Origin of the sequence: uncultured Mediterranea sp., from assembly GCF_902493215.1 — a bacterium.
Taxonomy (GTDB): domain Bacteria; phylum Bacteroidota; class Bacteroidia; order Bacteroidales; family Bacteroidaceae; genus Bacteroides.
Genome location: NZ_CABUOL010000005.1, coordinates 57,672 through 115,342 on the forward strand (window position 1 = coordinate 57,672; position 57,671 = coordinate 115,342).

General features: G+C 52.2%; 41 protein-coding genes and 1 tRNA gene (2 of these 42 cut by a window edge). 14 read left to right on the top strand and 28 right to left on the bottom strand.

Annotation, left to right across the window (positions count from 1 at the left end):
- The 5 genes from RDO88_RS04555 to RDO88_RS04575 all read right to left on the bottom strand — a co-directional run.
- Positions 1–321, bottom strand: the 5' portion of a protein-coding gene (locus tag RDO88_RS04555; protein WP_307758252.1) for a DUF4296 domain-containing protein. It extends 711 nt beyond the left edge of the window; 321 of the gene's 1,032 nt are visible here — the first part of the coding sequence; it begins with the start codon at positions 319–321; the stop codon falls past the left edge of the window.
- Entirely contained in the window at positions 318–995 is a 678-nt protein-coding gene (locus RDO88_RS04560; RefSeq protein WP_307758253.1) for a lipoprotein signal peptidase, read from the bottom strand. The genes RDO88_RS04555 and RDO88_RS04560 overlap by 4 nt, the downstream gene beginning before the upstream one ends.
- Before the next feature lie 103 nt (positions 996–1,098).
- Entirely contained in the window at positions 1,099–1,479 is a 381-nt protein-coding gene (locus RDO88_RS04565; RefSeq protein ID WP_307758254.1) for a TraR/DksA C4-type zinc finger protein, read from the bottom strand.
- Between the two features lie 54 nt (positions 1,480–1,533).
- A complete protein-coding gene (ileS, locus tag RDO88_RS04570) occupies positions 1,534–5,022 on the bottom strand; it encodes an isoleucine--tRNA ligase (RefSeq protein WP_307758255.1) in 3,489 nt (1,162 codons plus the stop codon).
- Between the two features lie 689 nt (positions 5,023–5,711).
- Complete coding sequence (locus tag RDO88_RS04575) at positions 5,712–6,278, bottom strand: flavodoxin (RefSeq protein WP_307758256.1); 567 nt, start codon at positions 6,276–6,278, stop codon at positions 5,712–5,714.
- 217 nt (positions 6,279–6,495) lie between these two features.
- Between RDO88_RS04575 and RDO88_RS04580 the strand changes: the two genes are divergently transcribed.
- The gene (locus tag RDO88_RS04580) at positions 6,496–6,963 is read left to right on the top strand and encodes a deaminase (RefSeq protein WP_307758257.1); all 468 of its coding nucleotides are present in this window, start codon (positions 6,496–6,498) and stop codon (positions 6,961–6,963) included.
- A gap of 112 nt (positions 6,964–7,075) precedes the next feature.
- Here RDO88_RS04580 and RDO88_RS04585 read toward each other — a convergent pair whose 3' ends face one another.
- The 5 genes from RDO88_RS04585 to RDO88_RS04605 all read right to left on the bottom strand — a co-directional run bounded on the left by RDO88_RS04585 (position 7,076) and on the right by RDO88_RS04605 (position 13,407).
- Entirely contained in the window at positions 7,076–8,212 is a 1,137-nt protein-coding gene (locus RDO88_RS04585) for a 6-bladed beta-propeller (protein WP_307758258.1), read from the bottom strand.
- A 26-nt stretch (positions 8,213–8,238) separates the two neighbouring features.
- Positions 8,239–9,366: a 6-bladed beta-propeller gene (locus RDO88_RS04590; protein WP_307758259.1), complete on the bottom strand. Its 1,128-nt coding sequence runs from the start codon at positions 9,364–9,366 to the stop codon at positions 8,239–8,241.
- Between the two features lie 68 nt (positions 9,367–9,434).
- Positions 9,435–10,589 (bottom strand): DUF4221 family protein, encoded by a 1,155-nt coding sequence (locus RDO88_RS04595; protein ID WP_307758260.1) that lies wholly within the window; start codon positions 10,587–10,589, stop codon positions 9,435–9,437.
- A 199-nt stretch (positions 10,590–10,788) separates the two neighbouring features.
- Complete coding sequence (locus tag RDO88_RS04600; protein WP_307758261.1) at positions 10,789–12,351, bottom strand: GNAT family N-acetyltransferase; 1,563 nt, start codon at positions 12,349–12,351, stop codon at positions 10,789–10,791.
- Positions 12,352–12,381: 30 nt separating this feature from the next.
- Positions 12,382–13,407 carry an aminotransferase class I/II-fold pyridoxal phosphate-dependent enzyme gene (locus RDO88_RS04605; protein ID WP_307758262.1) on the bottom strand — a complete coding sequence of 342 codons (1,026 nt, stop codon included), beginning with the start codon at positions 13,405–13,407 and terminating at the stop codon, positions 12,382–12,384.
- A 413-nt stretch (positions 13,408–13,820) separates the two neighbouring features.
- On the opposite strand from RDO88_RS04605, the gene RDO88_RS04610 reads away from it, so the two are divergent.
- Positions 13,821–15,338, top strand: a complete 1,518-nt coding sequence (locus tag RDO88_RS04610) for a sulfatase-like hydrolase/transferase (RefSeq protein ID WP_307758263.1) — start codon at positions 13,821–13,823, stop codon at positions 15,336–15,338.
- 57 nt (positions 15,339–15,395) lie between these two features.
- On the top strand, positions 15,396–16,238 hold the full coding sequence (locus RDO88_RS04615; RefSeq protein WP_307758264.1) for a family 16 glycosylhydrolase: 843 nt from the start codon (positions 15,396–15,398) through the stop codon (positions 16,236–16,238).
- Between the two features lie 71 nt (positions 16,239–16,309).
- Here RDO88_RS04615 and RDO88_RS04620 read toward each other — a convergent pair whose 3' ends face one another.
- The 7 genes from RDO88_RS04620 to RDO88_RS04650 all read right to left on the bottom strand — a co-directional run bounded on the left by RDO88_RS04620 (position 16,310) and on the right by RDO88_RS04650 (position 26,597).
- Positions 16,310–18,478: a glycoside hydrolase family 3 C-terminal domain-containing protein gene (locus RDO88_RS04620; RefSeq protein WP_307758265.1), complete on the bottom strand. Its 2,169-nt coding sequence runs from the start codon at positions 18,476–18,478 to the stop codon at positions 16,310–16,312.
- 71 nt (positions 18,479–18,549) lie between these two features.
- Entirely contained in the window at positions 18,550–20,910 is a 2,361-nt protein-coding gene (locus RDO88_RS04625; RefSeq protein WP_307758266.1) for a glycoside hydrolase family 3 N-terminal domain-containing protein, read from the bottom strand.
- Between the two features lie 42 nt (positions 20,911–20,952).
- Entirely contained in the window at positions 20,953–22,431 is a 1,479-nt protein-coding gene (gene xylE, locus RDO88_RS04630) for a D-xylose transporter XylE (RefSeq protein ID WP_307758267.1), read from the bottom strand.
- Between the two features lie 124 nt (positions 22,432–22,555).
- Positions 22,556–23,872, bottom strand: coding sequence for a xylose isomerase (xylA, locus tag RDO88_RS04635; protein WP_307758268.1), 1,317 nt, complete (start codon positions 23,870–23,872; stop codon positions 22,556–22,558).
- 62 nt (positions 23,873–23,934) lie between these two features.
- A complete protein-coding gene (locus tag RDO88_RS04640; protein ID WP_307758269.1) occupies positions 23,935–25,419 on the bottom strand; it encodes an FGGY family carbohydrate kinase in 1,485 nt (494 codons plus the stop codon).
- Between the two features lie 60 nt (positions 25,420–25,479).
- Complete coding sequence (locus tag RDO88_RS04645; protein ID WP_307758270.1) at positions 25,480–25,836, bottom strand: four helix bundle protein; 357 nt, start codon at positions 25,834–25,836, stop codon at positions 25,480–25,482.
- A 41-nt stretch (positions 25,837–25,877) separates the two neighbouring features.
- On the bottom strand, positions 25,878–26,597 hold the full coding sequence (locus RDO88_RS04650; RefSeq protein ID WP_374043899.1) for an NUDIX domain-containing protein: 720 nt from the start codon (positions 26,595–26,597) through the stop codon (positions 25,878–25,880).
- 419 nt (positions 26,598–27,016) lie between these two features.
- Here RDO88_RS04650 and fabD point away from each other — a divergent pair, with 419 nt between their 5' ends.
- From fabD to RDO88_RS04670, 4 genes are all read left to right on the top strand, one after another.
- The gene (gene fabD, locus RDO88_RS04655; RefSeq protein ID WP_307758271.1) at positions 27,017–27,904 is read left to right on the top strand and encodes an ACP S-malonyltransferase; all 888 of its coding nucleotides are present in this window, start codon (positions 27,017–27,019) and stop codon (positions 27,902–27,904) included.
- 80 nt (positions 27,905–27,984) lie between these two features.
- A complete protein-coding gene (locus tag RDO88_RS04660; protein ID WP_307758272.1) occupies positions 27,985–29,136 on the top strand; it encodes a beta-propeller fold lactonase family protein in 1,152 nt (383 codons plus the stop codon).
- 393 nt (positions 29,137–29,529) lie between these two features.
- On the top strand, positions 29,530–30,648 hold the full coding sequence (locus tag RDO88_RS04665) for a DUF362 domain-containing protein (RefSeq protein ID WP_307758273.1): 1,119 nt from the start codon (positions 29,530–29,532) through the stop codon (positions 30,646–30,648).
- A gap of 29 nt (positions 30,649–30,677) precedes the next feature.
- The gene (locus RDO88_RS04670) at positions 30,678–31,190 is read left to right on the top strand and encodes an ECF transporter S component (RefSeq protein WP_307758274.1); all 513 of its coding nucleotides are present in this window, start codon (positions 30,678–30,680) and stop codon (positions 31,188–31,190) included.
- An 83-nt stretch (positions 31,191–31,273) separates the two neighbouring features.
- Here RDO88_RS04670 and RDO88_RS04675 read toward each other — a convergent pair whose 3' ends face one another.
- Genes RDO88_RS04675 through RDO88_RS04690 form a run of 4 tightly spaced genes read right to left on the bottom strand, consistent with a single transcriptional unit; the run spans position 31,274 to position 38,676 of the window.
- Positions 31,274–33,094, bottom strand: a complete 1,821-nt coding sequence (locus tag RDO88_RS04675) for an LPP20 family lipoprotein (RefSeq protein ID WP_307758275.1) — start codon at positions 33,092–33,094, stop codon at positions 31,274–31,276.
- Between the two features lie 12 nt (positions 33,095–33,106).
- The gene (locus RDO88_RS04680) at positions 33,107–34,102 is read right to left on the bottom strand and encodes a hypothetical protein (protein WP_307758276.1); all 996 of its coding nucleotides are present in this window, start codon (positions 34,100–34,102) and stop codon (positions 33,107–33,109) included.
- A gap of 20 nt (positions 34,103–34,122) precedes the next feature.
- On the bottom strand, positions 34,123–35,508 hold the full coding sequence (locus RDO88_RS04685) for a PEGA domain-containing protein (RefSeq protein ID WP_307758277.1): 1,386 nt from the start codon (positions 35,506–35,508) through the stop codon (positions 34,123–34,125).
- An 18-nt stretch (positions 35,509–35,526) separates the two neighbouring features.
- A complete protein-coding gene (locus RDO88_RS04690; RefSeq protein ID WP_307758278.1) occupies positions 35,527–38,676 on the bottom strand; it encodes a fibronectin type III domain-containing protein in 3,150 nt (1,049 codons plus the stop codon).
- Between the two features lie 459 nt (positions 38,677–39,135).
- Between RDO88_RS04690 and RDO88_RS04695 the strand changes: the two genes are divergently transcribed.
- The 6 genes from RDO88_RS04695 (at position 39,136) to RDO88_RS04720 (ending at position 46,961) form a co-directional block, all read left to right on the top strand.
- A complete protein-coding gene (locus RDO88_RS04695; protein WP_307758279.1) occupies positions 39,136–39,945 on the top strand; it encodes a metallophosphoesterase in 810 nt (269 codons plus the stop codon).
- Positions 39,920–40,648: a hypothetical protein gene (locus tag RDO88_RS04700; protein ID WP_307758280.1), complete on the top strand. Its 729-nt coding sequence runs from the start codon at positions 39,920–39,922 to the stop codon at positions 40,646–40,648. The genes RDO88_RS04695 and RDO88_RS04700 overlap by 26 nt, the downstream gene beginning before the upstream one ends.
- A 256-nt stretch (positions 40,649–40,904) precedes the next feature.
- Positions 40,905–42,242 (top strand): sigma 54-interacting transcriptional regulator, encoded by a 1,338-nt coding sequence (locus tag RDO88_RS04705; RefSeq protein ID WP_307758281.1) that lies wholly within the window; start codon positions 40,905–40,907, stop codon positions 42,240–42,242.
- Positions 42,243–42,259: 17 nt separating this feature from the next.
- A complete protein-coding gene (locus RDO88_RS04710; protein WP_307758282.1) occupies positions 42,260–43,645 on the top strand; it encodes an ATP-binding protein in 1,386 nt (461 codons plus the stop codon).
- Positions 43,646–43,700: 55 nt separating this feature from the next.
- Positions 43,701–45,191 (top strand): potassium/proton antiporter, encoded by a 1,491-nt coding sequence (locus RDO88_RS04715; protein ID WP_307758347.1) that lies wholly within the window; start codon positions 43,701–43,703, stop codon positions 45,189–45,191.
- A 102-nt stretch (positions 45,192–45,293) separates the two neighbouring features.
- A complete protein-coding gene (locus tag RDO88_RS04720; RefSeq protein ID WP_307758283.1) occupies positions 45,294–46,961 on the top strand; it encodes an AMP-binding protein in 1,668 nt (555 codons plus the stop codon).
- A gap of 197 nt (positions 46,962–47,158) precedes the next feature.
- Here RDO88_RS04720 and RDO88_RS04725 read toward each other — a convergent pair.
- The 4 genes from RDO88_RS04725 to RDO88_RS04740 all read right to left on the bottom strand — a co-directional run bounded on the left by RDO88_RS04725 (position 47,159) and on the right by RDO88_RS04740 (position 53,263).
- Positions 47,159–47,232 (bottom strand) — tRNA-Arg (locus tag RDO88_RS04725).
- 81 nt (positions 47,233–47,313) lie between these two features.
- A complete protein-coding gene (locus RDO88_RS04730; RefSeq protein ID WP_307758284.1) occupies positions 47,314–48,120 on the bottom strand; it encodes an AbgT family transporter in 807 nt (268 codons plus the stop codon).
- On the bottom strand, positions 48,110–48,844 hold the full coding sequence (locus RDO88_RS04735; RefSeq protein WP_307758285.1) for a DUF5932 domain-containing protein: 735 nt from the start codon (positions 48,842–48,844) through the stop codon (positions 48,110–48,112). Before RDO88_RS04735 ends, RDO88_RS04730 begins: the two co-directional genes overlap by 11 nt.
- Positions 48,845–48,862: 18 nt before the next feature.
- Complete coding sequence (locus tag RDO88_RS04740; RefSeq protein WP_307758286.1) at positions 48,863–53,263, bottom strand: DUF5113 domain-containing protein; 4,401 nt, start codon at positions 53,261–53,263, stop codon at positions 48,863–48,865.
- Positions 53,264–53,491: 228 nt separating this feature from the next.
- On the opposite strand from RDO88_RS04740, the gene RDO88_RS04745 reads away from it, so the two are divergent.
- Complete coding sequence (locus RDO88_RS04745; protein ID WP_072545127.1) at positions 53,492–54,430, top strand: ribose-phosphate pyrophosphokinase; 939 nt, start codon at positions 53,492–53,494, stop codon at positions 54,428–54,430.
- 91 nt (positions 54,431–54,521) lie between these two features.
- Here RDO88_RS04745 and RDO88_RS04750 read toward each other — a convergent pair whose 3' ends face one another.
- The 3 genes from RDO88_RS04750 to kdsB all read right to left on the bottom strand — a co-directional run.
- Positions 54,522–55,661: a phosphatidylinositol-4-phosphate 5-kinase gene (locus RDO88_RS04750; RefSeq protein WP_374043900.1), complete on the bottom strand. Its 1,140-nt coding sequence runs from the start codon at positions 55,659–55,661 to the stop codon at positions 54,522–54,524.
- Between the two features lie 114 nt (positions 55,662–55,775).
- Entirely contained in the window at positions 55,776–57,065 is a 1,290-nt protein-coding gene (locus tag RDO88_RS04755; RefSeq protein WP_307758288.1) for an insulinase family protein, read from the bottom strand.
- On the bottom strand, positions 57,062–57,671 hold the 3' portion of the coding sequence (kdsB, locus tag RDO88_RS04760) for a 3-deoxy-manno-octulosonate cytidylyltransferase (RefSeq protein WP_205096261.1). 149 nt of this gene lie beyond the right edge of the window; the window shows 610 of its 759 coding nt (coding positions 150–759); the start codon falls outside the window, past its right edge — the gene reads right to left on this strand; it ends in the stop codon at positions 57,062–57,064. Before kdsB ends, RDO88_RS04755 begins: the two co-directional genes overlap by 4 nt.

The window sequence follows — 57,671 nt, forward strand, 5'->3', positions numbered from 1 at the left end:
GCCCTTCAGACGTGCGTTGACATTCTCATAAATCTTGGAAAGGACTTCGGGATTGCGCGAGAACCACACCATCGACGAATCGAACTGCGCTTTCGTTATGCCATTTTTCCGGAAAGCAGCCTCCACATAAAGCACCCGCTTGTAGTTTTTACCATAAGGCACTTCCTCGCCCATCGCTTTGGCAATGTGATAGTCGTAAAGTACATTTTCCATCTGCCCGTCGGATAACACCGTATCAGGCCTTTCCACCTGACAGGCTGCCATTGACAGCAACAGGAACATTGCTGTACTACTCCGCTGAAGTCGTTTCCTGAGTTTCATTGCTGTTGTTGAATTACTGTATGATAGGCTTCATTCAGATACTTGCTGTAGAAGAGCAGCAAAGCTATGATGCCGCAACTGATGGAAGCATCGGCAAAATTGAAAATCGGACTGAAGAAAATAAAATGTTCACCACCCACAAAAGGCATCCACTCCGGCCAGTTGGTTTCAATGATAGGGAAATAGAACATGTCTACTACCTTACCATAGAACAAGGGGGCGTATCCGCCTCCTTCCGGCAGGAATGTAGCCAGCTGATAGGTAGTACTTTCATTGAACAACACACCGTAGAACACGCTGTCGATGATATTGCCCAAAGCACCGGTCAGTACCAGAGAGATACAGACAATAAAGCCGGTCTTCATCTTGTGCTGCACAAACTTGTAGAGGAACCATCCAATGACAGCCACTGCAACAAGACGAAAAGACGTCAAAAACAGTTTGCCGACAATCTCCATACCGAACGCCATGCCGTTGTTCTCTGTAAAGAAGATGTAAAACCACGTGGGAGGCTCGGCCTGAATACCCAGCTTGTCGTACAGCCAACCGATGGCATTGATGCTTTCGTGCCAGTACATGCCGGTCTTTACGGCCACTTTTATCAGCTGGTCCACAATCAAGACCGAGAATATCACCAACAGGGCTATACGGCCCTTTGTCCAAAAGTTCTTCATTCCGTCTGTTCTAAAAAAGCACAAGCTACAGGAGAAGGCATGTCAAGGAAAACAAACCTTTCATTGACATGCCCCCAGCCCTATAGCCTGTCAGGATTTCAAATCATTTCTTGCCGCTGTTCTTGGCTTCAATGCTCAGCGTGGCATGAGGCACAGCACGCAAACGTTCCTTCGGAATCAGTTTGCCTGTTTCGCGGCAAATGCCGTACGTCTTGTTCTCAATGCGCACCAAGGCAGCCTGAAGTCCCTGAATGAACTTCAGCTGGCGCTGGGCCAGGCGGGTCGTCTCTTCCTTGGACAAGGTATTGGCACCTTCTTCCAATACTTTATATGTAGGAGACGTATCATCCGTATCATTGCCGTCAGCACCGGTCAGGCTGGCCTTCAGCAAATCGTAGTCGCGCTGCGCCAACTCAAGCTTTTCCAATATAATGGCGCGAAACTCTTCCAACTCAGCATCTGAGTACCTTGTTTTTTCTGACATAATTGTAAATGTGTTTAGTTTGTTTCGGTATTAAATTATCTTTTCCATTCACTCTCAGTTCTTTTCAACCTTCACGAAGAGCGAGAAGTCGTCGAAGTTCAGCTCGGTGCCGTCCTGCACTTCATCGGCCAACGTGAGCGAGGTTGCCAGAACCTGGTTGCAAATATAGTCTTTATATTCGTTTACCGCATCATCTGTCTGCGTATTTTTAGACAATGTAATATTTATTTTGTCGGTAATCTCGAAACCACTGGACTTGCGGATGTTCTGGATGCGGTTCACCAGCTCGCGGGCCACACCTTCGCGACGCAGTTCCTCGGTAACGGTAACTTCCAGTGCCACAGTCAGTCGGCCTTCGTTGGCCACCAACCAGCCGGGGATGTCTTCGCTGAAGATTTCCACGTCGGCAGCCTCGACTACGGCTTCCGCACCGTCCAGATTGAAGGTGTAGCAGCCGTTCTTTTCCAGCTCGGCGATGGCTTCCTGTGACATTTCTGCTACAGCGGCAGCCACGGCCTTCATCTGCTTGCCGAACTTCGGACCCAACTTCTTGAAGTCGCACTTCACTTTCTTCACCAGTACGCCGGCGGCTCCGTCGACAAACTTGATTTCCTTCACGTTCACCTCGTTCATGATGAGCGTCTTCACGGCTTCGATGTGGGCACGCTGTTCTTCGTCCACCACAGGAATCATGATGCACTGAAGCGGCTGGCGTACCTTGATGTTCACCTTGCGGCGCAGAGCCAGTACCATGGACGTGATGTCCTGAGCCACCTGCATGCGGGCTTCGAGTTCGGTATTGACCAATGTCTCGTCGCAGACGGGGAACTGGGCGAGGTGGACGGAAACCACCTGGTCGCGGCCGGTCACGGCAATCAGGTCGCTATAGAGCATGTCGGCATAGAACGGCGCGATGGGTGCCATCAGCTTGGCCACCGTCTCGAGGCAGGTATAGAGGGTCTGATAAGCCGAAAGCTTGTCCTCGGTCATGCCGCCACCCCAAAAGCGCTTGCGGTTGAGACGCACATACCAGTTGGACAGGTTGTCGTTGACGAAGTCGGATATCAGACGGCCGGCCTTGGTGGGCTCATAGTCGTTGTAGCAGGCATCCACGTTCTTCACCAGCGTATTGAGCAGAGACAGAATCCAGCGGTCTATCTCGGGACGCTTCTCCATGGGCACATCGGCTTCCTTGTACTCGAAGCCGTCGACGTTGGCATAGAGGGCGAAGAAGGAATACGTATTATATAAGGTACCGAAGAACTTGCGGCGCACTTCCTCCACACCTTCGACGTCGAACTTCAGGTTGTCCCACGGCGAAGAGTTGGTAATCATGTACCAGCGCAAGGGGTCGGAACCGTATTTCTCGATGGTCGAGAAGGGATCGACGGCATTGCCCAGTCGCTTGGACATCTTGTTGCCGTTCTTGTCGAGCACCAGACCGTTGGAGATGACAGCCTTGTAGGAAACGCTGTCGAACACCATCGTGGCGATGGCATGGAGCGTGAAGAACCAGCCGCGCGTCTGGTCAACGCCTTCGGCGATGAAGTCGGCGGGATATACCTGATGGCTGTCCAGCAGCTCCTTGTTCTCGAACGGATAGTGTATCTGCGCATAAGGCATGGAGCCGGAGTCGAACCATACGTCGATCAGGTCGGTCTCGCGCTTCATGGGCTTGCCGTCCTTCGAAACGAGGATGATGTCGTCCACGTAGGGGCGGTGCAGGTCTATCTTGTCATAGTTCTCCTTCGTATATTCACCCGGCACGAAGCCTTTTTCCTTATAGGGGTTGCCCGTCATGAGGCCGGCGGCCACAGACTTCTCTATTTCGTTGTAGAGTTCTTCTACGGATTCAATGCACTTCTCTTCCGTGCCGTCCTCGGTGCGCCAGATGGGCAGCGGCGTACCCCAGTAGCGCGAACGGCTCAGGTTCCAGTCGTTCAGGTTCTCGAGCCACTTGCCGAAGCGTCCCGTACCCGTTGACTCGGGCTTCCAGTTGATGGTCTTGTTCAGCTCCATCATGCGCTCCTTGCAGGCGGTACTGCGGATGAACCAGCTGTCCAGCGGATAGTAGAGCACCGGCTTGTCCGTGCGCCAGCAGTGCGGATAGTTGTGCACATGCTTCTCTATCTTGAAGGCCTGGTTGGCTGCTTTCATCATCATGCAGATGTAGAAGTCGAGCGACTCGGCTGCCTGGGCGGCCTTCTCGTCGTACTTGCCGTCGACGGTGAACTGCGGGTCGTAGGCATTCTTCACCCAACGGCCCTGATATTCCTTGTAGGCCTCGGTATCGACGCACTGGGCCACGAACTTCTCGTCCAGCTCGTCCAGCAGGTAGAACTTACCCGTGAGGTCCACCATGGGGCGGGTTTCGCCACGCTTGTTGATCATGAACAGCGAAGGGATGCCGGCCGCACGTGCCACGTTGGCGTCGTCGGCACCGAAAGTCGGGGCGATGTGTACGATACCCGTACCGTCCTCGGTCGTCACATAGTCGCCGGGGATGACGCGGAACGCCTTGGCCGATGCTTCCTGCCAGTTGCCTTCGTTGTCCAGCTCGGTGGGCTTCACCCAGGGGATGAGCTGTTCGTACTCCATGCCCACGAGGTCCGTACCCTTGTACTCGCCTACCACCTTGAAGGGAATCAGTTTGTCGCCGGGCTTATAATCCTCTAATGCAACGTCTTCGGCCTTTTTGTTGAAGTGCGTATAGAGCAAAGCCTTGGCCAGTACGACGGTCATCTTCTCGCCCGTATAGCCGTTGTAGGTCTGCACGGCCACGTAGTCAATCTTCGGGCCGACGCAGAGGGCCGTGTTGCTGGGCAAGGTCCAGGGCGTGGTGGTCCAGGCGATGAAGTAAGGCGTACCCCATGCTGCCATTTCGGGCTTCGGGTTCTTCATCTTGAACTGGCCTACCACCGTCAGGTCCTTCACGTCGCGGTAGCAGCCGGGCTGGTTCAGCTCGTGCGAGCTCAGTCCCGTACCTGCGGCGGGCGAATAGGGCTGGATGGTATAGCCTTTATAGAGCAGGCCCTTCTTGTAGAGCTGCTTCAGCAGCCACCAGAGGGTATCGATGTAGCGGTTATCGTAAGTGATGTAAGGGTCTTTCATATCCACCCAGTAGCCCATCTTGTGCGTCAGGTCCTCCCACTCCTTCGTGAACTTCATCACGTCCTTGCGGCAGGCGGCGTTGTAGTCGGCCACGGAGATGGTCTTGCCGATGTCTTCCTTCGTGATGCCCAGCGCCTTCTCCACGCCCAGTTCCACGGGGAGTCCGTGCGTATCCCATCCGGCCTTGCGCTTCACCTGGAAGCCCTTCATCGTCTTGTAGCGGCAGAAGATGTCCTTGATGGTACGAGCCATGACGTGGTGAATACCCGGCATACCGTTGGCCGAGGGAGGTCCTTCGAAGAATACGAAGGAAGGACATCCTTCACGTTCTGTCATACTCTTGGCGAAAACCTGGTTTTCGTCCCATTTCTTCAACACTTCCTTGTTGATTTCCGATAGATTAAACTTTGAATGTTCGGCAAATTTACCCATGGTTTTATTTTTGTTTTTACTTTGAACGTTGTTTGTCGGAAGCCTCCGGCCACGCCCGCTTCGGACGCTTGGGGCCCTGCCTCCTGTTTTAAGGCTGCAAAATTATAAAAAAAGTGGAGAAAAGCGTTGTTTTAGAGAAGAAAAACATTTCCCGCCCCGCGACCGCTCTGTCCCGACGGCCTGCGACACCCTCCGAACTCCGACCGACGGAAGCCTTGACATTTTGACACTTTGTCGGACAAACGGCCTGAGAATCGCCTGTTTCGGCCCGAAGGAGAGGCCGCTCCCAACGGACGAAGCGCGAAGGTGCTTATCCGTTCTCGCACAGCAAGTTATCGAAATCCTTACATTTCAACCAGCTGAAAAAAGCCCCGAACGGGCGGCCGCAAAGCCTCATCGAGGACAAAACAATGCTTTCGCCAGAGGAAAACAATGCTTTTCGGAGGAAAAAACATCCTTTTTTCTCTTCCATTTCATACAATCTTCCGCTACGGAAGCTGCAACCTGACGACCGAAAACATACAATGTCCGCGCAAAACGTCTACTTCCTGCCCCGAAAAACACGGTTTCCACCCCTCTTTTTCCGCTATTTCCGCCCGAACGAAAAAAGGAGGAGTAAGCGCAAAGGCGCTTTTCCCCTCCACTTGTCAAGCACAAAGCCCGTTTTCCCGACAGGACGTCTGCGAGCATCAAAGCCCCAACTGCTCCGTCCAGCGTCGCACATCGGCCTCTCCTGCCCGATTGAGCAGGCGGCCGTCCTCCCACTTCAGGTCGGGATATTGCTTCCTCAGGGCCTTCACGCTCTGCGCAATGCTGCTTCCGCCCGACGTGGCAAAGGGAATCAGCCTCTTTCCTTTCAAGCCGTGGCTCTCGATAAAGGTGTTGATGATGCGCGGAGCCGCATCCCACCAGATGGGATAACCGATGAACACGACGTCGTATCCGCCCATGCCCTCCTTCTTCCCCTTCAGGGCGGGGCGCGCCTTCGGGTCATTCATCTCGACCGAACTCCTCGACTGCTTGTCGTGCCAGTCGAGGTCGGCACCCGTATAAGCCTCTTGGGGAACGATGGCAAAGAGCTCGCCACCCGTCACCCGCGCCAGCGTCTGAGCCGCACGGGCAGTAGTTCCGGTTGCCGAAAAATAGGCAACCAACACGTTGGAAGATTCTTTCATTGTCCGATTGTTTTTGCTTTGGGCACAGGCCGCAAGGCTCATGCCGCAGAGCAGGGTTAATGCAAATAACAGTTGTTTCATATCACTTCGTTTTTTTCGTTTACAGATACACGACAAAAGTAGTGCTTTCCGCCCACAACGCCATGACCCGTTTTACAGAGAAACCGACCCCAATTACAGCTTCCTGCGCATCGGCCTAGCGCACTTTCCTGCCCGCAACATTTGGAAGTCACGATAATAAAGCCTATCTTTACCCAAGAAAAAGACATACATTAACCCGAATAACAAAAACCTACTGATGAAAAAAGAAGACTTCATGCGGAAAGCCATCGAGCTTTCCATCGAAAATGTGAAGAACGGCGGAGGTCCGTTCGGAGCCGTCATCGTGAAAGACGGCGAGATAGTAGCCACGGGCGTGAACCGTGTGACGGCCAACCACGACCCTACGGCCCATGCCGAAGTGAGCGCCATCCGCGCTGCCTGCCAGAAGCTGGACACGTTCGACCTCAGCGGATGCGAAATCTATACCTCATGCGAGCCCTGCCCTATGTGTTTGGGAGCCATCTACTGGGCCCATCTGGACAAAATCTATTACGGCAACAACAAGGCCGACGCCGCCCGCATCGGCTTCGACGACTCGTTCATCTACGACGAACTGGCCCTGAAGCGCGAAGACCGCAACAAGGCCATGGAAGAACTCCTGCCCGACGAAGCCATCGCCGCCTTCCAGGCATGGGAAAACAAGGCCGACAAGGTGGAATATTGAAGTATCCGTCCTTCCTTCGGACAGAAAAAATTCGGACTTACCCGAGGTGCCTGAATGCACCTTCCAGGTAAGTCCGTTTATTTTATTGTCCGATGGCCCGAACGGCCACAACTTATTTTTTGAAGCGACAACGGATGAGACAAGGATTGTCTTCCTCCGTACGCAACGACAATTCGGCAAATTCCTGTTCCGACAAGTAGGGACGGAGAAGTTCAAACTCCGTAAAATTGACCAACGAAAGGAAATATCCGTCCGTAAACGACAACGGACGCAGGCGCAAGCCACCTTCCATCGTCTCAAAGACAAACGCGTGACCGTCGTTCTTCCGATAAAAGACATGGATGGAACGGTCAGCCGTACCCAGTCCCTTCTGTAGGTTTACATAATAATACGTAGAGTTCTCCCGATGAAACTTCATACAGAAGGGCAATATACCCTCCGACAAATCTTCAATCAAAAGCCGGTTCCGTTGGCTCTCATTCTCGATAGAGCGATACTTCTGCAACATCTGTTCACTGATACCGTCCTTACCGAAGTCCCACGAATAGGCCGGTTCCATATTCTCCCGTCCCAGTCCATAAACCACATTCTGGTAGCCCGAAGCAAAATACACCTTACCGGCGTATTCATAGAACGGCTGCATGCAGCCCATATCCAGTATGCGGTCGTTCCTCCAGAAACCACGAACCACATTCAAGGAGTCCTTCCCTACGACAGACAATCCGTCTTCATCCTCCCTCACACACGACCAAAGCACCAGATTCTCCGCATCCAGAGAAGAGACCGCATAATAATTGGGCTTGGCCGGCAGCTCGTCCTGTCTGACAAAACTTCCATCCAAACCATATCTTCCCATCCATCCAAAAGGGCTCAGCAGACAAATGTTCCGTCTGTCTTTGTCGATCATGAAATCACAAATCAACTGATACTCCCCCGGTCCGTTGCCCTTACGACTTATTTGCCGTACAAAACGGCCTTCTTCATCAAATTCGTACAACGCCGGACGCTGGCTATCGAACACATACAAACGGTTTTCAAAAGCCACGACTTTGTCCACACCCATCAGCAGACAGCTGTCCGTAGTTTCCAAAGGTACCAGCTCCATCTCAGAGAACAACTCACCAAAAGGAATTTCCGATGGAGTCAAATCTACTGACAAGGCCGTATCCTCTACATTACCTGCTTTCTTACCAGTGCATTGCACGAAGGACAGGATACACAAAACACTCCATAATACTACATTCTTCATATCCATAAAACTTTTATGAAAGTCCTTCATTTGAAATAGCATTTCACCAGGAACGGATTATCTTCTTCCGTGCGGTTCTCCAACTTGGTAAACTCTCCTTTATCCAACACATTCCCATAAGCCTCTATATCTTCATACGATGCCAATGACAATAGAAAATCGTTACAAAAATACATCGGTTGGAGCGTAACTCCCTCTGTCGTTTTATGGAAAAAGAAACTTTTGTCATCCGATTTCCGATAGAATATATTATAACGCCCTTGCTGCGGAGAGAACCCGAATACTAATTGAGTATAATAATATTTTTCATTCTGTCTATTTTCCCGAATACAATAAGGTATGGTCGATTCCTGTAGCTTTTTCATCAGTTCATCCCTTTCCTGCCTGTCTCCTTTTTCCTTCAATGAAAAACCAAAATCTTCTATCGAATAATTGTCATTACCGAAATCCCATTGATAAGCCACCTGCATACTGTCCAATCCCAGCCGATAAACCTCTCGCTGGAAAGGACGGAAGAAATACAACTCTTTGCCATACGAATGAAATGCACGCGGATAGAAAGACATCATATTGGGGTTGCCATGCCAATACTCCCGGACACATTTCAACGAATCCTTGGAAATAAGACTGATGCCGCGCTCTTCATTGTCCAACGGGAGCGTCCATGTCACATAATAATCCCCATAATCCATTACAGCCTGATAGTTCGATTTCTCCGGAAGGGGCAAACGCTCAAGGAAACGTCCTTCGGAATCGTAAACGAACATTTCCCAAAACGGCGACAACAGGCAGATATTACCGTTCCGCGAATCGTGAGCGACATCGTACACTTCCCGATATTCTCCCAAACCTTGTCCCCGCCTACCGATCTGCCTGATAAACCGACCGTTCTCGTCGAAAAGGAATAAGGCATAGCGCTTGTGGTCGAACACCTCATAGCGTCCGTTCCGACACAACACCTTATCGGGAAAAACCAACAAACTGGAGTCATTGGTTTCTAAAGGAATCACTTCCAGACGACTGAACAGATCTTTCATCGAAACATCCTGCTCGTTCAGCGATACTTTCAATACAGGATAGCCGAGTTCTCCTTGTTTATCCGAACACGAACCAAGGAGCAACAAACATAGGCAAACACTGATTACGTTCTTCATACGATAAATAATTTATAATCAAAGTATATATAAACAACTGGTAAACAAAAAAAACGCATGTACAAATATCATTCTATACAATCAATCACCAGCTCCTCAGTCTCCTCTCCACCAGACAAGGGATGATCAACATAGAACAGGAGGGCATCGGAAACCGGACACCAGCCCGTAAAGATATTGTACCGATGGGCCGGCAATTCTTCCTCGTCCAATACTGAAAAGTCATGGTCGAACAAGGTAAGAAAGAAACGTTTTTCCAACAACTGATCCATCAGCTTCTTTGAAGCATCGTACATCTGGCCGGCCGTGTGTAGGCGTACATAACGGCCTGATGCGGGAAGATACATCAATTCATAGAAATGCGGATTTTCCACGCGATGGCGTTCCCACTGGGTATAATCGGTACGCGAACGACAAGGCTCGGCCTTATTGGCCGTATATCGGCTGGGAGCTTCGAAAACGTCCGTCTGCCCGCTCCGACGGTCGATAACATAGATATGCGACTCCACGGGATAGTTGCACACAATCTTCTCTGCCGTAAACGTCAGATTAGGACGGCTCATGTCGGCATAGTCGCCTTCGGCCACATGGGGAACATCCACCGAGGCAGGCAACGGCATATCGGTTGCCCGACCGGTATCCAGAAAATACTCACGGACTTTGAATACGATCGAAGGCCCCGAAGCATCGCGAATGCCGAACAGAAGCGAACGACGATGCGCATCGTAGTATAACGGAGTGGTAGAAATGGCATAGTTCCGCTCAATCATCACCGCCTGCCCCGAAGACAAACCGGCCGCAAGCGGGACGCTTCGCAATACTAGTCCTTTTCCGTCAAGCAACAGAGCCTTCTGAGCCGCATCGTACACCCAAATGGAATCGGGCGAACAGACATACAGGCCGGAGATGGGACGAACCACCGCTGAAGCACCTTCCACAGCCAGGGGAATCTGCATACTGCCGAGGGAGTGAAGGTCGAAGCGGTCCAGTGCATGTTCCTTATAATTGTAGGCATACAGCCATTCCGACGTATCCTTCCTGCAAGTGCACGACAGGTAATAGGACTTCAGATTGAGAACATCGGAAGAAGGAATCTGCAGGGTTTTCGTCGTCAAGCCGATATGATCATCATCAGCAGCAGCTTTCCGGCTTCCCGAACTGCAAGAGGAAAACGCCAGACAAAGAGCCGGTACAGATATAAGAAATAGACGATTCAGTTTCATGGTACAAATCATAATCAATACTAAAAAGGAAGATGCTAAAAAGATAGCACCTTACTATTTATTCGGAGTTCAAAGGTAAACAAAAGAATTAATTTATACAAGAAGTACACAAAAAAGGCTGTATCAAAACAAAACCGCCCGTCTTAATCTGCGGTAAGTCCTGATACAGCCTTTATCTGTTTTGTCAAAGATGACAAGTTTATTCGCTCGCCTTCTGCGACTCTGCACTACGGTTCTTCATCTTCACTTCGTAAAGGTCGCTGCGGCGGTCCTTCAGGTTACGCACGCTGCCGTAGGTGTGCAGTTCGTTCAGCAGGTCGAGGTCGACGTCGGAGACAAGAATCATCTCCGTATTGGGCGTAGCCTCGGCGCGCTTGCCGTCCGTGGGGAAGGTGAAGTCGCAAGGCGTGAAGACACCCGACTGGGCATACTGGATGTCCATGTTGTGTACACGCGGCAGGTTGCCGACACTACCTGCGATGACCACGAAGCATTCGTTCTCGATGGCACGGGCGTGGGCACAGACCTTGACGCGGCTGTAAGCGTTCTGCGTATCGGTCATGAAGGGGACGAACAGAATCTGCATGCCCTGGTCGGCCATGATGCGCGACAGCTCAGGGAACTCCACGTCGTAGCAGATCAGGACGCCTATCTTGGCACAATCCGTCTCAAACGTCTTCAGCGCCTTGCCTCCGCTCAGACCCCAGCTCTTGATTTCGTCGGGCGTGACGTGTATCTTCTCGTACATCTCGTACGTACCGTCGCGGCGGCAGAGGAAGCCCACGTTGTACAGGCGGCCGTCTTCCTTGATGAGCGGCATGCTGCCCGTGATGATGTTGATGTTGTAGCTGATGGCCAGCTTGATGAAGCGCTCGCGTATCTCGTCAGTATAGGCAGCCAGGCCACGGATAGCTTCGGACTCGCCCTCGTTGTTGAAGCGGGCCATGAGCGGTGCGTTGAAGTATTCGGGGAAGAGGACGAAGTCGCTCTTGTAGTCGGACACGGCATCGACGAAGAACTCCACTTGCTCGAAGAGGTCGTCCAACGACGTGTAGTTACGCATCTGCCATTGCACGAGGCCCACGCGGACGGTGGTCTTCGGGCTGATGTATTCCTGCGTGGGCGGCTGGTAGTAGATGTTGTCCCACTGGAGCAGACAGGCATAGTGCTTGGACTCTTCGTCGTTGGGCAGGTAGTTGCGCATCACCTTGCGAACGTGGAAGTCATTGGAGAGCTGGAAGGTGAGCACGGGGTCATAAATTTCCTTCTGGCGCACCTTGTCGATGTATTCCTTGGGGCGCATCTGGTCGGCATACTTGTGGTAGTTGGGGATGCGGCCGCCGAACATGATAGCCTTCAGGTTGAGCTCCTCGCACAGCTCCTTGCGGTATTCGTACATGCGTCGGGCCAAACGAAGACCGCGGTATTGCGGATGGATGAAGACCTCGATGCCGTAGAGGATGTTACCCTTGGGGTTGTGGGTGTTGAAGGTTTCCTTACCCGTCACCTGGGCATAGGTGTGGTCGTTCTTCACGTCGTCGTAGTTGACAATGATGGATAGGGCGCAACCCACAATCTTCTCGTCGACCACTGTCACGATCTGTCCCTCGGGGAAGATGCGTATCAGTTTCTCTATCTGTTTGTGTGTCCAGAAGACGTCGCTTCCGTCCGTGTAGACACGGGTGAACGACTGGGCCAGCTGGTCGTAGTCTTCAATCTGCAGATTACGTATCTGCACTTTGTTGATTTTGATGGAATCCATTGTGTATCGTTCGTTTTAAATCTGTTTTCTTTAAAGCAAGGCAATCAGCTTGTCCACGTCTTCCTCGCGCGTGGCCCAGCTGGTGACGAAGCGCACCACCGTCTCCGTTTCGCCGCGGGGCCCCCACAGCTCGAAGGTGGCTTCACGCTTCAGGCGGTCGATGGTCTCGTTGGGCAGGCAGACGAACTGCTGGTTGGTGGGCGAATCGAGGTGGAGCTTGTAGCCCTTCTCCACGAAGGCTTGCTTCAGCTTCAGGGCCAAGCGGACGGCATGGGCGCCGATGCACTGGTAGAGGCCGTCGGTAAAGAGCGTGCCAAACTGGATGCCCAGCAGACGCCCCTTGGCCAACAACGCGCCGTGCTGCTTGACGAGGGAGAAGAAATGGGGCAACCGCTCAGGACGGGCAGCCACCACCGCCTCGCCAAAGAGGGCGCCGACCTTCGTGCCGCCGATGTAGAAGACATCGCACAGGCGGGCAATATCTTTCAGCGTGACGTCCGTTCCCTCGGCCGCCAGTCCGTAACCCAGGCGGGCGCCGTCCATATATAAAGGTATGTTCGCCTCGCGGCACACGCGACTCAGGTCTTCCAGCTCGTGGAGGGTATAGAGCGTGCCCAGTTCCGTGGGGTGCGAGATGTAGAGCATGCCCGGCGCCACCATGTGTTCGTAGGTCTCGTCGCGGTAGAAGTTGCGGATGTAGGCCTCCACGTCGGCGGCCTTCACCTTGCCGTCGTATTGGGGCAGCGTCAGCACCTTGTGACCCGTGGCCTCGATGGCGCCCGCTTCGTGCACATTGATGTGGGCCGACTCAGCACCCAGCACGCCTTCGTGGCGGGCCAGCAGGGCATCGATGACGGTAGCATTGGTCTGCGTGCCGCCCACCAGGAACTGAACAGCTGCCTGCGGCTGGCCGCAAGCCTCGCGTATCAGGTCCTTGGCGCGGGCCGTATAGTCGTCGCAACCATATCCGGGCGTCTGCTCCAAATTGGTTTCCAGCAGGCGGCGCATCACTTCGGGATGCGCGCCTTCCATATAGTCGGTATCAAAATGTATCATGGTTCGGATGTTTTTAGTAAATCGGGGGCAAAGTTACGGTTTATTTCAGCTCGCGGTTCAGTGGCGGGCATCTTTTTATAGAGAGGCACTCAGCCCTTTTTATAGTGGAACAATAGGATACTGATTATCAGCAACAAACGAGTTTATTTTAATTTATCAGCAATAAACTGTCAGTTTATCCGTATTAAACTGGTAGTTTAAAGCGATTAAACTGATAGTTTAAACGGAGTAAACTGGCAGTTTAAAGCTTTTAAACGGATGGTACAAAAACGGTGAACGGATGAAATACCCATCGATTTCTGTCCTGCTTCCGCTTTCTTTTGGAAATAATTCGGTATCTTTGTCGGCAAGGAGAAGGAACTGTGCAAGCATTTCCCCCACCGTTTCAACTCATTGCATAAACAAACATTATCATGAAAAAGCATCTTTTTGCCTCACTGGCTGCCCTCTCGGCCGCCGCTACGCTGGCTGCCCAAGAGCGCCCCAACATCGTAGTCTTCCTCGTAGACGATATGGGACTGATGGATACTTCCGTCCCCTTCATCACCGACCGCAACGGAGAACCCCAACGCCAGCCACTGAACGACTGGTACCGCACGCCCAACATGGAACGGCTGGCCGCGCAGGGTATCTGCTTCTCTACCTTCTACGCCCAAAGCGTCAGCTCGCCCTCGCGCACGTCCATCATGACAGGACAGAACGCGGCACGCCACCGCACCACCAACTGGATAAACGCCGAAAGCAACAACCGCGACCAGTTCGGCCCCTATGAATGGAACTGGCAGGGGCTGAAGGCCGATGCACAAATCTATCCCGCCGTACTGAAAGCAGCCGGATACAAGACCATCCACGTGGGCAAGGCGCACTTCGGATGCAAGGACAGCGAAGGCGAAGACCCTACCCGACTGGGCTTTGACGTCAACATCGCCGGCTCGTCCATCGGCCATCCGGGCAGCTACCACGGCGAGAACGGATACGGATGGATCAAAGGGCAACGCGCACGGGCCGTACCTGACCTGAAGCAATATCACGGCACGTCCACCTTCCTGTCCGACGCGCTGACACTGGAAGCCGAAAAGGAGATAGACAAAGCCATCGCCGAGGGCAAACCTTTCTACCTGAACATGGCCCATTATGCCGTACACGCCCCCTTCGAGACAGACGAACGCTTCATCGGCCACTATCAGAACAGCGACAAGCCCCAGCAGGCAAAGGCTTTCGCCACGTTGATAGAGGGCATGGACAAATCGCTGGGCGACCTGCTGGACAAGCTGAACGAAGCCGGTGTGGCCGAGAATACACTGGTTATCTTCCTGGGCGACAACGGTGGTGACGCCCCGCTGGGAGGAGCAGCCGACTATGGCTCGTCGGCACCGCTCAAGGGAAAGAAAGGTTCGGAATACGAAGGCGGTGTACGGGTGCCCTTCATCGCCGCCTGGGCCAAGCCCGACGCTTCCAACAAGTTCCAGAAGGCTTATCCCATCGCCCAAGGCTGCATGCAGACCCAGATGGGTACGGTGATGGATCTTTATCCCACCATTCTGTCCGTGGCCGGCGTCAAGGCTCCGAAGGGACACGTACTGGACGGCTCCGACCTGAAGAAACTGCTGGCCGGCAAGGCCGACAAGAAGCATCGCGACGACTTCCTGATGCACTTCCCCCACCAGCACCGCGGCAGCTACTTCACCACCTACCGCAAAGGCGACTGGAAGCTGATCTACTACTACAACCCCGAAACCGACGGCAAGCCCACCTGCAAGCTGTTCAACCTGGCCGATGACCCGTTCGAGAAGAACGACCTGGCACAGACGGAACAGAAGAAAGTGCGTGAACTCTGCCGGCTGATGATCGAAAGGCTGGAACAGGAAAAGGCACTCTACCCCATCGACAAGCAGAATAAGACACTCTATCCCGTGGTGCCGGAGGTGTAACGCCTGTACGATTACTTGAAACAATGACAAGTCCAACCCAACAACGACAATATAGATATGAAATTATATGCAAGTTTAGCGCTGCTTCTCCTGGCCTCTTCCTGCGTCAACCATGAACCGGTAGAGAAATATCCGGCTCCGGTCGGTGTATCCGATGCAGACGGATGGGTATATAATACGGAGATCAGTGACGAATTCGACGGTGAAACGCTTGATACCGTCAAATGGTTTGACCACAACCCGACGTGGCAGGGAAGGCAACCGTCTTTATTCAGAAAAGAGAATGTGAGATTGGAGAACGGAGAACTGATTCTTACAGGCAGACGTGAGGATGTGGCAGGTGCCCCCGAGGGATACCACACATTTACCTCTGCCGCCGTTCAAAGCAGAAAAAAGGTGCTATACGGCTTCTTTGAGATAAAATGCAAGGCGATGAACTCAGCTTTGTCCAGTGCCTTTTGGCTCTATGTGCAAGACTCCATCAAGCAGGAAGAGATAGACATCTTTGAGATATGTGGAAGAAACGATTTTAATCCGTCTTATGCCAAAACGTATTTTGCCACTTCACATTACATCATAAAGACACACAACCTGCAAATAAGCGATCACGTAGAACACATAGGCGAACAGCCTTGGGCAGAACGTTATTTCGTTGCCGGATTGAAATGGACACGCGACGAATTGGTATGGTATGTGGACGGCAAAGAAATCCGCAGAAGAAAAAACGATTTCTGGCATTCGCCTGAAACCATCAATTTCGACAGCGAGGCTTTCCCCTCCTGGTGGGGATTGCCATCGGACAGCGACAATGGCGGAGAGTTTAAAATCGAATACTTCAGATATTGGAGTAAACCAACCACCGGCGACGAAGCCACCATTTTTGTGAACGACATGAAATAATACAAGATTGCCCGCCATTGACAGAATTGGCATCAATGGCGGGCAATTTGTATCCGATTGTCCTACGCAACTCAGAACTCGTACATCAGTGTCTGCAAGGCTCGGTCGTCCGAACTTCCTCCGTAGAGCAACTTGTAACTGCCCTTCAGGGGACGGACGGTATTGCTTTCCTTGTCCCACCAGTTGAAGGTTTCCTCCGTCAGAGGCAGGCTGACCGTACAGGTAGTTCCGGCAGGAATGTGCACACGCTTGAAGGCACGTAACGTCTTACGCGGCCCGTCGGCATCGTCAGGACGATTCAGATAAAGCTGAACCACTTCATCGCCGTCCATACTTCCTGTATTGGTAACGGGTACCAGCAGACAGCCATCCTTCACCTCGGCCTTGCCGTATGCAAAGGTCGTATAGCTCAATCCATAGCCGAAGGGGAAGAGCGGAGTCCCTTCGAAGTAACGGTACGTGCGTCCCTTCATGCTATAATCCTGGAAGTCGGGCAGCTGACCCACATTCTTGTAGAAGGTGACGGGCAGGCGTCCGGCCGGATTGTAGTCGCCATAGAGCACATCGGCCACAGCTGTACCACCTGCCTCGCCGGGATACCATGCCTGCAGGATGGCATCGCACGTCTGTGTTTCTGGTTCCAACCCTACTGCGCTACCCGAATAGTTGACGAAGACCACTTTCTTTCCGGCAGCCTTCAACGCCTTGAGTAACTGACGCTGGATAGCAGGCAGCTCGATGTCTGCACGGTCGCCACCCTTGAAGCCTTTCACATCTACTCTCATTTCCTCACCTTCCAGCAACGGAGAGATGCCTCCGGCAAAAATCACAACTTCAGCACTACCCACTTGCTTCAACAGGGTTGCCGCATCCAAAGGCTTCGTCTGTGCCACCTCTTCCTTCTTATGCTTCGGCACAAAACCTTCCGCATAAAGAGCACCGGGCACATAAATCAGCTGTTCTTTGGGCAGACGCTTCTGCAAAGCTTCGAACAAAGTAACGGTGTGACTGGGGAAGCCGTTGTAGTTGCCCCACTGCATTACCGAGTCATTGGCATTGGGACCGACAAGGGCAACGGTCATATCGGCCTTCAACGGCAACAGATTGTTCTTGTTCTGAAGCAGGGTCATACTCTCACGGGCCATGCGTAGAGCCAGTGCCTGGTGTGCATGACAGTTGACAACCGAGTCGGGGATGGCATCCCAAGGCGTCGTCTCATCCATCTCACCCAACTCGAAGCGCGCTTTCAGCAAACGGGCTACTGAACGATCCAAATCAGCCTCCTTAATCTTGCCCTGACGAACGGCATCGGGCAGCGACTTATAGACACTGCCACACTCCAAGTCCGTTCCCGTCAAGACAGCAGCCGAAGAAGCATCAGCCTCATCCTGATGGGTTTCATGATGACCCTTGGCATAGAAGTCATTGATGGCACCGCAATCGCTCACCACAATTCCCTCGTATCCCCATTCATCACGCAGAATCTGCATCAGCAGACGGTCGCTGTTACAGCAAGGCGAACCTTCGAACCGGTTGTAGGCACACATCACTTCCTTTACACCAGCCTTCTGCACCAGATCCTTGAAGGCAGGCAGATAGGTTTCCCACAGGTCGCGCGGGTCAATGTTCTCGGCGTTGAAACTATGACGGTTCCACTCAGGACCGGAGTGGACGGCATAATGCTTGGCACAGGCATGCGCCTTGTCGTACTTACTGTCTTCGGGACCTTGCAGGCCTCTGACGACAGCCATACCCAACTGGCCCGTAAGGTATGGGTCTTCACCATAAGTCTCCTGCCCGCGTCCCCAGCGCGGATCGCGGAAGATGTTGATATTGGGTGTCCAAAAGGTCAGCCCTTCATAACGTTTATAACTGCTGTCTCTGCGGGCAATGTGGTTCTTGGCACGTGCTTCATCGCTCACAGCGGTAAATACCACGTGGAGCAACGAGTCGTTGAAGGCGGCCCCCATACCGATAGCCTGCGGAAAAACGGTAGCCCGACCGTTGCGGGCCACACCATGCAGGGCTTCGTTCCACCATTCATAAGGCTTGATACCCAAACGCGGCACAGCGGATGAATTGTTCTGCATCAACGATGCTTTCTCTTCCAAGGTAAGACGTTGCACCAGGTCTGCCGCCCGTTCTTCGGGCGACAGGGAAGCATCCTGATAAGGAAGCTTTTGTTGGCAAGCCGACAGCAGGGCGGCGGCCAGCAGGACAGGAATAAAATTCTTCTTCATAAGCGTTTCTGTTTGTTCATTTATTGATTATACTCAGTTATATTCATGCAATTTGCGGTTTTCCACATTTACTAATATGAGAAAGTACCTTTCAGACGAATATCTTCAACCGAAGCTCCAATGTAAACCTCAAACTCGCCCGGCTCCAATACAAATTCCATATCCCGGTTCCAAAGTTTCAGGTCGTCTGCCGTGAGTGTAAAAGAGACCTCCTCTTCCTCTCCCGGTTTCAGGAAAATCTTATGGAAAGCTTTCAAGGCTTTTACAGGCGTAGTGACACTGCTTACTTTATCTCGGATATACAGCTGGACAACCTCGGCACCCTCGCGCGAGCCGGTATTCTTTACCCGGCAACGTACCGACACTTCCCCCTCGGGCAACTGATTGTCAATAGACAAGTTGCTATACCCGAAGGTTGTGTAGCTCAATCCATATCCCAGGCAGAACAAAGGGTCCGGCGAGGAAAAGACGTAGTCACGTCCAGGCTTTTCAGGCGTGCCACGCTGTCTGTAGTAACCTTTCCCCGACGGTTTATGATTGGCGTACATCGAAATATGCCCCGTTGTAGGCGGAAAGGTTACAGACAAACGCCCTGACGGATTGACGTCTCCAAACAGAATCCTGCTGATGGCATCGCCTCCTTTCTCACCCGGATACCAGGCTTCCAGAACCGCATCCACCTTTTTCACTTCTTCGGGTATGGTATATGGACGTCCGTTCAACATGACCAGAATCAGTTTTTTCGCCTGTTTGGCTACCACATCCAGCAATTCGGCCTGCACGCCGGGAAAATTCAGTTCATTTCTGTCGTATCCTTCCCCACACGTATTCGTCTCCCGTGAATTTGCGTCTCCCCAGCCGATGCCCGAATAAATGACACTGGTACCTCCCAGTACCAAGATCACCACATCACTTTCCTGTGCCAGCTGGGCCGCTTCTTCGAAACCGCTTCTCGAAAGCGAAGTGATTCCACAACCTTCCGCATAGTTCACCTCAACGTCTTTCCCGACGTAGTTCCGGATACCCTCGAGCACCGTAACGCCATAATCATTGTTTTTCGTGATGCTATAATCGCCAAACTGTACTTTATCTGCATTCGGCCCGATAACGGCAAGACGCTTCAGGCCTTTCTTTGCCAACGGAAGCGTCTGGTTATCATTCTTCAACAAGACAACCGATTCTTCTGCAATCCGTTGGGCCAAATCAATATGTTCCCGGCAATGCACAACCTTTTTCGCCTTCGCAGCCGAATAGCGGAAGGGACGTTCAAACAAGCCCAGTTTGAACTTGATCCGCAAGACACGAGCTACTGCAGAGTCGACCAAGTTCTCCGGGATTCTCCCCTCTTTCACCAATGCAGGCAGTTCGCTAAAGGCGTAGCTGCCCGGAGCCTCCAAATCGACGCCGGCCGTCAAAGCCTGCACGGCCGACTCGGCTTTATCGTGGGCAGTATAATGGAATCTGTCCAACATCCCAATGGCACCGTAATCAGAAAATACATATCCATCAAAGCCCCACTCTTTCCTCAGTACATCCGTCAGTAACCAGCGGTTGGCATGTACGGGTATTCCGTCCACTTCATGATAGCCAGGCATCAGACTATAGACATTGGCTTCTTGTACTGCTGCCTTGAAAGGAACAAAATGCAATTCCCGCAGATTACGCTCACCCACCAAAGAAGGAGCCAGATTGATACCTGCTTCAGGTACAGAATAGGCTACAAAATGTTTGGCGGTACAAGCCAATTTGCCGGGTTCTATTCCGCGACGGGTATGACGGGCTTCCCCCTGCATACCGGTAACAAAAGCCACTCCCATTTCCTTCACAAGACACGGGTCTTCGCCATAGCATTCCTCCACGCGCCCGTAACGGGGATCACGGGCCAAATCGAACAACGGAGAAAGTGCCTGATCGACACCAGACAAAGAAGCCTCTTCGGCAATGACGGCCGCCATCTGCCGAACCAGATCCGGATTCCAGGTAGAACCCAAACCGATTGCCTGTGGGAAAATGGTAGTTCCCAAAGCCATCTGGCCATGCAGACATTCTGCTATCTGGATGGCCGGAATTCCCAAACGGGTTTGTGTTCGCAGATAATGGTCAGCCGCTTCCGAATATAAGGCCACCTTACTATGTTCCACAAAAGGACTCTCCAGGCAACCAATACTCCGGCCTTGAAACAGTTTTATCAAAGAACTGTCAGTCACAGCACCCTTTTCGTCCATTCGCAAAGCATTCAGGCTCTTCATATTCAGCTGGTCCACTTTTTCTTCCAACGTCATCCGCTGAAGCAAGTCCTGTACTCTTTCTTCCACCGGCAAGGAAGGATTTTTATAGGGTAACAGCTCCTGAGCCTTCGTCATACCTGAGAATGATACAGCCGACAGGCACATGACCAATGTCACCCCCCAAAGGTTATCTATCTTCCCCATATTTCACTCCTATATAATATTCTATTGGATTACTGACTGATTTCATTTCTTCTTCCAAAGCCGCGTCATATCCTCCAGTGTCTTACCCTTGGTCTCGGGTACGAGCTTCCACACAAAGACAGCTGCTACCACACAGATGACGCCATAAAGAGCGTAGGCGAACATGTGGCCGAACTTGTCGCCCATCTCACCCAACTGCATGTTGTACATCGGTACGAAAGTCGATGACACAATAAAATTGAAGATCCATTGGAATGCTACAGCAACTGCTACAGCTGCACCACGGATGGTATTGGGGAATATCTCGGCTATCAGTACCCAGCAGATGGGACCCCAGCTGAACATGAACGATGCACTATAGACCATGATGCTCACTACGGAAACCAGAGCAGGAAGACCGGTCACCACGTTACACAACGCCACGCCAAAGGCTCCGACAGCCATACCTATCGAGCCCGAAATGAGTAGCGGCTTGCGTCCCCAACGCTCCACGGTGAACACGGCCAGCAACGTAAAGAGAATGTTGATGATACCCATAATGACAGTCTGCATCATCGGATTGCCCATACCCATGCTCTCGAAAATACGCGGAGCGAAGTAGAGCACAGCATTGATACCCACCGCCTGCTGGAATACGCTCAGCATGATGCCGATAAAGATGACCAGCCAACCATAAGTGAAGAGGCGCTCGGTTTTCTCGTGTGCCGTAGCTTTGATGTCAGCCAGAATAGCACGTGCCTGTGAAGTACCGTTGATACGGCCCAAGACAGCCAACGCCTTGTCGTCGCGTCCGCAGAGTGCCAGATAGCGCGGCGTTTCGGGAACAAGCAGCACCAGCAGGGTAAACAATCCGGCCGGCACAGCCTCACTGACGAACATCAGTCGCCAACCTGTTTCGATAGTCCAGGCGGCCGCATCAGGATTCAGTATCTGGTTCACGCCCTCCACCGCACGGATGACGGGGTTGATGTTGTCGCCCAAGATGAGGAAATTGACGAAGTAAACCACAAGCTGGCCGAAGATGATGGCAAACTGGTTCCACGACACCAACGTACCACGGATGTTGCTCGGTGCAATCTCGGCAATGTACATGGGACAGATGGCCGACGCCAATCCGACACCCACACCGCCCAACACACGGTAGAAATTGAAAGCAAGGAGCAGCGAATAGCTCGGCTCACCATAGTTGAAAAACAGAAACTCGGGATAATAGGATCCCAAAGCCGAAAGGAAAAACAGGACACCGGCCAGGAAGAGCGATTTCTTACGCCCCAGACGGGAAGCACAAAGTCCCGAAATGGCACTACCGATGATACAACCGATAAGGGCACTCGACGACGTAATGCCATGCCACGTATCAGTATATATAAAGTCGGGCGCACTCATGAAGAAGGCCTGAAGCCCCTTGTCGGCCCCCGAAATAACGGCGGTATCGTAACCGAAGAGCAGCCCTCCCAGCACAGCCACCATCACAATGGAGAATAGGTAGCCTTTGCTACCGTTTTCTGTTTGGTTTGTCATGATATTAGGAAATTAAAAATGATGAATGAAGAATGAAGAATCAACCTGTGCGCGAGAATCATACACATCAGCCTCACACATAGCTGAAATTCTTCATCCTTCGTTCTTCATTCCTCATTAATTATTAAGCGTACATATTCACAATGGCCTCATACAGTTCCTGCTTGCCGCTGGTCTGTTTCGGTTCACCATTCTTCTTGGCGTAAGCCACAACGTCTTCCAACGTCAGCTTGCCGTCTTCGAAGTCCTTGCCAAGGCCGCTGTCGAAAGAGGCATAACGCTGGGTCAGCATCTGCTTGTAGGGCGACTCCTCAAGAAGCTTAGCAGCGCTCTCCAGCGCACGGGCCATGGCGTCCATGCCGGCAATGTGGGCGATGAAGATGTCCTCCAGGTCGGTGGAGTTGCGGCGCGTCTTGGCATCGAAGTTCGTACCGCCGTCCTTGAAGCCGCCACCGCGGATAATCTGCATCATGGCCTGGATGAGCTCAAAGTTGTCAATGGGGAACTGGTCGGTATCCCATCCGTTCTGATAGTCGCCACGGTTGGCGTCGATAGAACCCAACATACCGTTGTCCACAGCCACAGCCAGTTCGTGTTCGAAGGTATGCCCGGCCAGGGTAGCGTGGTTCACCTCGATGTTCACTTTGAAATCCTTGTCCAGCCCGTGTGCCTTCAGGAAGCCGATGACGGTCTCCGTGTCCACGTCATACTGGTGCTTGGTGGGTTCCATAGGCTTCGGCTCCACAAGGAAGGTACCCTTGAAACCGTGGGCGCGGGCATAGTCGCGGGCCATGCGCAGCATCGTGGCCAGGTGTTCCTTCTCACGTTTCTGATCAGTATTGAGCAGGCTCATGTAGCCCTCGCGGCCGCCCCAGAAGACGTAGTTCGATCCGCCCAGCTCGATGGTGGCGTCGATGGCATTCTTGATCTGTACGGCGGCACGAGCTACTACATCGAAATCGGGGTTCGTGGCGGCGCCGTTCATGTAGCGCTTGTGGCCGAAGACATTGGCCGTACCCCACAGCAATTTGATACCCGTCTCCTGCTGTTTCTGCTTCAGGTAGGCTACGATTTCCTTCAGATTGGCTTCATATTCCTCGATGGTGTCGGCCTCGGCACAGAGGTCCACGTCGTGGAAGCAATAGTACTCGATACCCATCTTCTGCATGAACTCAAAGCCCGCGTCCACCTTGTGCTTGGCAGCCTCCACGGGATTGGCCGAGTCGTTCCACGGGAAAGTCTTCGTACCGCCACCAAACTGGTCGCTGCCTTCGGCGCACAGCGTGTGCCACCAGGCCATGGCGAACTTCAGCCATTCGCTCATTTTCTTGCCCATGATAACCTTGTCGGCGTCGTAATAGCGGAACGCCATGGGATTCTTACTCTCTTTACCTTCAAACTTAATCTTTCCTATACCAGGAAAATACTCTTTTGTTGCCATAATCTTTCTGATGTTTTGTGAGGCCAAGGCCTCGATTTCTATAATTATTATTTATTTCCAAGTCAAATCATTTTCTCCAATAACTGTTTCCAGCGGGCATAAGCCTCGAGATATTCTTCGCGCCGCGTGTCGTCCGGCTCGATGACGGCCAGACGCTCCAGCGTGGCAAAGGCTTCGACATTGTCGCGATAGATACCTGCACCGATACCCGCTCCCTTGGCAGCACCTACGGAACCGTCTGTGTCGTAGAGCTCGATGGTGGCGCCCGTCACACCGGCCAGCGTGTCGCGGAAGACAGGACTGAGGAACATGTTGGCGCGTCCGGCGTGTATCTTCTGTACGGGGATGCCCATCTGCTCCATGATGTCGATGCCATACTTGAAGGCGAAAACGATGCCTTCCTGTGCAGCGCGGGCCACGTGGCGGCGATCGTGCAGGTTGAAGTTCAGTCCGCAGACGGAGCAGCCCGTCTCACGGTTCTCCAGCATACGCTCGGCACCGTTGCCGAAAGGCAGGATGCTGACGCCAGCACTACCTATGGGCACTTGGGCAGCCAAGTCGTTCAGTTCGGCGTATGAAATGCCTTCGGGAGCCACGTTGCGCTTCACCCACGAGTTGAGGATACCCGTACCGTTGATGCAGAGGAGCACGCCCAGACGGGTCTGGTCGGCCGTGTGATTGACGTGCGCAAAGGTGTTGACACGGCTGCGCGGGTCGTAGTTCACCTCGCCGTTCACGCCATAGACCACGCCGCTCGTACCTGCCGTTGAGGCTATCTCGCCAGGATTGAAGACGTTGAGCGAAAGGGCATTGTTCGGCTGGTCGCCCGCACGGTAGGTGACGGGGGTACCCTCGGCCAGGCCCAGTTCACGGGCTACGTCGGCCTTCACCCGTCCCTGCTCGGCAAAGGTGGGCCGGATATCGGCTATCAGCGAGTGGTCGAAGCCGTAGTAGTCCATCAGGAAATCGGCCACACAGCCGCGACGGAAGTCCCAGAACATACCTTCAGACAGGCCGGAGATGGTGGTACACACCTCGCCCGTCAGACGCATGGCGATGTAGTCGCCGGGAAGCATTACCTTATCTATCTGTTCATACACCTGCGGTTCGTTTTCCTTGACCCATGCCAGCTTGGCAGCGGTAAAGTTGCCCGGCGAGTTGAGCAGATGCGTCAGGCACCTTTCCTGCCCCAAAGTTTCGAAGGCCCGCTGTCCGTAGGGCACGGCGCGCGAGTCGCACCAGATGATGGACGGCCTCAATACCCGTTGTTCACGGTCCACACACACCAGCCCGTGCATCTGATAGGAGATGCCGATGGCCTTGATATCCCTGCCGGCGGCACCGGATTCATGCAACACAGCCTGCGTAGACAGTTTCAGGTTTGTCCACCAGCTTTCGGGATCTTGTTCGGCCCATCCCTGCTTTACAGCCAGAATGGGTGCCTCCGTCTTCGGATAGAAGGCCGAGGCCACACACTTGCCGCTCGCAGCATCTACCAGGCTCGCCTTGACGGACGAGCTTCCTATGTCATAACCTAATAAAAACATACACAATCAATTAATAATTAATAATTTACAATTAACAATGAAAACTCGGGACGGTTGTTATCATTCACGTTGTTTGGAAGACTTGATGATGCTTATCAACAACTTCATAAGTTCACGACAATCCTTAATGATAGAATCGAAAGACTCGGAAGAAATATAATCGGACTCCTTTAATAATATCAGCCAATATTCCGTTTCATTTGCTTCCTTCAAAGCTATAGTCAACTTATGCACAAAATCCTTCTTGCTTTCGGCAAATTCCGCCTCACGGATTAAGGCCCCGATAGCTGTCCCGCTCCGCAACAACTGTTTGGAAAGGATATGTTCATTCCGTTCTTCTGTCAGGAAACGGGACGCCTTTATCACCCGAAGCGAAAAAGCCATCGACTTATCTTTTACTACATTATCCGTTTTCATCCCCAATTATTCATTGTACATTGTACATTGTTCATTATTTTCTATCGTCTTTTATTATAGATTTTCTTGTCGAATCGGTAATAGCGTGCCGCACGGTGTGCCACGCCCTGTTGCTTCTCTTCCAGTGGTACCACGTAGTCCATCATCGCTATCTTCTTGTGGAAGTTACGCACATCAATGGTCTTGTTGTAGACCAGTTCGTAGAGGCGGCGCAGTTGCAGGGCGGTAAACTTGCGGGGCAACAGGTCGAACAGCATCGAGGGATTGAACTCGATGTACTGGCGGATGAAAGTCAGTGCCTCGCGGATAATCAGGTTGTGGTCGAAAGCCAGGTCCTTCACCTCCGGCAGGGCCACCCAGCAGGCCTGATAGTCGTCCAGATTCTTGCAGAGGGCACGGTCTATCTTCACCAACGACAGGTAAGCGATGGTCACGATGCGGTCCACCTTCGACTGGATAGCCCGCTCCAGCCAGTGTACATCTTTAGGATTTTTCGTACGGTCTTTGGAACCGAAAGCCTTGAACTGTGTCAGGTTCACCGACTTCAGTCCCGTCAGCTCGTTCAGCACACGTTTGGCAGCTCCGTCCAGGTCTTCATCCTGGTAAATCAGGCTGCCGGGCAGTTTCATGTCGTGAAAAACTTCCCCGCTTTCCTCCCCTACCCGCTTCACAAGCAGCACCTTCAGCTGTTCGCCGTCGAAACCGAATACCACACAATCCACCGAGATGTGATTGTTGGCAAGAGGCATTGTATAATCCATAGCGTTCATCATATTTCTGTTTAGCGATGCAAATATAGACATGTTTATCAAAATAGAAAATATATATAATATGTTTTTAAGCATATCATAACACTCTATTTACCAACAAAATACATATCATATATTATACAATATACAAAACACGGCTTATCATCCGCAATACAATATGTACGGAGACGGAATCAGGATACGGCTTACCGTACAGTATACAATAAGCCCCAATGCGTCCATTATCAACCGTTTCCGCAGATAAACAGAAAGCAGCAAAGTTCCACCTTATTGTATTCTCACGTCAAGAAATGCGACTGCGATTGCACAAAAAGACTGAATTTGTGTGGTGATTCGCAGAAAAAGACCTACCTTTGCAGCGCTTTTCAGAAACAAAAGCTTATTTTTATAAAACCAAATAATTTAGAAAGATGAAAGCATTTGTATTTCCGGGCCAAGGCGCCCAATTCGTAGGAATGGGCAAAGACCTGTACGAGAACTCGGCTCTGGCCAAAGAATTGTTTGAAAAAGCCAATGATATCCTCGGATATCGCATTACTGATATCATGTTCAACGGCACGGACGAAGACCTCCGTCAGACCAAGGTGACACAGCCTGCCGTATTCCTCCACTCCGTTATTTCCGCTCTCTGCATGGGCGACGACTTCAAGCCCGAAATGACTGCCGGTCACTCGCTCGGCGAATTCTCGGCCCTGGTTGCTGCCGGTGCCCTGAGTTTTGAAGACGGTCTGAAGCTGGTGTATGCACGTGCCATGGCCATGCAGAAAGCCTGCGAGGCTCAGCCCTCTACCATGGCTGCCATCATCGCCCTGCCGGACGAGAAGGTTGAGGAAATCTGCGAACAGGTAAGCAAGGAAGGCGAAGTTTGCGTAGCTGCCAACTTCAACTGCCCGGGACAGATCGTTATCTCCGGCTCCATCGAAGGCATCAACAAGGCTTGCGAACTGATGAAGGCTGCCGGCGCCAAGCGTGCCCTGCCGCTGAAGGTAGGCGGTGCTTTCCACTCTCCGCTGATGGATCCTGCCAAGGTGGAACTGGAAGCTGCCATCAACGCCACCAACTTCCACACACCGAAGTGCCCCGTTTACCAGAACGTGGATGCCCTGCCCCACACCGACCCGGCAGAAATCAAGAAGAACCTCGTGGCACAGCTCACGGCTTCCGTACGCTGGACACAGTCTGTAAAGAACATGATTGCCGACGGTGCTACTGAATTCACTGAATGCGGACCCGGCGCCGTACTGCAGGGCTTGATCAAGAAGATTGACAGCACAGTCAATGCCCACGGTATCGCATAATCCTAAAACTATCCGATAACACACAAAAGGCTGCATCTTTTCCGGAACGACGCAGCCTTTTTTTATCCCTTTATCAACCTATGAACAAGAAACTGATTCTATGTTGTGCCGGCGCCGCCATTCTGACAGCCTGCACAGGCAAAAAACAACCGGTATCACCTGCCACCGAAACTGATACCCTCTACATGCTGGTGGGAAGCTACGGCCCTGCCGACCAGGAAGGCATCAAAGTCTATAAATTCAATCAGGAGACCGGCCAAGGACAATACGTAAGCGGAGTGAAAGGAATCTCCAATCCCTCCTACCAGACCATCTCAAAAGACGGTAAACGTGTGTACAGCGTGGGCGAAGACGACGGAAGGACGGCCTGCGCCAACGCACTGGCCTTCGATGGCGCCACCGGCACGCTGACCCTCGTCAATTCCCAGCCTACGCAAGGAGCCGCCCCCTGCCACATCGCACTGAGCCCTGAAGAAGACTGCATCGTGACAGCCAACTATAACGGCAGCAACATCACCCTCTTCCCGCTCGATGCGGAAGGCCGCCTGAAATCCGGGAAGACCATCGGTTTCGACGGTCATGGTGCTGACAAGGAACGCCAGGCCCAACCGCATCTGCATTTTGTCTATTTCACTCCCGACAATAAGTATCTGCTGGCCAACGACCTGGGTACCGACCGCATCCACCGCTTTCCGCTGAACAACCGGCAGAAAGGCAGCGACACGCCGTTGGTAGACGAGAGCCGCGCTTCGGACATCCTTCTGGCTCCCGGTTCCGGCCCACGCCACACGGAGTTTTCCGCCGACGGACGGTTTGCTTACCTGATAACAGAGCTTTCCGGCGAAGTAATGGCTTTTACCTATAACGGTGACAGCCTGACACTGATGCAGACCATCCAGGCCGATACGCTGGACGCCCGCGGAAGTGCCGACATCCACCTTTCGCCTGACGGCCGCCACCTCTATGCCTCCAACCGCCTGAAAGGCGACGGGCTGGCCATTTTCCACATCAACGCCGAAGACGGCACGCTGACCAAAGCCGGCTACCAGCCCACAGGTATCCACCCGCGCAATTTCATCCTGACGCCCAACGGCAAGTATCTGCTCGTAGCCTGCCGCGACACCAACGAAATCCAAGTGTTCGCCCGCGACGCTTCGACCGGCCTGCTGACCGACACCGGCCAGACCATCAAAACCACGAAGCCTGTCTGCTTGAAGTTCGTCAAGATGTAAAATTAAATAACTTATTTCAAGAAACATTTCCCAAACGCCGCCGCAACAACTTTCAGGAGCGTCTTGGGGAATGTTTCAAACATGGGGGGCTTATGTTTCAAACATTCCCCCCTTATGTTTCAAACATAGGCCTCGTAGGGTTGAAACTCGTTTATTCCGAGAAAAAACGAGCGCTTCGGGAAGAGCCTCCTTCTTGTAAAATAAAACTACTACACATCCATCTTCTGCCTCATCCTCTCTACCGGTAAACACCATTATACCCCATTTACCGCTCCGCCTACCAGAATTACAGAAGAAAAGCCCGTTGCTGCTTTTTTTAGAAACAAATACCTATATATATGGATATTTTCAGCTACATTTGCGCTACATATCATCACAAATAGGTAAAACGACATGGAAAAAGCAAAAGTTTATTTCTCTGACCTGCGTACTTCGCCCACTTCCAACCTGCTCGACAAGATGGAACGTCTGGTGAAGAAGGCCGGCATTGCCCAACTGCCCTTGAAAGACAGTTTTGTGGCCATCAAGATACACTTCGGCGAGCCGGGCAACCTGGCCTACATCCGCCCCAACTATGCGGCACGCATGGCCAACCTGCTGCGTAGCTACGGAGCCAAACCGTTTCTGACCGACTGCAACACCCTCTACTCCGGCCGACGCGCCAACGCCGTGGACCATCTGGAGAGTGCGATGGAGAACGGATTCAACCCCATCTCCGCCCAATGCCAGGTCATCATTGCCGACGGACTGAAAGGAACCGACTACCGCGAAATACCCATTGACGGCAAATATTGTCCCGCGCCCAAAATCGGTACAGCCATTGCCGACGCGGACATCGTCATCAGCATGACCCACTTCAAGGGACACGAACAGGCCGGCTTCGGCGGTGCGCTGAAGAACCTGGGCATGGGAGCCGCAGCCGTTCCGGGCAAACTGGAACTGCACGCCTCGGCCCAACCGAAGATTGATACGGAAAACTGCATCGGCTGCAACATCTGCGTAAAGCACTGTGCCCACGATGCCGTCCACCTGAATGCCGACCGCAAGGCCGAGATTGACTATGCGAAGTGCGTGGGCTGCGGCCAGTGTGTGGCCCTGTGCCAGCACGACGGTGCCGTCGTAGGCAGCTGGGACACGTCGGAGAACATGAACTACAAGATAGCCGAATACACCAAGGCCGTGCTGAAGGACAAGCCTCACTTCCACGTCAGCTTCGTGATGAACGTGTCGCCCGAGTGCGACTGCTGGAACCACAACGATGCCGCCATCATCCCCGACCTGGGTATCCTGGCCTCCACCGACCCCGTAGCCCTCGACCAGGCCTGCGCCGACCTGGTGAACCAGACGCCCGTGCTCCACGGCAACAACGTGCTGGGCAACAAGCACGAGCACGACGACCTCTGCGGCTGCGACAAGTTCCACCTCATCCACCCCAACACCAACTGGCAGGCCGGACTGCAACATGCGGAAGAAATCGGCGTAGGTACCCGTAATTATGAATTAATTGTATAACCCATAAGAAGAAACACAAAGCAATGATTATGAATACATCTGCAAAACTTTATTCGCTTTCGTTCGCCAACGTAAAGACTTACCTGTTTGCCTTGCTGTTCGTAGCAGGCAATATCATTTTACCGCAGCTGTGCCACCTCATTCCGATGGGAGGCCCCACACTGCTGCCCATCTACTTCTTCACGCTGATAGCCGCCTATAAGTTCGGCATCCGCGTTGGCCTGTTGACAGCGCTTCTTTCGCCGATTGTCAACCACCTGCTGTTTGGTATGCCTGCCGCAGCCGTCCTGCCCGCTATTCTTATCAAATCGGGACTTCTAGCCATCGCTGCCTCAGCCATCGCCCGCTATGCCAAAGACAAAGTGACGCTGGGAGGCCTGCTGATTGCCGTATTGTCCTACCAGATTATCGGGACAGCATTTGAATGGATGCTTTGCGGCAATTTCTACCTCGCCGTACAGGATTTCCGTATGGGCGTACCCGGCATGCTGCTCCAGTGGCTGGGCGGATACTTCGCACTGAAGGCTATTGCCAACAGATAAAAGTTCGGTAGAACAACAAAAAAGAACGCGGATTTGAAGTCTACAAATCCGCGTTCTTTTTTTTATACTGCTGTCTCCGATAATCAGAAATAGCTCAAATCAATCAAACCGAAATTGGGATCTTTTTCCGGTTGCCATGTACGGACATGGATAACAGGTTCCTTCGGATGATTCAGATCCACCATCAAAAAGAGATACCCCGTATCACCGTAGCTTGACGAGAAATAATCCTGTTTAATCTGTATACCGTATATTTCTCCACCTACACCCGACTTACGTACCTGATTGTCGGCAAAACGTAAATTAATGAACTCGCTGCCAGCAAAGATGTGCTCCAATTTCTTCATATATTCACCTTTTGTCTGCCGGGTATACTTCACCACCTTTCCATCGATGGGCTGACGTTCCATTTGCCCGGAAGCCTTGACAACCGAACCTGTGATGATAAGGGCATCATCCGAGAATATACTGCGAATATACTCCAAACGCTTCAAGGCATAAGCTGTCTTGTAGCTTTCAAGGAAAGTTATGAGCACCTGGCGGGCCGTATCACCCCAGGCTGTCTGGTTCATGATATCGTCTACGGCAGGCTTGTTCAAGCCGAACGACAAGCTGGTAATTTTGCCTTCGGGAGTCATCTGGAAGACTACATCCTCAACAAAAGTACGACGGTTCCCTTGGAAACTGAAGCTCATGGGAATACTGCGGCAGGTGATTTCGCCATTATATGACAAGTACTTCAGATTGGGCTGACGAAGAATCTTGCAGTTTCCATACTTGATAAGCCGCTGGAACATGTCATACCCCTCAGGAGTACACAAGCTTTCTATTCCGTCAAAGTTATGCGTACGTATCGCCTTCTCCACCTTGGCCATCGTCTGTTCGTAGGGTGCAGCTGTTTCCGTCGAGAGGAATTTCATTCCACTATTGGTTTCCTTAGCCTGCATCGAGGAAGCCATCAATGTAGTCTGTCCCGGCTGGGCAACCGGTTCTTCACGAGCGGCAGACAACTTCAGATAGGCATCGCGCATAGCAATGGGAGTCACGCTGCCCATCACTTCAGAAAGTTCACTGTCTATGTTGGCCTCTCCCTCAAACATATATTCCGTTTTCACTGACAAACCGTCCACGCTGGCAATGGCAGGAAGTTCCACAACCCCCAAGCCGTCTTTGGCAGAAAAGATGTTGGACCAGTCGCGCCCGTCAAAATAGGAATAATCATAATTGCGGGCAGGCTTCCCTTTATAAAGGACCTTCAAGGTTACCGTTTTCAGGTTACCGTCCACTTGTTCTCCCTCCACAGACAGGTTGATATTGGTAAAGATGTCTTTCATCTGCTTGGGAATCCAACTCACCAGCAACTGTTCCTGTCCCTTGTCATCCTTCATAGTCAGGTAATTGCCATCGGGATAACTCTGCAACAAAGTCAACGACCAGTAATAATAGCGCAAAGCATCGGCCACCTGTGCCTTTTTCTCCAGCCGCATGGCTTCCTGGGCAAAATCAAGCAGTTTCACTTTTCGGCCATTGAAGATGCGCTGTATTTCGCTTTTCTTGATGTAGCGCATGACGGCTGCATCAGGCTCATTCTGAATGACAATACGTTGGGTGTTGGTCAACGTCGAATGGGAATAGGTATTGATGATAGACTTGAATTTATCTTTTTCAGTCACCTCACCATTTTCCGTTCCCCCTTCGAGAACCTGCTCATATCGGGAAGAAACGTTCGTTGAAATCTGACTGATCAGCGAAGCCAAAGCTTCATTATCAGCCTGACGCAAAGTCGGAGCATTTCCTGTTCCCCACAGATATTCATCGCTCTGTTGGATTTCTTCCACAGTTTGTGCCTGGAGAGAGAGTGAAAACAACATTCCTCCAAACAGAATTTTTATTTTCTTGTTCATGCTATTCTCTCCTTATTTTAAATTGAATTTCATTAACCGTGCTCCACCACCATCAAAAAACAATCCATAACAAGTATTTCCAACATTAAATAAATAATATTGTTCCCACTCACCATAGAAAAAATCAGAGGCCAGAGCGTCCGTATTTATAATCGTATAAGATTTGTTCTTCAAATTATATTCCAATATATAAAATGAATAATTTAAAAACAAATAATAAGTATCTCCATTTATCAGAATATCTCCAATAGTTTCATTCGGAAAAATCTGATTATCAATACTCATATATTCTTTCCACAAATTAGATTCACCGTTATAAACATACAAAAGCCGTTCTTTTCGATCTAAAGCATAAATAGCCTCGCCATCAGTATATAATTTAGATTTTCCATTTAACATAAAATCATGAGTCATAGGCAATTTGTTCCATCGATAATCAGTTAATGAAAGAGTATACATATCACTGGAAGTGATCTGAACCATTAAATCACCAACTGCCACGGCGTTACTTGCATTATATGGATCGAAATAATCAATAGAACCATCGTTTTGAACAAAACTCCACACATCGGTGTCCTTCGAATATATGTAAGTGTATTCAGTTCCCACCACATATCCTTTTCCATTAAGCCAGCAAGAATTCACAGGTGAAGAACTCGATCGTGTCTGCAATCCACTCAGCAGAATTTGCAATTCAGCAGAACGACTATAAAATTCATCATCACCGTCAACACTAAGAGATACTTCGCGTTTTGTGCCTGTCTGTAAATCATAAGCAGCCAATTCTGACATACTTTCATCATAAGTACTTAAATAAAAATACACCTCATCTTCCGATACGAAGATTCTCTTACATTGGCTAGGATCTGAAACCATATCAGAAATTGGGAATGACTCGACTTCTCCCACCGAACGGTTTGGAAATATTTCAGGTTCCGGATCTGTACCACAAGAAACAAGCAAAACCAATAATAAATTTATTACAAGATAATTATATAATCGTTTCATCATATTCTCCTTTCATAGAATTATTTACCAAAAACCAAGCCAATACCAACACTGAATTCACGATAGTTAAAATTGAAATTACTGCGGAAACCAGCCGAAAGAGCCAGCTTCTTATAACGACCAATCAGACCCAGTTCGGCCAAGCCGCCTTCATGGTTATCAATAGCAACCGTTTCATAATCATTAGTAGCCACATCCCATCCATAACGACGTACGCCATAACCTGCACCTCCATATAAATACAAATATTTCTTCACGACACGTGCCATTATACCCATAGAGGCCGCATAACGGATTTTCTTTGTTCCTCCATCGTAAATATAATCATCAGGATTAACACTTGAAAAGCTATCATCAAAGTTTCCATCTGTATGAAAATTGAAATAGGCACCGAATTTACGACAGAAACCCAAGAAAAGGCCATAACTCATTTGATCCGCATCTAACGAAGCACAAAATTGCGGCATAAGAAATGTATTCACACGAATACGTTTCATCTTATAGTCAAGAATCTCCGTTTTAGCCGGCATCAATTGGACAGTATCCTGAATAGGATAAAAATTGTGTTTTGTCACTTGCAGAACATATTGTCCAGACGGTATTGTATCACTCTGATAGGGGGTAAATCCCTTATCTTCTCCATTTATAGTCAGATTTGCGGCTGGCATGTCGGTCTTCACCTGAATAAAGCCATATGCCGCCGGTAACTGAACATTGAGTACTGTAGGATGTTCAGGTACAATTTCGAAAGTACCGCTTTCCTCTACATAATGATTACGGCAGACACGATACTTATGTTCACCTACAGGAAAAATTTCAGAATAGGCACCGTTACGAGCCGACCGTAATGTATCATCCACATAGATTTGCGCTGAAGCAGGTGAATAGTTCATCATCAATGCCTGAGCTGTTGCCAATTTTTCTACAACGCGCTCTACCACACGAGTGCCTTTATCTTCGGGAACATAAAGCATCATTTCATAAACGGTAGCCTCATTAATAGGTTCTGGATAGAAATAATTGCGAATGATACCAAAACGTTCGTGCTTGATGGTAATACGCTTGGCACCACGCGGTACATACAACCAAATCTCACCAGGCTGGTCTTCACGGGCAGTGATACCCAAAGCATCCGGTTCAAAAAACAACGATTTGTCTTTGGTCACAATCTTGATAATGGCACAAACCTCATTATTTTGATCGCGTTTCGGCGCTATGACACGTGCCGTCAAATCATTGGTCAGACAGCTAAACTTAGTTACTGAAATTTCTTCTTCCGGCTCAATGGCTACAGCCAATGAATCGTTTGCAGGCATGGCTGTAGAATCAGCCACTGCCGGTTCCTGAGCAGCGGATTTAAACGCCATACTCAGGATAAAGATGGATAATATAAATAATTTCTTCATAATAAATCTCTTACAATTTTATTGTACCGTTGTATCAGTAGTAAAGGATTCTACCTCAGAATACACCCTGGCATAATCATTTCTAGCAAAAGCACGCACAAAATATTGGGTACCTGGCGTCAGTCCTGTTATAGTCAGTTTTATCTGTCCAGCTTCTACTGTAGCTTCAGATTCCTTTTCATCTCCATATGCTCCTTCCTGAGTGGACAAGGTGAAACCCTTAGAGGTACATTCTGCACCTCCCATATCCAATATTTGTGCAGATAGCGTAACACTTGTAGATGTAATTTCACTTACAGTCACTACACCGACCAAAGGCGGGCGACTATCCTGTCCTATTAATGGAAGACTGCTTGAACTGGTATTGGAGTTATTAACAAAATGGTTTACATTTTCTCCCACATAACCACAAATTGCCCCCAAATATTCGGCCTGAACATCAATGGCGACTTCATTTGTACAGTTTGTTACTCCACCTTGAATCCAACCAGCAATACCACCGACATATTTTTTTCCTCCTTCCAAATTACCTCTATTGACACACTGGTCTATCAGATTGTTTCCGTAATAACTATTTAGGCAATGGCCAACAATACCACCCATATATTGAGTATCAGCATGTCCTACAACCCGACCTTCATTAACACAATGCTTTATAGTCAAACTTGAAGCTTGTCCCACAATACCACCAATCACATTACATTGCAGTCCATTACCAACTTTTCCTTTATTGAGGCAATCTGAAATTATTGTGCCATTTTCTGCACTAGCTACTATTCCACCGACATTGGCTTCCAGACTTTGTCCATACACTTCACCAGTATAGATACAATTGGTCAACTCACCATTGGTCCGTCCAACCAAACCACCAACATACAATCCAGCTGTACTGGTTGTTGAAGAAACTGAGACATTTGATGATACCGAATCATTCAATACTTTTCCATTATAATTATAACCAATCAGTCCTCCGACATAAGCATCTGAAGAAGAAGATGTTTTAATCGAAATTGCAACATTTGACGAACAATCCGTAACGGTACCTCTGTTCTGACCACAAATTCCACCTATCCTAAAACCATTTACATTCAAATCCAGGTTAATCATATTACCTTCACCAGCAATATGAAGGTCTTTAATGATACCATCATTAACTCCAAACAAACCTACCGAACTATCATAAATGCTATCTGCATTATATTCGACAACCTTCAAATTGGACAACGTATGATTATTACCATTAAATGTTTCATCACTGTTCAACATACGGATAGGTACCCAATTGTCAATGCTACTCAAATCAATGTCTGCATATAGATTGATTTCATTTTTCTCATTCTTCCACCATGAAACATCTGTACCATTCTTGCGCGCATATCTGAATGCCACCAGATCTTCCAATGTGTAAATTCCAGCAAGACGTGTTCCATAAATCTGAGTTTCACCATAATATGTTGTTCCACCTACTACATAGTAAGGCCTGATATGATAGAACTTATTATCAGAAATATCCAAGCCTGTAATAGTGGCCTCTATCACATTACCTTCTGTTGTTGCACTTACCTTCGAATCAACATCAACTACCGGATTGGAATGAATTTGACTATAACAATATCCCTTCTCCGTTATCTCCATATTCTCAAAATTGAAAGTCATTGTACGGAAAGTAACGGCATCACCATTTACCGAAACTACAGACAAAGGTGATAGTATTGGTTCGGTTGTTTTGACGGCGAATGCGGTTGAACTATAGAGAACTTTTTCCTCATCATCAATTGTTACCTTAAAGTAAGCACGTACAGCATAAATACGATCAAGATTTGTAGACCAGGAACTGATATAAACATCTCGGGTAAACGATGACGATTCCGGCCATACATTGCTGGATTCAACTCCTGACTCGCCTAAAATCGGATCGGAATAGTTAGCGCCAACTTCTTTCCAGCAAAAGCCGACTTCATAGGACATGCCATCCAACACATTATGAGAATCTTCCAAATTACTGCTTACCGTAAATTTCGTTTCAGTCTCGCTCACTTGAATTATAGGATCAGTTAGGGTTACAGTTGCCCAAGAAGCTCCATAAATATAAGTAGGACTATACATCACCTCACCCGTTTCACTCTTGCAATAAGCGCGGACATAATAATATTGATTGGAATCAAGCCCTTTTATGGTAGCTGTTATTAGTTCTTTCAAAGATGAAGTCTCGTCTTTTACAACGATGTCCTTCCCACCATTCACAGGAGACGAATTGGTCTGACTATAGCAGAAACCTTTCTCCACGATATTTTCCCCATCAAAACCTGTAGCTACAGCTTGGAAAGTTACCGACGTTTCTGTAGCGTCTACAGTTTTCAGGACAGAAGATACCTGTTTCCCTGCAGATTTCGCAACCAGTATTGTATTACTGTATACGACTTGTTCTGTATCATCCACATTTATTTTAAAATAAGAACGAACGGCATAGACTGCTCCTTCCGACTCTCTCCATTCTGAAGCATAAATATCACTTTCAAAAGCATTATTCTGTTCGGGTTGTCTATAAACCGTTGTATTTTCTGTTCCTTCTTCTCCCAAAACAGGTTCAGTGAAAGGAACATTGACTATCTTCCAACAGAAACCAGATTCACAATTCAAATCATCCAGACTGCCACTGATTCCCAGATTACTGCTTACTCTAAAGGATTCATTCATCCGTTCCGTAACAATGGGGTCGGCCGGCATAATCGTAGACACATCGACTGGCAACGTGATAAAATTCTTCTCTTTACCAAAATAATACCATCCGTCCATCTTCACATATGTACGATAATAGTAGGTGGTTTTGAAACTCAAACCTGTCAAATTGACGGTAAAGTCATTCTTATCCCCCACTCCGGCTACTGCAATGGCATCCCCCATATCTCCTTCACCATAACCGTCACCCAAGGAGTTTTGAGAATATGCAATTCCATATTCTTGTACCTCTCCCATTTCTGCACCGATGGTAACCGAACCTTTAATGGTAACGCCTGTACCACCTATTGCCGTCAAGTCGCCGGTCTTCAGATAAGAAGAAACTGAGTGGATTGACTCCGTTTCATTCCATAAGATTTCTTCCTCACAAGCCGAAAGAAACCAAACCAGCATGCTGCACAGCAGCCATGTCATACGATGTTTTTTCATTTTTACATTTTATATTAAATTATTTAATGAATGCTACACCTTCTACAAACGCATGCAAAATTAGGACGAATTTCATAAAGAAAAAATATTTGTGAAAGAAAATAATCAGACACAGACACACGATTTCGAGCAAAAAAGCAATAAAAAAGCAATACTGTCCGAATTCATAAATAGAAGAAAAGACATTTAAACCCGCAAATAAGACATTTATACGCCTATTTGGTTTACTTATCCGTCTTTCTGGAATTCTGTCATAAGGATTTTGGAAAAAGAAATAAAATTGTAACATTACTCATTCTTAATATCGAACATAAAAATTCCGATGAATGGACAAGACATTCCTCTGTGCACTATATAAGCCTATCAAAAAGCCTTATTCAGACCTTTAATAAGGAAAATCAGAACAATGACAACAGGTACGAATGTCCTAACTTTGCCGCGCAAACCAACATGATTGATATGAATAGTTTCTGTAAACTGGCCTCTGTCTTCCTGTGTTGTACGTTGCCCTGCAGCTGCGACCTGATAGACTATCACCCTTATGATGTGCGCATAGACGGCGAAACGGGCATCAATGAGAAAAACATCGCCCTCATCGAATCGCAATGCCAAGGGAAAGACACCCTGCGTTTTGCCTTCATGAGCGACTCTCAGCGATGGTACGACGAGACACAAGACTTCGTAAACGATGTGAACCGCAGGGACGACATCGACTTTGTAATCCATGGAGGCGACTTGAGCGACTTCGGCGTGACCGACGAATTCCTCTGGCAACGTAACATCCTGAATGGGCTCAAGATGCCCTACGTAGTACTTATCGGCAACCACGACTGCCTGGGCACGGGCGAGGAAACTTTCCGAACGGTGTTCGGCGACCCCAACTTCGCATTCATTGCCGGAGGGGTAAAGTTTGTCTGCCTCAACACGAATGCCATCGAGTATGACTACTCTCGTCCTATCCCCGACTTCAACTTCATCGAAGACGAGATGAACACCCGAACCGACGAGTTCGACCGAACCGTTGTCGCCATGCACATCCGCCCCTATTGCGGTGAGTTCAACAACAATGTGGCACGCGTCTTCCAGCGATACATCAACCTGTATCCCTCCCTCCAGTTTTGTCTGGCGGCACACGAACACCGACTGGCCGAGATGGACCTGTTCGAAGACGGCGTGATGTATTATCTGAGCGATTGCATGAAGCATCGCAATTACTACATATTTACGTTAACACCCGATGGATATGAACGCGAAGTGGTTTATTTTTAAGTATCTGCGCCTGCCTTCGGCCGGCTTGATGACAAGCTTGGCAAGCCTTCTGCTATGCGCCCCTGCGTTGTCGCAAGAAGTCAACCATCGGCCCGTTATCCAAGATACGGCGCAGGTATCCACTCAAAAGGAATACAGTCGCTACGACCGTCGTGTCCATCGCTACCGCAACCGTTGGGAAGTGCTGATACCTACACATACCAAACTACAGTTTGCCGGCAATATGGGCCTGTTGTCCATCGGTACAGGATGGGATTATGGCAAGCACAACCAGTGGGAAACGGACTTGCTTTTCGGATTTCTGCCCAAATACCAGTCGGATAAAGCCAAGCTTACCTTCACGCTGAAGCAGAACTACATTCCCTGGAGCCTGTCCATCAAGAAGAGCGACTTTGCTCTGGAACCGCTCACCTGCGGTATGTATCTCAATACGGTGTTCGGGAGCGACTTTTGGGTACACGAGCCCGAACGTTATCCCAAGGGATATTATGGCTTCTCTTCGAAAGTCCGCATCCACGCCTTCTTGGGGCAGCGCGTCACCTACAACATCCCCGAAAAGTATCGTTTTTCGGCCCGAGCCGTCACGCTGTTTTACGAACTGAGCACCAGCGACCTCTACATAGTCAGTGCCTTCACCAATCATTACCTCAAGCCGAAAGACTACCTGAGCCTCTCGTTTGGAGTGAAGCTGCAACTGCTGTAAGGAAGAAAGCATTGTTTTGCAGGCAGGAAAGCAATGCTTTCTTCCCAAGAAAACAGTGCTTTACTATTTCCTGCCGATTGCGATTGTAAAGGAACATAATCAGTTCAATACCACGACAAAAGCCTTCCTTACATTATTCAATGAATCAGGCTGTTAGGCAAAAAGTCGGCCACCGTTCCTCATTTCGCAGGCAAAACGCCGCGCATTTCCTGCCAAAAAGCGTATATTTGTTCACGAAATACAGAAACACGGAAAGATGAAGAAATCAGGCAACATACTCATCGTAGACGACAACCGAGGTGTGCTGAGCGCACTGCAACTGCTGTTGAAACCCTACTTCGACCGCATCGAAGTGCTGTCCTCGCCCGCCGGGCTGAATGCCGCCCTCCATAACGGCGCATGGCAGGTGGTGCTGCTCGACATGAACTTTACGGCCGGCATCAACAACGGCAACGAAGGGCTCTACTGGCTGAGCGAAATCAAGCGTCAGAAGCCCCTGCTGCCCGTAGTGCTCTTCACCGCCTACGCCGACATCGCCCTTGCCGTGAGGGGAATCAAGGAAGGAGCTGCCGACTTCATCGTCAAGCCTTGGGACAACGCCAAGCTCATCGAAACCCTGCTCGCTGCCTGTTCGCCAGCCGGCAAAGGGAAGAAAACACCTCCCAGGCAAGAAGGCGGATGCATGTACTGGGGTACAAGCGCCTCCATGCAGCACCTGCGCCAGCTGGTGGAGAAGGTGGCCGGCACCGACGCCAACATTCTGATAACGGGCGAAAACGGTACAGGAAAAGGGATGCTGGCGCGAGAGATACACGCCCTCTCTGCCCGACGCGAGCGGGAAATGGTCAGCGTAGACATGGGAGCACTGACCGAAAGCCTCTTCGAAAGCGAACTCTTCGGGCATGTGAAAGGTGCCTTTACCGACGCGCATGCCGACCGTACCGGCAAGTTTGAGGCGGCCACCGGCAGCACACTCTTTCTGGACGAGATAGGCAACCTGCCCTACCACCTGCAAGCCAAACTGCTGACCGCCATCCAGCGCCGCGCCGTGGTCAAGGTAGGCAGCAATCTGCCCATCCCTGTTGACATCCGCCTGATATGTGCCACCAACCGTGACCTGAACGAACAGGTGGCACGCGGTGAATTCCGCGAAGACTTGCTCTACCGCATCAACACCATCCATCTGGAGATACCGCCCCTGCGCAAACGGACGGAAGACATCCTGCCGCTGGCCGGGCGCTTCATCGCCCGCTTCTGCCACCAGTATGGCAAGCCCGAACTGACGCCCGACGACGAAGCCCGCGACAAACTCCTGCGCCATCCCTGGTATGGCAACATACGCGAACTGGAGCATGCGGTAGAAAAGGCTGTCATCATCTGCGACGGCCCCATCCTGACGGCCGAGAGCTTCCAGCTTCCGCGCCCGTCCGCACCAGCCGCCGATGCAGGCGAAGCCACCACCCTCGAAGCCATGGAAAGGCAGATGATAGCCCGCGCCCTGCAGACTTGCGAAGGCAATCTGTCGGCCGTAGCGGCCAGCTTGGGCATCACCCGACAGACGCTCTACAACAAAATGAAACGATACGGACTCTAAAAATACCGACACCGCCCATGAGCATCATCCAGAAATTGTCGCCCTACTACACCTTCCGCTTCTGCGTGTGCCTGCTTGCCGTCCTTGCCGCAGGAAGCGCATGGACTGTTTTCGCCATCGGCCCCACGCATCTGCCCACATGGTGCAACCCTCTCTTCTGGGCCATCGTACTGACGGTGCTGGCATGCCTGGCCGTGTGGTGGAGCATAAAGCTCTACCGCCAGCATGTGCGCAAGGTCCTCTTTCTGCTCGATGCCATAGAAAACAACGACGGTTCGCTCCATTTCTCCGAACAGGACGGCACGCCCGACAACCGTCTGCTGAACCATGCCCTGAACCGCGTGTCGCAGATTATGGCCCACACCAAGCAGGAAGTCATCCAGCAGGAAAAATACTACGAACTGATACTGAACTGCGTAGATACGGGCATCGTGGTGCTGAACGACAAAGGTGCCGTCTATCAGAAAAACGAAGAAGCCCTGCGCCTGCTGGGCCTTACTGTACTGACCCACCTGAACCAACTGAACCGTATCGACCCGCAACTGGCAACCCAACTGGCCTCCTGCCGTGCCGGCAACAAGTTGCAGGTGACATTCCACAACGAGCGCGGCACGATGAACCTCTCTGTACGAACGAGTGAAATCACCGTCCACGGCAATCACCTGCGCATCCTGGCCCTGAACGACATCAACAACGAACTGGACGAAAAGGAAATCGACTCATGGACACGGCTCACCCGCGTACTGACACACGAAATCATGAACTCCGTCACTCCCATCACCTCCTTGAGTGACACCCTGCTCCAGCTGGTAGACCATCGGACGGCCGACAACAATGGCGAGGACGAGATACGCCAAGGGTTGCAGACAATCAGTAGTACAGGCAAAGGATTGCTGTCCTTCGTTGAGTCCTACCGCCGCTTCACACGCATCCCCACCCCTGAGCCGAGCCTGTTTTTCGTAAAGGGATTCGTAGAGCGCATGGTGCAATTGGCCCGCCATCAGTTTCCAGAAGCAGGAGGCATCACCTTCGATATCGATGTGAACCCTGACGACCTCATCCTGCATGCCGACGAGAACCTCATCGGCCAGGTAGTAACCAACCTGTTGCGAAACGCCGTACAAGCCATCAGCGAACAAGCATCCTCGGACGGAAGCAAAGAAGGACGCATCTCCATCCGGGCCCGTTGCGACCACGAAGAGGCCGTGCTGATTGAAATATCGAACAACGGTCCTGCCATCCCTGCCGAAGTGGCCGAACACATTTTCATCCCCTTCTTCACCACCCGCGAAGGAGGAAACGGCATCGGGTTGAGCATTTCGCGACAAATCATGCGCCTGTCTGGAGGAAGCCTCTCCCTTATACCGGCCCATGAAACGACTTTCCTGCTGAAGTTCAACTGAACAAGCAGGCTGAAATGATTGTTAGACAAGTAACAAAAAAAACGATATGACAGACATAATACTTACAGCAGAAAACATCCTATTGGTATGCTCCGTATTGCTCTTTGTCAGCATTTGGGCTGGAAAGACAGGCTATCGCTTCGGAGTACCCACCCTCTTGCTCTTCCTCGTCGTCGGCATGCTTTTCGGCAGTGACGGATTAGGCATTCAGTTCTATAACATGAAGGCCGCCCAGTTCATCGGTATGGTAGCCCTCAGCATCATTCTTTTCACAGGCGGTATGGACACACGCTTCTCGGACATCAAGCCCGTATTGAAACCCGGCATCGCCTTGTCTACGGCAGGCGTACTGCTCACGACACTCTTTACAGGCTTGTTCATCTGGTGGCTTTCAGGTATGAGCTGGACGAACATCCACTTTCCCCTCATTCCCTCCCTGTTGTTGGCCGCCACGATGTCGTCTACCGACTCGGCATCGGTCTTTGCCATCCTGCGTTCGCAAAAAATCAATCTGAAACACAACCTGCGGCCCATGCTCGAACTCGAAAGCGGAAGCAACGACCCCATGGCCTACATGCTCACCATTGTCCTGACCCAACTTGCACAGGCATCGGGCATGGGTTGGGGGCAGATTGCCAGTTCGTTCGTTATCCAGTTTGTTGTAGGAGCGGCAGCCGGCTATCTGCTGGGCAAGCTGGCCGTGCTGATGTTGAACCGCCTGAACATCGACAACCAGTCGCTGTACCCCATCCTCCTGCTGGCGTTCGTTCTTTTCACCTTCTCGGCCACCAGCCTGCTCAACGGCAACGGTTACCTGGCCGTCTACATTGCCGGCATGATGGTAGGCAATCACAAGATAGCCTATCGCAAAGAGACCAATACTTTCATGGACGGCCTGACGTGGCTTTTCCAGATCATCATGTTCCTCTGCCTGGGGTTGCTGGTCAATCCGCACGAGATGCTCAGCGTGGCCGCCGTAGCCTTGCTGATAGGTGCCTTTATGATATTGGTGGGACGTCCGCTCAGTGTTTATCTCAGCCTGCTCCCCTTCGGAAAGAGCATTACACAACGTTCGCGCCTGTTCATCTCATGGGTCGGCCTGCGTGGAGCCGTCCCCATCATTTTTGCCACCTACCCTGTTGTGGCCGATGTGCCTGGAGCCAACAGCATCTTCAACATCGTATTCTTCATCACCATCCTCTCTCTTATCGTGCAGGGCACTACCATTTCGCGGGCGGCACGCCTGCTGGGCCTCTCTATGCCCCAAGAGAAAACAGGCAACGATTTCGGCGTAGAACTGCCTGAAGAGTTGGGATCCGACCTGCACGAAGTGACCGTTACCGCTGATATGCTGACACGTGCGCAGACGCTCAAAGACATGCAGCTTCCACAAGGCACACTGGTAATGATTGTAAAGCGCGGCGATGAGTTTCTCATCCCCAACGGCTCGTTGAAACTTCACGAGGAAGACAAGCTGCTGCTCATCTCGGAAAAGAAAAAGATTTCAGCCGGCCAAGATGCAGAAACAAGCAGCCCAAGCCTGTGACCCCACGCAAAAAACAGGAAAACTGTTTGCAAGAAATGGGTGTATCCCCTATCTTTGCGCAGTTTTTCAACAAATGTGCAGAATTGAAAGAAAAAATAAAACATGAAACAAGATAACAGCTTCATCGGATATATCGAGCAGAGCATCGCCCGCAATTGGGACCGTGATGCCCTGACAGACTATAAAGGAGCAACCCTGCAATACAAGGACGTGGCCAGAAAAATAGCCAAGTTTCACATTGTATTGGAAAGTGTGGGCATCAAGCCCGGCGACAAGATTGCCGTCTGCGGCCGCAACAGTGCCCATTGGGCTGTCACGTTCCTGGCTACCATCACCTATGGAGCTGTCATCGTACCGATTTTGCACGAATTCAAGGCCGACAACATTCACAACATTGTCAACCACTCCGAAGCCAAGCTGCTCTTCGTGGGCGACCAAGCATGGGAATATTTGAACGAAGACCTCATGCCGGGCCTGATGGGAATTGTACTGCTGACAGACTTTACACCTGTCGTCTGCCGTGACCAGCGTCTGATGGATGCTTTCGAACATCGCAATGCCATCTACGGACAACGATACCCGAAGAATTTCCGTCCTGAGCACATCCGCTACCGCCATGAAGAGTCGCCCGAAGAGTTGTCTATCATCAACTATACCTCGGGCACTACAGGCTACTCGAAAGGCGTCATGCTGCCCTACCGCAGCATTCGTTCCAACATCGATTACTGCCGTGAGATGCGCCCCATACTGGCAGGCGACCACATCGTGTCGATGCTCCCGCTCGGCCACGTGTTCGGTATGGTCTACGACTTCCTTTACGGCATCTGTATGGGCGCCCATCTATTCTTCCTGACGCGCATGCCTTCACCCAAAATCATCGAGCAGTCGTTCGCCGAAATCAAGCCCCGCATCATTTCGTGCGTACCGCTCATCGTGGAGAAGATTATCAAGAAGAACATCCTGCCCCGCCTGGACAATACCATCGGCAAGCTTCTTCTGCGTGTACCTATTGTCAACGACAAGATAAAGGCCTCAGCATGCAAGGCTGCCATGGAAATCTTCGGCGGAGAGTTCAATGACATCATCATCGGAGGCGCGCCGTTCAATGCCGACGTAGAGCGCTTCCTCAAGCAGATAGGTTTCCCCTACACCATCGCCTATGGCATGACAGAATGCGGTCCCATCATCTGCTCCAGCCGCTGGCAGGACCTCAAGCTGGCATCATGCGGCAAGGCAGCCTCGCGCATGGAAGTACGCATTGACTCCAAAGACCCCGCCAACCATGCGGGCGAGATTATCTGCCGCGGCGAAAATCTGATGCTGGGCTACTACAAGAATCCTGAAGCTACCGCACAAATCATCGACGTCAATGGCTGGTTGCACACTGGCGACCTGGCCACCATGGACGCTGAAGGGAATGTCACCGTCCGCGGCCGAAGCAAGAATATGCTCCTCACCGCCAGCGGACAGAACATCTATCCCGAAGAGATAGAAAGCAAGCTGAACAACATGCCCTACGTTTCCGAATCGCTCATTGTCCTTCAGAAAGACAAGCTTGTCGCCCTCATCTACCCTGACTTCGACGAAGCCTTTGCCCGCGGTCTGCAACAGTCGGATGTAGAAGAAGCCATGGAGCAGAACCGCCTTGAGCTGAACCAGCAGTTGCCAGCCTATTGCCAGATTACCAAAGTAAAAATCCATTTCGAGGAATTTGAAAAGACAGCCAAGAAAAGCATCAAGCGTTTCCTCTACCAAGAAGCCAAGGGGTAACATTTCCAGATGCGAATATCCCGCGATGGAATACAGAATGAAAATTTAGATACTGATACATAAATGACGAAATACAGAAACAATCCATTCCTCTGTATTTCGTCATTTCTCTATCCGCCCCAAGAAACAAAAGCCGATAAACAAAGAAAGGAAGCCCAAAACCTGTGAAACACAGCGTTTAATGACTTCCTTCTTTGTGATTCCGTTGCGATTCGAACGCAAGACCCACGCCTTAGAAGGGCGTTGCTCTATCCAGCTGAGCTACGGAACCAGCCTTAATTGCGGTGCAAAGGTACGCTTTTTTATTGAAACTGCAAACAAAAGACAATAAATCTTAGCATAAAACTTGTTTTTAAGGCCTGGAGAAGCGAAAATAATGCCAGCCGGCAAGCACAAAGGGCACGTATGGAAGGATATCGGCTGCACATTGCAACCATCTTGCCCCCATCCAAGAGAGCCAGATACCCAGGCAAGCACTCAACCGCGAATAGTCCATACAGGCAAACATCTGGGAAGCGAAAAAGGCAACCAGTAAACCAAACATTAGCGGACGGGCAAGGAAAACCAATCCCTCGACCACATCCGTATCCCTGCGATAACGACCAACGATGCATCCATAAAACGCTCCCATGAGGGTACACCCAAACGCAAAGAGGAATGGAAGCCCCTCCATGAAGGGCGAACGTATCAAGCCCCCGCTGACGCTGCGCAGAATACCCCACGGCGAGAAAGTGGCAAACAGCAGTATCCCCACATAAACACCACCCACCACACAGGCGCTCTGCAACGCCCTGCGCTCCTTGCGCGACAACGCACGGACAGAGACGGCAGAGGTGCGACACCCCATCCATCGTCCCAGCAACGGCCATCGGCGCAGGCAGGCATCTCCCAACCCCGAATGTATCAGCATGCCCATGCCCGTCACAATCATCAGAACGGGGCCCAAGGGAGGGAACTCCATGAAATTGGACACCACATGGCGCAACATCCAACGGATGCCCTCGGGGCTCAAGAGGCTGCGCAGGCGGAAGACTTCGCCCGTATCGGCACACACGGCCTGCACGCCATAGACTTCCAATATCCACGACAGCAGCACCACGAGGCAGGTCAGCGCGAGGAACAACGTGGCGGGATGCCAAAAGGTGTGTCTACTCTTCATCGGGCTCCAGATTGTCAATGTCCAAGATGCGGAGTTCGATGGCGCGCACCACCAGGCGTGTGGCGTTGACGCCCGCCGCCCGCTCGTCGTCGGAGAAGAGGCGGCCGGTCAGGTCGTTCTGACGCTTCTCAAGCGACTTTACGCCGAAGGGCATCCCCTTGAGCGAGGCTATCATCTCCTTGGTATATCCCAAGGCCAGGTGGCGGAGGAAACGCTCGTCGTACTCGTCGATGTCGTAACTGATATAGGCTTCCTGCCGCCTGGCATCGTTGAGCACCGAACGGCGGAAACGCTCCACAATCTTCTCCAGAATGGGATAGTTGAAGACCAGCTTCTTGCCGTCCATCACGGCCTGCACGTCGGTCTTGGTGAGCAGTTCGCCCGTCTTGAGAATGATGCCGTCGGCACCCGCGTCGAGCGCGTCGACCCACAGTTTCTCATTCAGTATTTCGCCTGTGAAAATCAACACATGCACGCCCGGGTACTTCTGCCCGATGCGGCGGCAGATGTCCACGCCTACGGTTGTGGAGCCGCCCAGCCCCAGGTCGAGCAGCACCAGGTCGGGCACCTGCTTCTCCATGAGCGGCCAGAATTCCTGCTCGGTCATGGCCGTACCTATCACTTCGGCGTCGGGTATCTCGTGGCGGAAAATTTCTTCCGTCCCCTTCAGCTCCAGCTTGGCATCTTCCACGATAATCACTTTGTATTTCATTTCTTTTTCCATTGATTGATATCTGTTTGTTTACTTGCGTTCATTTCCGTTCATCTTCCGCGGGAGGGTGAAGTGCACCACGAAGCCCTTCCCCTCCTGAAGCCGCTCGGCATAGATGCGGCACCCTCGCCGGCCGGCATATTCGTCGTGGTCGCGGACGATCTGCTTGGCAATGAGGTACTCTGTGCCCTGCAAGCGGCCTCCCACGCCACCCGACATGCGCTCCAGGCTGGGTGAAAAGAGGTAGTTCAGCTCGTCCTGCGACTTGTTGCGGCGAGTGTCGGCCAAGCTGAAGCGCACAAAAGGACCGTCCACGCGGGCGGAAAGGCGGAGCATGCCCTCCAGAGGGACGGCCAAGGCTTCGTCCAGCAGGCTCTCGAAGAGGAAGTTCAACTGGTACGCATCGCCCACCACCTGCGCCTCCTCCGCCTCGACAGAGAGGCTGACGGGCGGACACTTGCCCTTCGAGGCCTTGCGGAAGTATCGCTCTGCCGTGGCCAGCAGGGAGGATGCGGAGAGGGTCGTCCGTCGGAAGGTCACTTCCTCGAGCTGGCGCGAGGCGCACGAGCTGAGCAGGAAGAACACCGCCCGATAATAGTCGGTCAGCTCGCGGACGGCGGCCAGCGTCTCGCGCTCCTCGTCGGCGGCCAGCGCCCCCGAACGGAGCCTGCCCACGAGCTGCCTGATTTTGTTGGGATAGTAGAGGGTTTCGTGCTTGATGGTCGAGAGGCAGTTGTCGAGCACCTGGTTCTGCACATGGAGCTGGTTGTCCTCGTAGGAGGCGCGTCGGGCCTCGTCACCCGCCAGCTCGATGTCGCGGTACTTGCCAGCCAGCTTCACCACGGCGTTGAAGAGGACGATGGCCGTGTAGCGCGCCACCAGCTCGAGCAGCAGGCGGTCGTCTTCGGCCTCCGTACCCTGACGGCGCTCCAAGTGGAGCATGCCCACGCAACGACTGCCACCACCCGCCTCCACCAGCAGAGGAAGGATGTAGGTGTGGTCGGAAAACAATGCTTTCCTTTGTGCAAAGCACTGCTTTATCGCCTCCATTGCATTGTTTTCCTCGCCGGCCACCAGGCGGGGGCTGCATACATACTCCAGCCGGCGGGTGTCTTCGTCGCAGACGGCGATGCCCAGGCGATCGATGCCCACCAGCTCGTTGACCGACTGGAAGGCCTCGTCCACCATCCGTTGGGGTATCTGTCCGAGGCTGTCCTCGCCGCCGTCCACCCATTCGGAGGAGGTTTCCTGAGGCATGTGGCGGGCCGCCCTGAACATACGCCCGTTGATGTCGAGCACCTGCTCGAGGTTCCATCGGTCTACCAGCCGACGGCGAATGTAGAGGTAATAGTAACCCAGGCACAGCAGGAAGAAGAGAAGTACGGCCAGCCAGATGCCCACCCTGCGGTTGCCTGCCGAGCGCTCCAGCTGGCGGCAATAGTCTTCGAGCGACTGGTCCTCGCCCAGCAGCTTGTAGAGGGCCGTATAGGCTTCGTTATTGTAGCGGTAGGCCTTCCATTGCTTCAAGGCAAGGAAAGCCACGGCCGCCTCGTTGCGGATGTCCAATATCACATGATAGTCCGTATCGAACCACGCGCCCCACCATTGCAGCTCTGAGGCGACGCCCTCGCCCTCGAGCGACATCAGGGGCGTCGTCTGCCCGCTCCGTCGGACGTAATGTTCGTTCAGGCACCAAAGGGCCGAGTCGGCATAGGCCAGCGCCTGGCGGTAGTTGCGGGCGATGTTGCTGTAATAGACGGCGTTGGCATAGTCGGAGGCCCAAAGCAGAAGCTCGTCTGCCTCGTCCATCTGCCCAGCGCGGAGGGTGTCCTGCCCCGCCACGGCCGACAACGAGTCGGCTCCGCCACCTGCCTCATCGGCCATCGGACGGCCTGCACACGAAGAAAGAACCATCAGGCAGAGCACGACCAGCCCCATCAGAGCCTTGCGCACGCCCACAGGCAGGCGGAAGTAGAAGCGGCTCCCCTTGCCCAGGCGGCTCTCCACGCCAAAGGTGCAGACGCTGAACAGGGCGTTGGTCTTGCGATACTTCTCGATGATGCCCCTGCAATTCATCAGGCCGAAGCCGCTTCCCTTGCTCTTGAGGAGCTCTTCCTTGTCGGCGGCGTCGCTCAGGCCGATGGCTTTCGAGTCGCAGACCTTCGCCTCCATGAGGGAAGCGGCGTCCGAGGGCGAGAGGCCGCGCCCGTTGTCTTCGACCGACACCTCGACGTAATCGACCCCGCAAGAGGCGTATACCTTCACGTGTCCGCCTTGCGGGGTGTACTTGCGGGCATTGTCCACGAGCGTGTTCAACATGAAAAGGGTCAGGGCACGGTCGGCCTTCACCCACGCGTCGGTGGGCACGACCTCGAACGTCTGATGGCGCAGGTCGAACACCCTCCTGCCCTTGCCCAGCAGGGCGAAGAGGTCGCCGAGGGCAAAGTTCTCCACATGGAGGCTCAAGGCCCCCTGCTTCATGCGAATCCACAGGGCCAGGATGTCGTTGTAGTCGTTGATGGTAGCTACCAGTTCGTCCATATACTGATATTTTCCCGCCTTGACTTCCGCCTGAAGCATATCGCCTCCCTGCGCCATCTTGCCGGCCTCGTTGGCCAGGCGGTCGATGTAGGGCTGCATGCCATTGACAATGGCCAGGCAGGCTTTCTTCTCCACATTGCTCCGCTTACGGGCGGCGATGTGCTGCTCGCTGACGTAGCGTTCCTTCTCCAGCCGGCGGCGTTCGTCGCCCAGGGCGATGGTAGCCAGGCCGTTCTCGAACGCCCATTGGATGTAGGGCGTCAAGAGCCTGCGCAGGGCCTCTTCATCACGCTTCAGGTGCAGGTGGGGGAAGGAAATCTGCCCGCCCTCCACCACGAAGTCCCTCGTGCCGAAGAGTTGCTCCACATCATCGGCCACGGCCAAGGTGATGGCTTCGGCCACTTCCTCCTGCGTCTGCGCTTCGGCAGGGATGGAGGCGGTAATCTTCTGGCAGATGTCGAGTACAAGGCGTAGGCGGCGGAGGTGCGTCAGGTTGCGCTTCTTCGAGCGGCGGTTGAAGAACCAGAAGAACACCAGCACCGCCACGATGCCCGCCACCACGGCCAGCGACCATTGGTTCAGCACGTACATGCCCCGCTCCAAGGCCTCGTAGCGGCTCTCCAGCTCCTTGTCCTGACGGGTGTCTTCGAGGATGTCGAGGTAGATGTTGCGGTTGTAGTCGGAGCGCTCCTTCATACCCAGGCCTGCATACGACACACTGAGCTGGTCGCGGATGCGCGATATCCATTCGGGGGCCGTCATCAGCTTGTCCGTCATCCAACGCTGCTCCACGGCAGGAGCGTTGCGATGGTCGTACATCTTCAGGCGGTCGAGGCTGTCTTCGCACTGGTAATAATGACGATGATGGGCGTTCACGGCCTCCAACGCCACCTGAAGCGTGTCGAGCGCCTCGCCATAGCGGCCATGCTCGTTCAGGTAGCGCCCTATCTGCACGTAGGTGCCCACCGTCTGATACACATCTTTATAAGGAGCGAACTTCTGCAAGGATTCCTGCCCCAGACGCAAGGGGAGCAACGTGTCGGCCGCTCCGCCCAGCATGTCGAGGGCATGCCTGCGATGCTCCACGAAGCAGGCATAGTCGTCGGCCGAAGACATCAGGTCGGCCATCGCCTGCAGGCAGCAGCCTTCGAAATAGGGAAAATCCTTCTGCAAGGCCACCCGCCACGTGGTGAAGAGCTCATCGAAGTCGCGCAACTTCTGCCCTTCGGCTCCCTTTTCCTCCACGAGCGAAGCCGCTCCGCGGACGTAGTGGGCATAGAGCCATTGGGCAGTGTCGGCCATCCCTTCGTCGGACACCTGGCGGATGTTTTCCAACGCCTCGGGCCGTTGTTGCAGATAATAATAGTAGACGGCCGACACGATGTAGAACTCCGAACGGGCATAGCCGAGCCGCTTGCGTCCCCGCCCCTCGGCAAAGAGGGCATCGTCCTCGGCAATGCGGCTCATGCGCCTCAGGGCGCTGTTGCGATAATCGTAGAATTCCTTGTTCAGAGCCGTCCGCTGGTAGAGTCTCATCAAGCCTACATCGGCCACAAGCAGCTCCAGCTCGTTCTTCGTCAGCTCGTAGACGGAGCGGTACAAGGCTTCGGCCTTCTTGAAATCCATCTCCATAAAAGCACAGAAGGCCAGGTTGTTGCAGGCTTCTGCCTTGCCCGAACGATAGAAACGCGCCTCCTCGAAGGCACGACGGGCCGCCACACGCGACGAGTCGAGGTCGCGATAGCGCCAGGCATAGGCCTCCCCGTTGAGCGAGTCTACCCGCCCCACTTCGCCCGAAGGCGCCAGGCCCTCACACGAAGCCAGTGCCAGCCATACGCACCACGCGCAGGCACAGACGAGCTTGAATGCCACACATTTCACTGTTCTCATGCTAACAAAGCTACGAATAAATCAGTAAAAAACAGACGTTCGCCCCCAAGAAAAAACGTTTATTATCATTCGGACGGAAAGGCGCCCGTTTTCAGAGGAGAAAAAGAGGGCTTTTCCTGCTTTCCATCTCCTCCGTCTTATTTTTATACAATAAGTCTTGGCGAAATCAGCAAGAAATGCCTACCTTTGCAGAAGTTTAATAAATAGGTAACATCTATTACAATAACAATGAGCGAAAAAGCACCCTTTTTGGTATTCTCAGGAACAAATTCGAGATACCTTGCAGAGAAAATCTGCGCAAGCCTGAATTGCCCGCTGGGAAAAATGAACATCACCCACTTTGCCGACGGTGAGTTCGCCGTGTCTTACGAAGAGTCCATCCGCGGAGCAAATGTCTTCCTGGTTCAATCCACTTTCCCCAACTCTGACAACCTGATGGAGTTGCTGCTGATGATTGACGCTGCCAAGCGTGCATCGGCCAAGACCATCAACGCCGTAGTGCCCTACTTCGGCTGGGCCCGTCAGGACAGAAAGGACAAACCGCGTGTATCTATCGGCGCCAAGCTGGTGGCCGACCTGCTCTCTGTAGCCGGCATCGACCGTCTGATTACGATGGACCTGCACGCCGACCAGATCCAAGGTTTCTTCAACATTCCTGTAGACCACCTCTATGCATCGGCCGTATTCCTGCCCTACATCCAGTCACTCAACTTGGAAGACCTGGTTATCGCCACGCCCGACGTAGGCGGTTCCAAGCGCGCCAGCACATTCTCCAAGTATCTGGGTGTGCCCCTGGTACTCTGCAACAAGTCGCGCGAGAAAGCCAACGAAGTGGCTTCCATGCAGATCATCGGCGATGTGAAGGACAAGAACGTAGTACTCGTTGACGACATCGTAGACACCGCCGGTACCATCACCAAGGCTGCCGACATCATGCTGGCCGCAGGTGCCAAGTCGGTACGTGCCATCGCCAGCCATTGCGTCATGTCCGACCCCGCCTCTTTCCGCGTGCAAGAGTCTGGCCTGACTGAAATGGTGTTCACCGACAGTATCCCCTACTCCAAGAAGTGTGCCAAGGTAAAACAGCTGAGCATTGCCGACATGTTTGCCGAGACCATCAAGCGTGTAGTGAACAACGAATCCATCAGCTCGCAATATCTGATTTAAGCCGAAGAGGCTGAAAGATAAAAGAAAAGGGAGTGCATCCGACGCGATGCACTCCCTTCTTTATTTCTTGCACGAGAACGTATCCCAGCCCTCAGTTGCTGGACACGATACGCCCCATCTTATAGGTCACCTTGCGGATTTCCTTGCCGAACTTGTCCTTCTCCACAAAGGGGCCGTCCTTCTTGCCTTGCTTGAAGAAGCCCTCGAAAGTGTTTCCGTCCTTGTCGGTCTGTATGCCGCTGCCTTCTTCCAATCCGTCTACAAAGCCGCCAGTATAGCGGGTGCCGTTGGCCTGCACCAGCGTACCGCGGCCGTCGAACTTGTTGTGCTTCCATTCGCCGTCGTACGAATCGCCCGCACTCCACTTGTACACGCCCTTGCCGTTGCGTTCGTTGTCTTTCCACTCGCCCTCGTAGACGGCGCCGTTGGCCCACGTAAAGGTACCCTTACCCTCCTGCATGCCATTCTTGAAACCGCCCACATACTTGTCGCCGTTGGCGTGGTAGTAGATGCCTTCGCCCGTGCGTTCGCCCTGCACGTAGGATCCTTCGTAGCGGTCGCCCGTGTGGAAGAAGTAAATGCCCTGGCCGTGCTGCATGTCGTCGCGCCATCCGCCCACGTACTTGTCGCCGTTGGCATATTCGAACGTACCCTGGCCGCTACGGAAGTCGTCCTTCCACTCGCCTTCGTACTTGCTTCCGTCGTTCCACACCAGCTTGCCTTTGCCGTTCTTCTTGTCGTTCTTCCACGAACCCGTGTAGCTCGAACCGTTCTTCCACGTATAGGTGCCCTGGCCTTCGCGCTTGTCGTTCACCCAGTTGCCCACGTAGACGTCGCCGTTGTAGTAGTACATCGTGCCTTCGCCATGCTGGTAGTCCTGATACCACAAGCCGTCGTAGCGGTTGTTGTTCACAAAGTAGTAGACGCCCTGCCCGTGCTGCTGGTCCTGAAACCACTGGCCTTCGTAGCGTTCGCCGTCTGAAAAGGTGTAGACGCCATATCCCTGACGCTTGCCTTTCACATATTCGCCTTCGTAGGTATCACCGTTCTTGAAAACCGTCTTACCTTTTCCGTTGGGCTTGCGTCCCTTCATTTCGCCTGTGTAGACCGCCCCATCCTTGAAGGTATAGGTTCCGATGCGGACCTCCGAGGAGAAGACGTTCTTCACCTTGTCCAGAAAGCCTCCGTTCTCCTGTGCGGAAACGGCGGGGCCCTGACAAAGACAGGCCATCGCAAATGCTATATAGATGTATCTTGCTTTCATTGTCTGCTCGTATTTCTCTTTTCACTTTAAGTGACAAATTTACAATTTATCCGCCAAAGAGGGGGAATGCCCCACGGCTTTTTAGGACATTTTTTTACCCGACACCACTTCTTTTAAATTCTCTTTGCACAAGTATTCCTGCGCCAGACGGCGGAGTTCTTCGGGGGTCACGCCGCTGATGGCGGCCTGTACCTCGTCGAAATAGGTGTCGGGCAGGTGCGACGTGTGGAGGAAAATCCAGGCGTCGGACAGGGAGAAGGCCGACTCATAGCTGCGGCAGATGTCGCCCATCATGTAGTTCTTCACCATCTGAAGTTCGTCCAGAGGCACCAGCTCGTGTTGCAGGCGGTCTATTTCGTGGTAGACTTCGGCCACGAGCGGCTCCACATACTCGTTGGCCGTCTCGGCGGAGATGGCCAGCAGGCTGTCGTCGGGATAGGAAGCGAGGCCGGCAGAGATGCCATAAGTGTAGCCCTTGTCCTCGCGGATGTTGGACATGAGGCGGCTGCCAAAGTATCCACCCAGCAGGGTGACCAGCACACGAAGCTTCGCAAAGTCGGGATGGTGGCGGCTGATGGTGACAAGTCCCATGCGCACGGCGCTCTGCAAGGCATCGGGACGCTCGATGAAGAGGCGTTTGTCCGAGGTGGTGCAGGGCTCGAAAGAGGCGCGCGAGGGACGTTGCAGGCCCTCGCCGAAAGGCTCCGCTCCGAAGCAGGCCTCCAGCCGGCGCAGACATTCATCGGTCACCTTACCCGAGACGTAGACGGAGCAGCCGGCCGCATGATAGTGGCGGCGGTAGAAGTCGTACAGCAGTTCGGGAGTGATGCGCCCGTAGTCGGCCTCACAAGCCACGCGTCCACAGGGATGGGCGTCGCCGTAGAGGGCACTCACCAGCCCCCGATGGGCCAGAAAGTCGACCTTCTGCTGGTTTACCTTGAACTGCTGGACGTTGTTGGCCACCACCGTCGCCAGTTCGGCTTCGGGGAAGGCAGGTTCCTTCACGAGGCTCTCGAGCACGTCGAGCGTCTGGGGCAGGTACTTGTTGAGCGAATAGAGGGTAACGAAGGCATGCTCGGCAGCACTCGAGAGGTCGAGCCACGCGCCATAATAGTCGAGCTTCTCGGCTATCTGGGCAGCGGTATAGCGTCGGGTGCCTTCGCGCAACATGCGGTTGGCGAAAAGGGCCTGGAGGGGATATTGCTGGTGCCAGCGTCCGCCTTCGATGAGGACGTCGACACGCACCACCTCGTTGTCGCCCGCATGGAGCACACTGAGGGGCACGCCGTTGGGCCACACCACCCGCTCGGGGCGGCGCACCGCCATGGGGCCGGGCTTGCGTATAGGGGGCTGTTGGGTACGGTCGGTCATCGGGCGGCGTGTGTTTTCAGGAATTCTTCCGCACGCGCCAGGTCCTGCGGCGTGTCGATGCCGATGGTCTCTACGTCGGTGGTGCCCACCTTGATGCGATAGCCGTTCTCCAGCCAGCGGAGCTGTTCGAGCGACTCGGCCAGCTCGAGGGACGACTGGGGCAAGGAGGTTATCTGACGAAGCACGTCGACGCGGTAGGCATAGAGGCCGATGTGCTTGTAGTAGACGTGGTTCTTGAGCCAGTCGTGCTTGTCGGCATTGCGCTGGTAAGGGATGATGGAGCGGCTGAAGTAGAGGGCGTTGTGGTTCTTGTCCACCACCACCTTGGGTGAGTTGACGTTCTCCAGCGCCTCGAAGCCGTTGTCGGGCGTAAAGGGTTTCACCAGCGTGGCTATCTGCGTGGCTTCGTCGTCGAAGCAGGCCTTCAGGGCTTCGAGCTGGGAGGGCTGGATGAAGGGTTCGTCGCCCTGTATGTTCACCACCACGTCGTAGCCGGCGCCCACCTTGGTGCAGGCTTCGTAGCAGCGGTCGGTGCCGCTCTTGTGGTGGACGGAGGTCATCACTACCTGCCCGCCGAAGGCGCGCACGGCCTCGGCGATGCGTTCG

Excerpts from the sequence above, each read along its gene's own strand:
- RDO88_RS04620 (WP_307758265.1), bottom strand. The coding sequence starts at position 18,478 with ATGAAGAAGAATTTTATTCCTGTCCTGCTGGCCGCCGCCCTGCTGTCG.
- RDO88_RS04680 (WP_307758276.1), bottom strand. The coding sequence starts at position 34,102 with ATGAAACGATTATATAATTATCTTGTAATAAATTTATTATTGGTTTTG.
- ileS (WP_307758255.1), bottom strand. The coding sequence starts at position 5,022 with ATGGGTAAATTTGCCGAACATTCAAAGTTTAATCTATCGGAAATCAAC.
- RDO88_RS04695 (WP_307758279.1), top strand. The coding sequence starts at position 39,136 with ATGAATAGTTTCTGTAAACTGGCCTCTGTCTTCCTGTGTTGTACGTTG.
- RDO88_RS04700 (WP_307758280.1), top strand. The coding sequence starts at position 39,920 with ATGAACGCGAAGTGGTTTATTTTTAAGTATCTGCGCCTGCCTTCGGCC.
- RDO88_RS04660 (WP_307758272.1), top strand. The coding sequence starts at position 27,985 with ATGAACAAGAAACTGATTCTATGTTGTGCCGGCGCCGCCATTCTGACA.
- RDO88_RS04585 (WP_307758258.1), bottom strand. The coding sequence starts at position 8,212 with ATGAAGAATGTAGTATTATGGAGTGTTTTGTGTATCCTGTCCTTCGTG.
- RDO88_RS04670 (WP_307758274.1), top strand. The coding sequence starts at position 30,678 with ATGAATACATCTGCAAAACTTTATTCGCTTTCGTTCGCCAACGTAAAG.
- RDO88_RS04580 (WP_307758257.1), top strand. The coding sequence starts at position 6,496 with ATGAAAAAAGAAGACTTCATGCGGAAAGCCATCGAGCTTTCCATCGAA.
- RDO88_RS04575 (WP_307758256.1), bottom strand. The coding sequence starts at position 6,278 with ATGAAACAACTGTTATTTGCATTAACCCTGCTCTGCGGCATGAGCCTT.
- RDO88_RS04590 (WP_307758259.1), bottom strand. The coding sequence starts at position 9,366 with ATGAAGAACGTAATCAGTGTTTGCCTATGTTTGTTGCTCCTTGGTTCG.
- RDO88_RS04615 (WP_307758264.1), top strand. The coding sequence starts at position 15,396 with ATGAAATTATATGCAAGTTTAGCGCTGCTTCTCCTGGCCTCTTCCTGC.
- RDO88_RS04645 (WP_307758270.1), bottom strand. The coding sequence starts at position 25,836 with ATGAAAACGGATAATGTAGTAAAAGATAAGTCGATGGCTTTTTCGCTT.
- RDO88_RS04690 (WP_307758278.1), bottom strand. The coding sequence starts at position 38,676 with ATGAAAAAACATCGTATGACATGGCTGCTGTGCAGCATGCTGGTTTGG.
- fabD (WP_307758271.1), top strand. The coding sequence starts at position 27,017 with ATGAAAGCATTTGTATTTCCGGGCCAAGGCGCCCAATTCGTAGGAATG.
- RDO88_RS04745 (WP_072545127.1), top strand. The coding sequence starts at position 53,492 with ATGAGCGAAAAAGCACCCTTTTTGGTATTCTCAGGAACAAATTCGAGA.
- RDO88_RS04685 (WP_307758277.1), bottom strand. The coding sequence starts at position 35,508 with ATGAAGAAATTATTTATATTATCCATCTTTATCCTGAGTATGGCGTTT.
- RDO88_RS04610 (WP_307758263.1), top strand. The coding sequence starts at position 13,821 with ATGAAAAAGCATCTTTTTGCCTCACTGGCTGCCCTCTCGGCCGCCGCT.
- RDO88_RS04750 (WP_374043900.1), bottom strand. The coding sequence starts at position 55,661 with ATGGCCTGTCTTTGTCAGGGCCCCGCCGTTTCCGCACAGGAGAACGGA.
- RDO88_RS04640 (WP_307758269.1), bottom strand. The coding sequence starts at position 25,419 with ATGTTTTTATTAGGTTATGACATAGGAAGCTCGTCCGTCAAGGCGAGC.
- xylA (WP_307758268.1), bottom strand. The coding sequence starts at position 23,872 with ATGGCAACAAAAGAGTATTTTCCTGGTATAGGAAAGATTAAGTTTGAA.
- RDO88_RS04595 (WP_307758260.1), bottom strand. The coding sequence starts at position 10,589 with ATGAAACTGAATCGTCTATTTCTTATATCTGTACCGGCTCTTTGTCTG.
- RDO88_RS04720 (WP_307758283.1), top strand. The coding sequence starts at position 45,294 with ATGAAACAAGATAACAGCTTCATCGGATATATCGAGCAGAGCATCGCC.
- RDO88_RS04650 (WP_374043899.1), bottom strand. The coding sequence starts at position 26,597 with ATGGATTATACAATGCCTCTTGCCAACAATCACATCTCGGTGGATTGT.
- RDO88_RS04740 (WP_307758286.1), bottom strand. The coding sequence starts at position 53,263 with ATGAGAACAGTGAAATGTGTGGCATTCAAGCTCGTCTGTGCCTGCGCG.
- RDO88_RS04735 (WP_307758285.1), bottom strand. The coding sequence starts at position 48,844 with ATGGAAAAAGAAATGAAATACAAAGTGATTATCGTGGAAGATGCCAAG.
- RDO88_RS04665 (WP_307758273.1), top strand. The coding sequence starts at position 29,530 with ATGGAAAAAGCAAAAGTTTATTTCTCTGACCTGCGTACTTCGCCCACT.
- RDO88_RS04565 (WP_307758254.1), bottom strand. The coding sequence starts at position 1,479 with ATGTCAGAAAAAACAAGGTACTCAGATGCTGAGTTGGAAGAGTTTCGC.
- RDO88_RS04675 (WP_307758275.1), bottom strand. The coding sequence starts at position 33,094 with ATGAACAAGAAAATAAAAATTCTGTTTGGAGGAATGTTGTTTTCACTC.
- xylE (WP_307758267.1), bottom strand. The coding sequence starts at position 22,431 with ATGACAAACCAAACAGAAAACGGTAGCAAAGGCTACCTATTCTCCATT.
- RDO88_RS04625 (WP_307758266.1), bottom strand. The coding sequence starts at position 20,910 with ATGGGGAAGATAGATAACCTTTGGGGGGTGACATTGGTCATGTGCCTG.
- RDO88_RS04560 (WP_307758253.1), bottom strand. The coding sequence starts at position 995 with ATGAAGAACTTTTGGACAAAGGGCCGTATAGCCCTGTTGGTGATATTC.
- RDO88_RS04605 (WP_307758262.1), bottom strand. The coding sequence starts at position 13,407 with ATGATACATTTTGATACCGACTATATGGAAGGCGCGCATCCCGAAGTG.
- RDO88_RS04705 (WP_307758281.1), top strand. The coding sequence starts at position 40,905 with ATGAAGAAATCAGGCAACATACTCATCGTAGACGACAACCGAGGTGTG.
- RDO88_RS04600 (WP_307758261.1), bottom strand. The coding sequence starts at position 12,351 with ATGGATTCCATCAAAATCAACAAAGTGCAGATACGTAATCTGCAGATT.
- RDO88_RS04730 (WP_307758284.1), bottom strand. The coding sequence starts at position 48,120 with ATGAAGAGTAGACACACCTTTTGGCATCCCGCCACGTTGTTCCTCGCG.
- RDO88_RS04710 (WP_307758282.1), top strand. The coding sequence starts at position 42,260 with ATGAGCATCATCCAGAAATTGTCGCCCTACTACACCTTCCGCTTCTGC.
- RDO88_RS04755 (WP_307758288.1), bottom strand. The coding sequence starts at position 57,065 with ATGACCGACCGTACCCAACAGCCCCCTATACGCAAGCCCGGCCCCATG.